The 56,452-nt window shown below is 73.9% G+C and carries 51 protein-coding genes and 3 riboswitches (1 of these 54 only partly in view); of the genes, 19 read left to right on the forward strand and 32 right to left on the reverse strand.

The genetic code is table 11. The features are described 5' to 3' along the window. Positions 1 to 97: 97 nt before the first annotated feature. From ACFOVU_RS22280 to rpe, 9 genes are all read right to left on the reverse strand, one after another. Positions 98 to 1,243, reverse strand: a complete 1,146-nt coding sequence (locus tag ACFOVU_RS22280) for an XdhC family protein (RefSeq protein WP_378536692.1) — start codon at positions 1,241 to 1,243, stop codon at positions 98 to 100. A gap of 563 nt (positions 1,244 to 1,806) precedes the next feature. Further along, complete coding sequence (locus ACFOVU_RS22285; RefSeq protein WP_378536693.1) at positions 1,807 to 1,929, reverse strand: hypothetical protein; 123 nt, start codon at positions 1,927 to 1,929, stop codon at positions 1,807 to 1,809. Positions 1,930 to 2,066: 137 nt separating this feature from the next. Then, complete coding sequence (locus ACFOVU_RS22290) at positions 2,067 to 2,471, reverse strand: PH domain-containing protein (protein WP_378536787.1); 405 nt, start codon at positions 2,469 to 2,471, stop codon at positions 2,067 to 2,069. A gap of 104 nt (positions 2,472 to 2,575) precedes the next feature. Beyond that, positions 2,576 to 3,091: a 6,7-dimethyl-8-ribityllumazine synthase gene (gene ribH, locus ACFOVU_RS22295; protein ID WP_378536695.1), complete on the reverse strand. Its 516-nt coding sequence runs from the start codon at positions 3,089 to 3,091 to the stop codon at positions 2,576 to 2,578. A 34-nt stretch (positions 3,092 to 3,125) separates the two neighbouring features. Next, entirely contained in the window at positions 3,126 to 4,418 is a 1,293-nt protein-coding gene (locus ACFOVU_RS22300) for a bifunctional 3,4-dihydroxy-2-butanone-4-phosphate synthase/GTP cyclohydrolase II (protein WP_378536697.1), read from the reverse strand. A gap of 86 nt (positions 4,419 to 4,504) precedes the next feature. Beyond that, entirely contained in the window at positions 4,505 to 5,170 is a 666-nt protein-coding gene (locus ACFOVU_RS22305; protein ID WP_378536698.1) for a nicotinamide mononucleotide transporter family protein, read from the reverse strand. Beyond that, entirely contained in the window at positions 5,170 to 5,784 is a 615-nt protein-coding gene (locus tag ACFOVU_RS22310) for a riboflavin synthase (RefSeq protein ID WP_378536700.1), read from the reverse strand. The genes ACFOVU_RS22305 and ACFOVU_RS22310 overlap by 1 nt, the downstream gene beginning before the upstream one ends. Before the next feature lie 108 nt (positions 5,785 to 5,892). Continuing rightward, a riboswitch (FMN riboswitch) is annotated at positions 5,893 to 6,023 on the reverse strand. 65 nt (positions 6,024 to 6,088) lie between these two features. Then, entirely contained in the window at positions 6,089 to 7,102 is a 1,014-nt protein-coding gene (locus ACFOVU_RS22315) for a phosphatase PAP2 family protein (protein WP_378536702.1), read from the reverse strand. A gap of 210 nt (positions 7,103 to 7,312) precedes the next feature. Continuing rightward, on the reverse strand, positions 7,313 to 7,984 hold the full coding sequence (rpe, locus tag ACFOVU_RS22320; RefSeq protein ID WP_378536704.1) for a ribulose-phosphate 3-epimerase: 672 nt from the start codon (positions 7,982 to 7,984) through the stop codon (positions 7,313 to 7,315). A gap of 133 nt (positions 7,985 to 8,117) precedes the next feature. Between rpe and ACFOVU_RS22325 the strand changes: the two genes are divergently transcribed. Then, a complete protein-coding gene (locus ACFOVU_RS22325; protein ID WP_378536706.1) occupies positions 8,118 to 8,600 on the forward strand; it encodes a hypothetical protein in 483 nt (160 codons plus the stop codon). Between the two features lie 343 nt (positions 8,601 to 8,943). On the opposite strand, the gene ACFOVU_RS22330 is transcribed toward ACFOVU_RS22325, so the two are convergent. Together ACFOVU_RS22330 and ACFOVU_RS22335 are read right to left on the reverse strand one after the other, a co-directional pair. After that, the gene (locus ACFOVU_RS22330; protein WP_378536707.1) at positions 8,944 to 10,398 is read right to left on the reverse strand and encodes an RsmB/NOP family class I SAM-dependent RNA methyltransferase; all 1,455 of its coding nucleotides are present in this window, start codon (positions 10,396 to 10,398) and stop codon (positions 8,944 to 8,946) included. A 218-nt stretch (positions 10,399 to 10,616) separates the two neighbouring features. Continuing rightward, positions 10,617 to 11,546 (reverse strand): methionyl-tRNA formyltransferase, encoded by a 930-nt coding sequence (locus ACFOVU_RS22335; protein ID WP_378536709.1) that lies wholly within the window; start codon positions 11,544 to 11,546, stop codon positions 10,617 to 10,619. Between the two features lie 680 nt (positions 11,547 to 12,226). Here ACFOVU_RS22335 and ACFOVU_RS22340 point away from each other — a divergent pair. Both ACFOVU_RS22340 and ACFOVU_RS22345 read left to right on the forward strand, forming a co-directional pair. Further along, positions 12,227 to 14,713 (forward strand): primosomal protein N' family DNA-binding protein, encoded by a 2,487-nt coding sequence (locus ACFOVU_RS22340; protein ID WP_378536710.1) that lies wholly within the window; start codon positions 12,227 to 12,229, stop codon positions 14,711 to 14,713. Positions 14,714 to 14,861: 148 nt separating this feature from the next. Further along, positions 14,862 to 15,653, forward strand: a complete 792-nt coding sequence (locus ACFOVU_RS22345; protein ID WP_378536712.1) for a nucleotidyltransferase domain-containing protein — start codon at positions 14,862 to 14,864, stop codon at positions 15,651 to 15,653. A gap of 25 nt (positions 15,654 to 15,678) precedes the next feature. Here the strand turns inward: ACFOVU_RS22345 and ACFOVU_RS22350 are convergent, their stop codons facing one another. The 3 genes from ACFOVU_RS22350 to ACFOVU_RS22360 form a co-directional block, all read right to left on the reverse strand. Continuing rightward, positions 15,679 to 16,227, reverse strand: a complete 549-nt coding sequence (locus ACFOVU_RS22350) for a DinB family protein (protein WP_378536713.1) — start codon at positions 16,225 to 16,227, stop codon at positions 15,679 to 15,681. Between the two features lie 58 nt (positions 16,228 to 16,285). Then, positions 16,286 to 17,059, reverse strand: coding sequence for an SAM-dependent methyltransferase (locus ACFOVU_RS22355; protein WP_378536715.1), 774 nt, complete (start codon positions 17,057 to 17,059; stop codon positions 16,286 to 16,288). 221 nt (positions 17,060 to 17,280) lie between these two features. Continuing rightward, positions 17,281 to 18,624 (reverse strand): aminotransferase class V-fold PLP-dependent enzyme, encoded by a 1,344-nt coding sequence (locus ACFOVU_RS22360; protein WP_378536716.1) that lies wholly within the window; start codon positions 18,622 to 18,624, stop codon positions 17,281 to 17,283. Between the two features lie 70 nt (positions 18,625 to 18,694). After that, positions 18,695 to 18,820: riboswitch (SAM riboswitch) on the reverse strand. A 233-nt stretch (positions 18,821 to 19,053) separates the two neighbouring features. Between ACFOVU_RS22360 and ACFOVU_RS22365 the strand changes: the two genes are divergently transcribed. The 5 genes from ACFOVU_RS22365 to ACFOVU_RS22385 all read left to right on the forward strand — a co-directional run bounded on the left by ACFOVU_RS22365 (position 19,054) and on the right by ACFOVU_RS22385 (position 24,033). Then, positions 19,054 to 19,425, forward strand: coding sequence for a DUF3870 domain-containing protein (locus ACFOVU_RS22365; RefSeq protein ID WP_378536718.1), 372 nt, complete (start codon positions 19,054 to 19,056; stop codon positions 19,423 to 19,425). A 73-nt stretch (positions 19,426 to 19,498) separates the two neighbouring features. After that, the gene (locus ACFOVU_RS22370; RefSeq protein WP_378536789.1) at positions 19,499 to 20,785 is read left to right on the forward strand and encodes a CaiB/BaiF CoA transferase family protein; all 1,287 of its coding nucleotides are present in this window, start codon (positions 19,499 to 19,501) and stop codon (positions 20,783 to 20,785) included. A 53-nt stretch (positions 20,786 to 20,838) separates the two neighbouring features. After that, entirely contained in the window at positions 20,839 to 22,029 is a 1,191-nt protein-coding gene (locus ACFOVU_RS22375; RefSeq protein ID WP_378536719.1) for an acyl-CoA dehydrogenase family protein, read from the forward strand. Positions 22,030 to 22,150: 121 nt separating this feature from the next. Beyond that, complete coding sequence (locus ACFOVU_RS22380; RefSeq protein ID WP_378536721.1) at positions 22,151 to 22,618, forward strand: nitroreductase/quinone reductase family protein; 468 nt, start codon at positions 22,151 to 22,153, stop codon at positions 22,616 to 22,618. Between the two features lie 179 nt (positions 22,619 to 22,797). Next, complete coding sequence (locus tag ACFOVU_RS22385) at positions 22,798 to 24,033, forward strand: DUF418 domain-containing protein (RefSeq protein WP_378536723.1); 1,236 nt, start codon at positions 22,798 to 22,800, stop codon at positions 24,031 to 24,033. A gap of 80 nt (positions 24,034 to 24,113) precedes the next feature. On the opposite strand, the gene ACFOVU_RS22390 is transcribed toward ACFOVU_RS22385, so the two are convergent. The 14 genes from ACFOVU_RS22390 to pyrR all read right to left on the reverse strand — a co-directional run bounded on the left by ACFOVU_RS22390 (position 24,114) and on the right by pyrR (position 41,040). After that, entirely contained in the window at positions 24,114 to 25,652 is a 1,539-nt protein-coding gene (locus tag ACFOVU_RS22390; protein WP_378536790.1) for an OFA family MFS transporter, read from the reverse strand. Positions 25,653 to 25,970: 318 nt separating this feature from the next. Beyond that, the gene (metK, locus tag ACFOVU_RS22395; RefSeq protein ID WP_378536724.1) at positions 25,971 to 27,164 is read right to left on the reverse strand and encodes a methionine adenosyltransferase; all 1,194 of its coding nucleotides are present in this window, start codon (positions 27,162 to 27,164) and stop codon (positions 25,971 to 25,973) included. Positions 27,165 to 27,514: 350 nt separating this feature from the next. After that, positions 27,515 to 28,741: a bifunctional phosphopantothenoylcysteine decarboxylase/phosphopantothenate--cysteine ligase CoaBC gene (coaBC, locus tag ACFOVU_RS22400; protein WP_378536726.1), complete on the reverse strand. Its 1,227-nt coding sequence runs from the start codon at positions 28,739 to 28,741 to the stop codon at positions 27,515 to 27,517. 46 nt (positions 28,742 to 28,787) lie between these two features. Further along, entirely contained in the window at positions 28,788 to 29,054 is a 267-nt protein-coding gene (gene rpoZ, locus ACFOVU_RS22405) for a DNA-directed RNA polymerase subunit omega (protein ID WP_378536727.1), read from the reverse strand. An 88-nt stretch (positions 29,055 to 29,142) separates the two neighbouring features. Then, complete coding sequence (gene gmk, locus ACFOVU_RS22410; RefSeq protein WP_378536729.1) at positions 29,143 to 29,739, reverse strand: guanylate kinase; 597 nt, start codon at positions 29,737 to 29,739, stop codon at positions 29,143 to 29,145. A gap of 357 nt (positions 29,740 to 30,096) precedes the next feature. Then, positions 30,097 to 30,417, reverse strand: coding sequence for an integration host factor, actinobacterial type (gene mihF / locus ACFOVU_RS22415; protein WP_378536730.1), 321 nt, complete (start codon positions 30,415 to 30,417; stop codon positions 30,097 to 30,099). Positions 30,418 to 30,739: 322 nt separating this feature from the next. Next, a complete protein-coding gene (gene pyrF / locus ACFOVU_RS22420; protein ID WP_378536732.1) occupies positions 30,740 to 31,441 on the reverse strand; it encodes an orotidine-5'-phosphate decarboxylase in 702 nt (233 codons plus the stop codon). Positions 31,442 to 31,692: 251 nt separating this feature from the next. Then, the gene (locus ACFOVU_RS22425; protein ID WP_378536733.1) at positions 31,693 to 32,640 is read right to left on the reverse strand and encodes a dihydroorotate dehydrogenase; all 948 of its coding nucleotides are present in this window, start codon (positions 32,638 to 32,640) and stop codon (positions 31,693 to 31,695) included. A 56-nt stretch (positions 32,641 to 32,696) separates the two neighbouring features. Then, positions 32,697 to 33,593, reverse strand: a complete 897-nt coding sequence (locus tag ACFOVU_RS22430; protein ID WP_378536735.1) for a dihydroorotate dehydrogenase electron transfer subunit — start codon at positions 33,591 to 33,593, stop codon at positions 32,697 to 32,699. A 69-nt stretch (positions 33,594 to 33,662) separates the two neighbouring features. Further along, entirely contained in the window at positions 33,663 to 36,965 is a 3,303-nt protein-coding gene (carB, locus tag ACFOVU_RS22435) for a carbamoyl-phosphate synthase large subunit (protein ID WP_378536736.1), read from the reverse strand. A gap of 10 nt (positions 36,966 to 36,975) precedes the next feature. Further along, on the reverse strand, positions 36,976 to 38,088 hold the full coding sequence (gene carA, locus ACFOVU_RS22440) for a glutamine-hydrolyzing carbamoyl-phosphate synthase small subunit (protein WP_378536791.1): 1,113 nt from the start codon (positions 38,086 to 38,088) through the stop codon (positions 36,976 to 36,978). An 89-nt stretch (positions 38,089 to 38,177) separates the two neighbouring features. Further along, positions 38,178 to 39,470 (reverse strand): dihydroorotase, encoded by a 1,293-nt coding sequence (locus ACFOVU_RS22445; protein ID WP_378536738.1) that lies wholly within the window; start codon positions 39,468 to 39,470, stop codon positions 38,178 to 38,180. 29 nt (positions 39,471 to 39,499) lie between these two features. Continuing rightward, positions 39,500 to 40,426 (reverse strand): aspartate carbamoyltransferase catalytic subunit, encoded by a 927-nt coding sequence (locus ACFOVU_RS22450; RefSeq protein WP_378536739.1) that lies wholly within the window; start codon positions 40,424 to 40,426, stop codon positions 39,500 to 39,502. Further along, complete coding sequence (gene pyrR / locus ACFOVU_RS22455) at positions 40,426 to 41,040, reverse strand: bifunctional pyr operon transcriptional regulator/uracil phosphoribosyltransferase PyrR (RefSeq protein WP_378536741.1); 615 nt, start codon at positions 41,038 to 41,040, stop codon at positions 40,426 to 40,428. The genes ACFOVU_RS22450 and pyrR overlap by 1 nt, the downstream gene beginning before the upstream one ends. Before the next feature lie 551 nt (positions 41,041 to 41,591). Between pyrR and bldD the strand changes: the two genes are divergently transcribed. After that, complete coding sequence (gene bldD / locus ACFOVU_RS22460; RefSeq protein ID WP_017591133.1) at positions 41,592 to 42,086, forward strand: transcriptional regulator BldD; 495 nt, start codon at positions 41,592 to 41,594, stop codon at positions 42,084 to 42,086. Positions 42,087 to 42,369: 283 nt separating this feature from the next. Beyond that, positions 42,370 to 42,981 (forward strand): GNAT family N-acetyltransferase, encoded by a 612-nt coding sequence (locus tag ACFOVU_RS22465; RefSeq protein ID WP_378536742.1) that lies wholly within the window; start codon positions 42,370 to 42,372, stop codon positions 42,979 to 42,981. Here ACFOVU_RS22465 and metF read toward each other — a convergent pair. After that, entirely contained in the window at positions 42,899 to 43,852 is a 954-nt protein-coding gene (gene metF / locus ACFOVU_RS22470) for a methylenetetrahydrofolate reductase [NAD(P)H] (protein WP_378536744.1), read from the reverse strand. The two genes, ACFOVU_RS22465 and metF, sit on opposite strands and share 83 nt — an antisense overlap. A gap of 73 nt (positions 43,853 to 43,925) precedes the next feature. Here metF and ACFOVU_RS22475 point away from each other — a divergent pair, with 73 nt between their 5' ends. From ACFOVU_RS22475 to ACFOVU_RS22485, 3 genes are all read left to right on the forward strand, one after another. Next, positions 43,926 to 44,996, forward strand: coding sequence for a polyprenyl synthetase family protein (locus ACFOVU_RS22475; protein WP_378536745.1), 1,071 nt, complete (start codon positions 43,926 to 43,928; stop codon positions 44,994 to 44,996). Positions 44,997 to 45,149: 153 nt separating this feature from the next. Then, on the forward strand, positions 45,150 to 46,436 hold the full coding sequence (locus ACFOVU_RS22480; protein WP_378536747.1) for a DUF418 domain-containing protein: 1,287 nt from the start codon (positions 45,150 to 45,152) through the stop codon (positions 46,434 to 46,436). Positions 46,437 to 46,528: 92 nt separating this feature from the next. Continuing rightward, a complete protein-coding gene (locus ACFOVU_RS22485) occupies positions 46,529 to 47,413 on the forward strand; it encodes an SDR family oxidoreductase (protein WP_378536748.1) in 885 nt (294 codons plus the stop codon). Here ACFOVU_RS22485 and thiE read toward each other — a convergent pair. Both thiE and ACFOVU_RS22495 read right to left on the reverse strand, forming a co-directional pair. Beyond that, positions 47,410 to 48,045 carry a thiamine phosphate synthase gene (gene thiE / locus ACFOVU_RS22490; protein WP_378536793.1) on the reverse strand — a complete coding sequence of 212 codons (636 nt, stop codon included), beginning with the start codon at positions 48,043 to 48,045 and terminating at the stop codon, positions 47,410 to 47,412. The genes ACFOVU_RS22485 and thiE overlap by 4 nt on opposite strands. A 69-nt stretch (positions 48,046 to 48,114) precedes the next feature. Continuing rightward, positions 48,115 to 48,474, reverse strand: a complete 360-nt coding sequence (locus ACFOVU_RS22495) for an Rv2175c family DNA-binding protein (protein WP_378536750.1) — start codon at positions 48,472 to 48,474, stop codon at positions 48,115 to 48,117. Between the two features lie 131 nt (positions 48,475 to 48,605). Further along, positions 48,606 to 48,716: riboswitch (TPP riboswitch) on the forward strand. Here ACFOVU_RS22495 and thiO point away from each other — a divergent pair. The 5 genes from thiO to ACFOVU_RS22520 all read left to right on the forward strand — a co-directional run bounded on the left by thiO (position 48,714) and on the right by ACFOVU_RS22520 (position 53,761). Further along, the gene (thiO, locus tag ACFOVU_RS22500) at positions 48,714 to 49,937 is read left to right on the forward strand and encodes a glycine oxidase ThiO (RefSeq protein ID WP_378536752.1); all 1,224 of its coding nucleotides are present in this window, start codon (positions 48,714 to 48,716) and stop codon (positions 49,935 to 49,937) included. It overlaps the preceding riboswitch by 3 nt. Beyond that, positions 49,928 to 50,128, forward strand: a complete 201-nt coding sequence (gene thiS, locus ACFOVU_RS22505; RefSeq protein ID WP_378536753.1) for a sulfur carrier protein ThiS — start codon at positions 49,928 to 49,930, stop codon at positions 50,126 to 50,128. The genes thiO and thiS overlap by 10 nt, the downstream gene beginning before the upstream one ends. Positions 50,129 to 50,130: 2 nt before the next feature. Further along, complete coding sequence (locus ACFOVU_RS22510) at positions 50,131 to 50,901, forward strand: thiazole synthase (RefSeq protein ID WP_378536755.1); 771 nt, start codon at positions 50,131 to 50,133, stop codon at positions 50,899 to 50,901. Between the two features lie 198 nt (positions 50,902 to 51,099). Beyond that, positions 51,100 to 53,055: a Stk1 family PASTA domain-containing Ser/Thr kinase gene (gene pknB / locus ACFOVU_RS22515; protein ID WP_378536756.1), complete on the forward strand. Its 1,956-nt coding sequence runs from the start codon at positions 51,100 to 51,102 to the stop codon at positions 53,053 to 53,055. A gap of 67 nt (positions 53,056 to 53,122) precedes the next feature. Next, on the forward strand, positions 53,123 to 53,761 hold the full coding sequence (locus tag ACFOVU_RS22520; protein ID WP_378536794.1) for a response regulator: 639 nt from the start codon (positions 53,123 to 53,125) through the stop codon (positions 53,759 to 53,761). A 31-nt stretch (positions 53,762 to 53,792) separates the two neighbouring features. Here the strand turns inward: ACFOVU_RS22520 and glpK are convergent, their stop codons facing one another. Then, on the reverse strand, positions 53,793 to 55,271 hold the full coding sequence (glpK, locus tag ACFOVU_RS22525) for a glycerol kinase GlpK (RefSeq protein ID WP_378536758.1): 1,479 nt from the start codon (positions 55,269 to 55,271) through the stop codon (positions 53,793 to 53,795). Positions 55,272 to 55,554: 283 nt separating this feature from the next. On the opposite strand from glpK, the gene ACFOVU_RS22530 reads away from it, so the two are divergent. Next, on the forward strand, positions 55,555 to 56,452 hold the 5' portion of the coding sequence (locus ACFOVU_RS22530; protein WP_378536760.1) for a 6-phosphofructokinase. 128 nt of this gene lie beyond the right edge of the window; the window shows 898 of its 1,026 coding nt (coding positions 1-898); it begins with the start codon at positions 55,555 to 55,557; its stop codon lies beyond the right edge, outside the window.

The following is a 56,452-nucleotide window of genomic DNA, read 5'->3' on the forward strand; positions in this document are numbered from 1 at the left end:
GCGATCCGGGCACCGTAGCGCCCACGCGCCCGGCTCCGCTGGCCGGATCCGGCCGCGCGGATGGCGGATGGCGGACGACGGGCGGCGGGCGGCGGCCTCAGTCGCGGCGCGCTCCGGCGGGGATGCGGGGGCGGGTCGCCGGGTCGGTGTGGATGCGCCCGTCGGTGGCGTGCAGAGGCCGGCCGCTGCCGCCCCAGCGGGTCTGGATCAGCTCAGCGGCGATGGAGACCGCGGTCTCCTCGGGGGTGCGTGCGCCCAGGTCGAGCCCGATGGGCGAGCGCAGCCGGGCCAGGCGCTCCTCGGGCACGCCGGCCTCGATCAGCCGCGCGATGCGGTCGTCGTGGGTGCGGCGGCTGCCCATCGCCCCGATGTAGCCGGCCGGGGTGCGCAGGGCGACCTCCAGCACCGGGACGTCGAACTTGGGGTCGTGGGTGAGGACGCAGATGGCGGTCCGCTCGTCGATCTGGCCCTCGATCTCGCGCAGGAACACGTGCGGCCACTTCACCACGACCTCGTCGGCCTGAGGGAAGCGCTTGGGCGTCGCGAACACCGGCCGGGCGTCGCAGACCGTCACCCGGTAGCCGAGGTAGGCGCCGATGTCGGCGACGGCGGCGGCGAAGTCGATGGCGCCGAAGACGAGCATGCGGGGGGCGGGCGCGAAGGACTGGACGAACACCTCCAGCTCGTCGCCGCGGCGCTGGCCGTCGGCGCCGTAGCGCAGGATGCCGGTGCTGCCCTGGGCGAGCATGCCGCGTGCGTCGTCGTCGACGGCGGCGTCGAGGCGGGCACCGCCCAGGCCGCCGTCGGCGCGGCCGGGCCAGATCACCCGGCGCGCGCCCAGCGGGCCGGGGCCGCCGACGATGGTGGCCACGGCCACCGGCCGGTGCCCGCTGATGGCGGCGAGGACGTCGCCCAGCTCGGGGTAGCGGGCCGGGTCGACCGGCTCCACGAGCACGTGCAGGGTGCCGCCGCAGGTCAGGCCGACGGCGAAGGCGTCGTCGTCGCTCACTCCGTAGGTCTCGCGGGCGGGGCGGCCGGAAGCGATGACCTCCTGGGCCAGCTCGTAGACCGCGCCCTCCACGCAGCCCCCCGATACGCTGCCCGCGACCTCGCCGGAGGCACCGACCGCCATCGCCGCCCCGGCGTCGCGGGGCGAGCTCTTGTAGGTGTCGACCACCGTGGCCAGGGCGAAGGTCTCGCCTGAGGCGTAGAAGTCGGCGACGGCGGAGCGGATATCACGCATGTGTTCCTCCTCGGGCCCGTCCGCCGATAACGGCGGCGGCGCCTCTCTCCGGTGCGTCCGGGGCGTAGGCGGACGCGGAATCGTCGAGGTGGGGCGGTGGTGGCTGCCCGCATCCCCGCGGTCGGTGTCGGTGGTTCGTGCTCAGGCCGCGCCTCGCGCGCAACGGTCCGGGCGGCGGGCGGCCGCGGCGGGCGGGCCGGCCGCGCCGCCGGGACGCCGGGCGTCCGCTCGCGCGGGCGTGCACGGTGCGGTGCACGTGCGGGCCGTGCCGGTGGCGGCTCTCATGGGCTCCCCCCGTTCGCTCCTCCCTGTCAGGCTATGTGCCTCAGGGGCCGGATGCGGAACCCTGATCCGCCCGGAATCCGCCCGGGAGGCCGTGTCCGGCCACGGGGCGCGGCGCAGCCCGAGGGGCCGGAACGCCGTGCGGCGCCCGGCCGGCGGGGTGCGCGGGGGAAATGGGGATCGGTCCGGGATATGGGGGGTGGACGGGGAGGTCGTGGACGAAGGTGGTGGAGGTGGGATTGGGGCGGCCGGGGCCGGCGCCGGCGTCGGGTGACCGGGGGTCAGATGACGACCAGTGAGAAGACCGCGAGCGCCACGACGACGGCCCAAAGGGCGACCGTGACCGCGCTGAGGCGCGCGTTGCGGTGCCGGGCCCTCTCCGGGGTCCTCGTTTCGATGTCCATACCCCTATGACGCAGCGGATCGGCCCGGAGTTCAAGTCGTTTTACCCCGTGATCACCCACCGTGATCAAGTCGGAAGGCGGAGCCGCGCCGCCGCGGGCCGCCCCCGGGCGGCCCGCGGCCGGGGAACGGGCCCCGGTCAGCGCGCGGGCTCGCGGCCTTCCCCCTGGGCGTGCAGCAGCCGCTGGAACTCCGCGAGCTGGGCCGTTGCCAGGTCGCCGTCGTTGCTCTGGATGCCCATGACCGCCAGGGTGGTGCCGTCGGAGAGGTCGATGGTGGGCCAGGGCTCGCCGGCCGGCATGCGGATGTCGACGATCTCGGCCCACTCCAGCACGTGGGTGCGGATGCTGTTGACCACGGTGACGCGGCCGGATGCGGCCACGAGCCGGGGCCGGGCGAGCAGGTGCAGCGCGCCGGCGCCGGCCAGGCCGAGCGCGGCCAGCCCCAGCCGGTCCGACAGCTGCCAGGTGGCCGGCAGGGCCGCGGCGAGGATCACCAGGGTGGCCACGACGATCACGGCCAGCCCGTAGGCGACCAGGCGCATGTTGCGGGGCCGCCAGGTCACCGGCAGCGGGGCGGCGGGTGCGCGCTCGGCGTCGTCGTCCACGGTGTTCCCATCCTTCAGGTCGTGCCGCCGCACGGGCTCCCTCATTCGTCCGGTCCCGCCTGCCCGGCGGGGCGGCGCTGCTCTGCGCCGCGCAGACCGCGCAGGACCAGCGCCGTGTCCAGGGCCGCCACAGCGGCCTCGTGCCCTTTGTCCTCCCGGCTGCCCGGGAGGCCGGCGCGATCGCGCGCCTGCTCCTGGGTATCACAGGTCAGGACGCCGTTGGCGACGGGGGTGTCCGTGCGCAGGGCCGCTTCGGCCAGCCCGTGGGTGACCGACTGGCACACGTAGTCGAAGTGCGGGGTGCCGCCGCGGATGACGGCGCCGAGGGCGATGACGGCGTCGTGGGTCCGGGCGAGCCGCTGGGCGACGACGGGGATCTCGATCGCCCCGGCCACGTGGACGACGGTGGGACCGGCCGCGCCGGCCTGTTCGACGGCGTCGAGGGCGCGGCGCAGCATCGGCTCGACGACCTCGGCGTTCCACCGGGTGGCGACGATCCCGACGGTGAGTCCGGCCGCTTCGGGCACCCGGTCTTCGGGGCGTCCGGTTCCGCTCATGGGGCAGGGTCCTTCACTGGTGTGCTGGTGCGGGTCAGTTGGCGGCCGCGATGCCGGGCAGGTCGTGGCCCATGCGGTCGCGCTTTGTCTGGAGGTAGCGCAGGTTGTCGGTGGTGACGACCGTGGGCATGGCGATGCGCTCGCTGACGGTCAGCCCGTGCCGGATGAGCCCCTCGGTCTTGCCGGGGTTGTTGCTGAGCAGCCGGACCGAGCGGACCCCGAGGTCGGTGAGGATCTGCGCGCCGGTGCCGAATTCACGGGCGTCGGCGGGCAGGCCGAGCTCCAGGTTGGCGTCGACGGTGTCGGCGCCGCCGTCCTGGAGGCGATAGGCGCGCAGCTTGTGCAGCAGGCCGATGCCGCGGCCCTCGTGGCCGCGCAGGTAGACGACGACCCCGCGGCCCTCCTCGGCGATGCGCTCCATGGCGGCGTCGAGCTGGGTCCCGCAGTCGCAGCGCTGGGAGCCGAAGGCGTCGCCGGTGAGGCATTCGGAGTGCAGCCGGGCGAGGACGCCGGTGCCGTCGCCGATGTCGCCGAGGACGAGGGCGACGTGCTCGGCCCCGTCGGCGGCGCGGTAGCCGACGGCCCGCCATTCGCCGTGGCGGTTGGGGATGCGGGTCTCCACGACCCGTTCGGCCAGGGCCGCGGGGGCGGGGTCGGCGGCGGCCCCGGTGTCGCGGAGGTGGCGGACGAGCTGCTCGACGGAGACCAGGCACAGGCCGTGCTCGTCGGCGAACTCGCGCAGCCGCGGCAGGCGGGCCATGGTGCCGTCGTCGTTGACCACCTCGGCGAGCACGCCCGCGGGGCGCAGGCCGGCGAGCCGGGCGAGGTCGATCGCGGCCTCGGTGTGGCCGCGGCGGGCCAGGACGCCGCCGGGGCGGGCGCGCAGCGGCAGGATGTGGCCGGGCCGGACGAAGTCGCCCGGGACGCTGCCGGTGTCGGCCAGCAGCCGGATGGTGCGGGCGCGGTCGGCGGCGGAGATCCCGGTGGTCACGCCGGTGCGGGCGTCGGTGGTGACGGTGTAGGCGGTGCGCATGCTCTCCTCGTTGACGGCGGTCATCAACGGGAGGTCGAGCCGGTCCAGGTCGGCACCGGTCATGGGGACGCAGACGACGCCGGAGGTGTGGCGGATGGTGAACGCGAGCAGTTCGGGCGTCGCGGCCTCGGCGGCGAAGATGATGTCGCCCTCGTTCTCGCGGTCGGCGTCGTCGACGACGACCACGGCGCGCCCGGCCGCGATGGCGGCGATGGCGTCGGTGATGTCGTCGAGCTCGACGGGCGCCGGGGAGCCGTCGCCCGTCGCCGTGGGCTGGGTGGCGCTGCTCGTCATGGTCTCTCCTTGCCGGGTGGAGCCGGGCGTGCGTGGCTTGCGGATGCCGTGGGCGGCTAGGCCGGGCGGGGCCGGTTCGGGCGGGCTCATGCGCTCACCGCGCCTTCGGGGGCCGGCGGGGCCGCCGCCCGGTACCGGCGCATCCAGTCGCGGATGCCGATGACGGCGAGGACGAAGAACACCCCGTAGACCAGGCCGGTGACCCACAGGCCCGACATCAGGGCGAGCGGCACGCCGACCAGGTCGACGGCGATCCAGACGAACCAGAAGTCGACGAGCGCCCGGCTCTGCGCGAACGTCGCGATGGCGCTGCCGACGAAGATGAACGCGTCGGGCCACGGGGCCCAGGAGATCCCGGTCGCCTCGAACAGCAGCGCCACGGCGACGGTGCCGCCGATGAGCACCCCGGCGAGGAGGCCGCGCTCGTGCGGGGTCGCCGGGCGGACCGGCAACGGCGTGCCGCCGCGCGTGCGCCGCGCCCAGCGGGTCCAGCCGTAGATGACCAGGGCGATGAACATGGCCTGTTTGAGCGCGTTGCCTGTGAGGTGGGCGTCGATCGACACGGCGAAGAGCAGCACGGCGCCGGTGAGCTGGACCGGCCAGGTCCACAGGGATCGGGGGATCGCGAGGGCGACGGTGCCCAGGGCCGCGATGTTGCCGATGAGGTCCGCCCATCGGATGTGTTCGCCCAGGAGGGTGAACCCGGCGTAGGCCCAGTCGAGCCACCAGGCGCCGGAGGCCGCCCCGCCCATCAGGCGCCCGCTTCGCGGAAGCCCATGAGGCGCTCCACGTACTTGGCGACGACGTCGACCTCCAGGTTGACCGGCGCCCCGGTGTCCTTGTGGCCGAGGGTGGTGAGGCCGAGCGTGGTGGGGATCAGGCTCACGGTGAAGGAGTCGGCGCCGACGGCGGCGACGGTCAGGCTCACGCCGTCGACGGTGATGGAGCCCTTCTCGACCACGTAGCGGGCGAGATCGGCGGGCAGGGAGATGCGGACGGTCTCCCAGTCGGTTCCGGGGGTGCGCTCCAGGATGCGGCCGGTGCCGTCGACGTGGCCCTGGACGATGTGCCCGCCGAGCCGGGAGGACACCTTGGCGGCGCGTTCGAGGTTCACGGGGGATCCGGGGGTGAGCGCGCCGAGGCTGGAGCGGTCGAGGGTCTCCTTCATGACGTCGGCCGTGAAGCCCTCGCCCGTGGACGCGGTGACGGTCAGGCAGACGCCGTTGACCGCGATGGAGTCGCCGTGGGCGGCGTCAGAGGCGACCGTGGGGCCGCGGAGGGTGATCCTGGCGGCGTCGCCGGGGGTGTCGCCGACCGGCGTGATGGCGGTGACCTCGCCCAGTTCTTCCACGATTCCGGTGAACACGTCCGAACCCTCTCCCTCACCCTGGGCGGGCTCCGGGGAAGGACGGTGGGCGGACCACCTCAAGGACCGTGCGCACCGGCCTGGTGGGCCGGGTGTGGCGACGATCCCACGCGTACTGCCTCCCATCCGGACTTTCACCGTCGGTACCGGAATTCCACCGGTTCAACCGGCCGATGGATTCGGCCGGGTCGCGGACTGTCACCGCCGGTTCGGAATTACACCGACCCCGGAGCACGCGTTCGTTGCTACTCGATCAACAAGTGTGCCACGCGCGCCATTCCCGGGCCATGGGAGGTGCCCCACATCACGGGAGGGGGCGCGCGGGCGTGCCGGGGCCGCCGCGCTCCGTGCCGGGGCGCCCCGCGAGCCCGGTCCGGACGAACAGCTCGGGGGCGCCCAGCGCGCCCCACAGGGCGACGGCCGCGGCGCCGGCGAAGCGCGCCGCCGCGTCGATCGCCCCGCCCATGTGCGGCAGGTGCTCCACGGCGATGAACAGCGGCAGGAGCACGGCGATGCCGATCACGAAGCGGGCGGCCCGGGCGCGGGTGGTCCCGGCCGCGCTGTACCAGCCGCGGGCGGCGAGGACGGAGAGCCCGGCGAGCACACCGAAGAGCCCGCCCCCGGCGGTGAACGCCGTGAGCAGGGAGTGCTGCGCCACATCGGGGGGCACGGGGCCCGCCCACTGCGGGGGCGGGGCCCAGCCGGGGAAGACCAGCCGCTGCCAGGCGGCGGCCAGCGCAGCGGGGACGGCGGCGAGGGCGAACGCCAGCCCGATCTGCGCGCCCAGGGGCCGCCGGCGCCACCGGCGCACGGCGGCGCCCTCGTAGCGCAGCGCCGCCCACAGCAGCAGCCCGCCGGCCGCGAGGCCGGCCAGCACGTCGCTGAGGAAGTGCACGCCCAGGTAGAGGCGGGTCACGGCGACGACCGCGACCAGGATCGCCGCCGCCCACCAGGCCCAGGGCCGGGCGCGCCCGGCCGCCAGGTTGCCCCACGCGACCACGGAGGTCTGGACGTGGCCCGAGGGGATCCCGAAGGACGACTCCTCCGACATCGGGCGCACGCGGGTGTCGAGCCAGTAGGGGCGGGCGCCGTGGAAGGCGACCTTGAGCACGCCGTTGACCAGGGCCGACCCGGTGAGCAGCACGAGCCCTCGCGCCCCGGTCCGGGCGTCCACCGACCAGAAGACCAGGCAGAGCAGGGGCACAAGCAGCAGCTGCGACCCCAGGACCGTGAGGACCTCCATGGGGACGCGCAGCCACTGCCCCAGAGCCTGGAACCACAGGTTCACGCCGACCTCGGTGTTCCACACCGCGCCCATCCGACCGCCACCGCCCGTCCTCGCCCGCCGTCATGTCCGCCCCGGCCCGGCGGCCGGGGAGGCCGGGCCACGCCGGTGGCTCAGTGTGGCCACGGGCGCGCGGAGAGGCAACCGGACGCGCGGGGCACGCGCCCGGGAGCCGGGGACGACGCGGGGCAAGCACGCCGGAACCGGGGAAGGCACGCGGCCGGCACCGGCCGGCGGGCCGTGTCAGCCGGCGGCCGCCGCCTTCTGCGCCTGAGCACGCAGGGCGTCGACGGCGGCGGCGGGGTCGCCGGCACCGTAGACGGCGGATCCGGCGACGAACACGTCGGCGCCGGCCTCGGCCGCGCGTTCGATGGTCTCGCCCGAGACGCCGCCGTCGACCTGGAGCCAGATGTCGCCGCCGGTGCGGCCGATCAGCTCGCGGGCGCGGCGGATCTTCGGCAGCACCAGGTCGAGGAACTTCTGCCCGCCGAACCCGGGCTCGACGGTCATCAGCAGGAGCATGTCGACCTCCGGGGCGAGGTCGGCGTAGGCGTCGAGCGGGGTCGCGGGGTTGAGCGCGAGCCCGGCGCGGGCGCCCCGGCCGCGGATCTCGCGGAGGGTGCGCACGGGGGCGCGGGCGGCCTCGGCGTGGATGGTGACGCTTCCGACGCCGGCCTCGGCATAGGCGGGGGCCCAGCGGTCGGGGTCCTCGATCATCAGATGGCAGTCCAGCGGCAGCGCGGCGGCTTTGAGCAGGGATTCCACGATCGGCAGCCCGAGGGTCAGGTTGGGCACGAAGTGGTTGTCCATGACGTCGACGTGCAGCCAGTCGGCGGAGTCGGCGACGGCCGCGGCCTCGTCGGCGAGACGGGCGAAGTCGGCGGAGAGGATGCTGGGTGAGATCTGGATGGCCACGGCCCTGATTCTAGGGGCGATGCGCCATCGCGCCTGCTCGGGCCGCCCGGCGACGCCGGAGCGCGCCCCGCGGCCCGCCGCACCGGCCGGCGTCCGCGTGCGCCCGCGCCGGCGGATCGCTACGGTCTGCGCCATGACAGGGACGAAACGGGCGGTGCTGCTCTGCGTGGCCGTCGTGGTCGCCGTCGCGGCCCAGGTGACCGGCCTCTACGGCTGGAGCGCCGCTGTCGCGGGCTCCGGAGTGCAGGTCATGGCGGGGGCGGGGACGTCCTGCATGCACGTCGACCTCCCGCCGGAGGTCCCGCGTGAGGGGCTGGAGACGCGGCGCTTCGAGGGCGGATGGTCGTGGGCGCCCCCGGGGCTGACCTGCCGCACCGAGATCGACGGCCGCAGCACCGTGGTCCACGAGCCGGAGTGGTCCACCATGGCCGGCCCACTCGCGGCGCTCCTCGCCGGAATCGCGGCCACCACGGGCGCCGTCGCGGCCGGTCAGCGGGCGATGGCCCCGGATCGCCCCCGGCGCTTCCGGGCCGTGGTCACGGCGCTGAGCACGGTGCTCCAGCCCATCACCCTCGTCGTATGCGCGACCGCGGTCATCCTCCCCGGGGCCGTCTGAGTCCTGGGGGGAAGGCGTGCGGCCGTCCGGGCGTCGCATCGCACGACGATTCACCAATGCCGACCTGGTCGGCCATCCGAACGCGATCAGCGCAGCAGCCCCGCTGCGCCACCATGCGGAGCCTGCGGCGCGGGCGCGGTAGGGGCGGTGCTCGCGAGCCCGGAAGATCCGAAGAATGGGCGCCTGGCACGCGCCGGTCCTCACGAGCACGACGGCGTCACTGCGTGGGGCTTCTCCACTCGGTCGAGTCGGCCGGAGCGCCGATACCGTACGCCCGGGCGCTCCAGCCGGGGGACGTGCCGCGCGACCAGATGCGGATCGTGATGGCCCGGGGCTCGCCGGCTCAGAGCTTGCGCAGCAGGGCCAGGAACATCGCGTCGGTGCCGTGGCGGTGCGGCCAGAACTGGACGTGGTCGCCCGCCGCGATGTCGGGGACCTCGGGCAGGTGGTCGGCGGCGCGCACCACCTCGGCGTCAGGGCGGTCGGCGAGCACCGACGCGACCATGCCGCTGGTCTCGGGCAGGTGCGGCGAGCAGGTCACGTAGGCGACGACCCCGCCGGGGCGGGTGGCGTCCAGCGCTCGTTCCAGCAGGTGGCGCTGGACGGGTGCGAGTTCGGAGGCGGTCCGGTCGGTGCGCCGCCACCGGGACTCGGGGCGGCGGCGCAGCGCGCCCAGGCCGGTGCACGGGGCGTCGACCAGGACCCGGTCGAAGGCGCCGTCGCGCCAGGCGGGCCGGGTGGAGTCGGCGACCACCACGCGCCCGGCGTCGCGGACCGAGCGCTCGACCGCCCCGGCCACCAGGGCGGCCCGCGCGGGCTGCACTTCGGCGGCGAGCAGCCGGGCGTCGCGCTGCCCGGCGAGCCCGGCGAGGAGGGCGGCCTTGCCGCCGGGGCCGGAGCACATGTCCAGCCACCGGGCGTCGGCGCCCTCGACGGGGACGCGGGCCAGCGCGAGCGCGACGAGCTGGCTGGCCTCGTCCTGGACGGCGGCGCGGCGCTGGCGCACCTCGCGCACCGCCGCGGGGTCGCCTTCGGTGAGGTAGGCGGCGTAGGGCGAGTAGCGGCCCTCGACGGCGCCGCCGGCGACCAGGTCGGCCACGGAGGCGCGGCCAGGCTTGGCGGCCAGGGTGACCCGCGGGCGTTCGTTGTGCGCGGCGAGCAGGCGTTCGAGGTCGGCGGATCCGGGCTCCTCGCCCAGGGCGGCGGCGAGCGCCTCGACGATCCAGCGCGGGTGGCTGTGCAGCACGGCGAGGTGGCCGACGGGGTCGGCGGCGGGGTCGGGGGCGACGACCGCCGTCCATTCGTCCAGGTCGCGGGCGCTGACCTTGCGCAGCACGGCGTTGGCGAACCGGGATCGGTGGTGCCCGATGACGCGGCGGGCGAGGTCGATGGTGGCGCTCACGGCGGCGTGCGGCGGGATCTTGGTGCTCAGCAGCTGGTGGGCGCCCAGCCGCAGGACGGGCAGCACCTCGGAGTCGACCGATGCCAGTGACCGGTCGACGCAGGCGTCGAGGATGGCGTCGTAGGTGCCCTGGCGGCGCAGGGCGCCGTAGGTCAGCTCGGTGGCAAGGGCGGCGTCGCGGCCGGTGACGCCGCGCTCGCGGAGCATGGCGGGCAGCAGCAGGTTGGCGTAGGCGTCGCGCTCCTGCACGGCCCGCAGGACGTCGTAGGCGACCCTGCGCGCGGGGTCCTTGGGGGCGGCGGGGGCGGACGCCGCCGCGGGGCCCTTGGCGCCGCTCCCCTTGCGGCCCTTGCCGCGGCGCGCGGGACGGTACGGGGAGTGGGAACGGTCGGTCACGTGAAAAGTTCCGCCTTAGGCACGGGAGCAGCCAGGACGACCCGCTGCCGAGCGCCGTGGCGCCGGCGCCGAGCGGGCCCGGTCCAGAGGATACGCGGGCGCGGCCTGTGCCGCGTCCGCGCACCTCGGCCCCGTTCGCACGAACTGCGCGCACTCGACGCCACAGCGACCGCCCGCTTGCCGAGCGTTCCCGCAAGCGACTCAGAGGGCCGGGCCCGTCAGGCGCCCAGGCGGTCGTCGTCGGTGGGGCGGACGCCGCGGGCCCAGTCCAGGGCCGGCATGCGGCGTTTGCCCTGGGGCTGGACCTCGCCGAGTTCGACGGGGTGGGTGGCGGTGCCGGCCAGGACGCGGGTCTTGCCGACGTCGAGCCGCCCCGGCGGCAGGTCCGGCGCATCGGGGGCGGGGGTCACCGGGCCGAGCTTGAGACGGGTGCCGCGGAAGGTCGACCACGCGCCGGGGGCGGGGGTGCAGGCGCGGATAGCGCGGTCCACGCGCATGGCGGGGGCGGTGAAGTCGGCCTCGGCGTCGGCCGGGGTGAGCTTGGGGGCGAGCGAGACGCCGTCGGCGGTCTGCGGCCGGGCGGTGAGGGTGCCGGACTCGATGCCGTCGAGGGTGCGCACGAGCAGCGTCGCCCCCGAGTGCGCGAGCCGTTCGAGCAGGTCGCCGCTGGTGTCACGGGGGCCGATCGTCTCGGTGACCGTCCCGAAGACGGGGCCGGAGTCCAGGCCGCGCTCGATCTGGAAGGTCGCCGCACCCGTGACGTCGTCGCCGTGGAGGACCGCGTGCTGCACGGGAGCCGCGCCGCGCCAGGCCGGCAGCAGCGAGAAGTGCAGGTTGACCCACCCGTGCCGCGGGATGTCCAGCGCCGCCTGGCGCAGGAGCGCCCCGTAGGCCACGACCGGGCAGCAGTCGGGGGCGATGGCGCGCAGCCGGTCCAGGAACTCCGGGTCGTCGGCCTTGGCGGGTTTCAGGGTCTCGATGCCGGCCTCGGCGGCGACCTCGGCGACCGGGCTGACCGCGACCTTCCGCCCCCGCCCGGAGGCGGCATCGGGCCGCGTGACGACCGCGGCGACCTCATGCGCGGAACCCAACAGCGCCCGCAACGAGGGCACAGCGGCTTCCGGGGTTCCAGCGAAGACCAGCTTCATCGGCGACCGTTTCTCACTCAACATCGGGGTGTGCTCGCTCATGTCTACCAGCCACCGGCCCGCACACCGGCGCACACCGCCGCACGGCCGGGCCACGCAGCCGATGGACCGGACGGCGGGGGCCGACGGGGCTCGATGTCCCGCCGGGCACCATCGACCGGATTGACGGTTGCTCTGCGGCGCTGCCGACCGGAACCGGCCGACTCCCCCGGACCGCGGACGCGTCGACGCCCGCCCCGCGGGTCCGCCACGACGCCACGACGCCACGACGGACGCGGCATCGACCGGAGCCGGTGCGGAACGGGCCACCTTTCGGCTACGCGCGCCGACCGCTCGGCGCGGACGAGCACCGAGAAGAGCGGCTCGCTCTCGGAGGGGACGGCCGTCGCTGTTCCCTTCGCCCTGCTGGACGACCACAGCCGGGCCCCAGGGTGGGAGAGCGCTTGGTGTCCGCCCATCGGGGCACCGCTTGCCGCCGACCCGGACACGAGAGCGCGGTCGGAGGGCTCTGGTAAACCTGGTCACGTCGGCGGTTGTGGCGTAGCGGCGGGCGACGGGCGCGCCGCCGGTCGCGCGGAAGGCAAAGGCGTTCCGCCGCCCCGCCGGGACGCACAGCGCGGTCGGTCGGAGCGTGGTGGCCGCTTCCCGGCCGCGGATGAGGGCACTACACGGAGGTGTTGTTGAGCGAGCGGTCCGACCCCGATCACGGGATGCTGTTCGACCTGCCGCGTGCCGCGGTCGCCGGGTCGAAGCCTCCCGAGAAGCGGCGGCCTGCCGCGGAGCTGCCGGTCGCCCGGGTGGTGGTCGACACTCCACTCCCCCACCTGGACCGGCCGTTCGACTACCAGGTGCCCGAGAGCATGCACGAATCGGCCGTCCCCGGCTGCCGGGTGCGGGTGCCCTTCAGCGGCCAGACGCTTTCGGGCTACCTGCTGGAGCGGGCCGACACCACCGACTTCCAAGGGCGGCTCGCCTACCTGCACGACGTCGTGTCCCCCGAGCCCGTGCTGACCCCCGAGATCCGCGAACTCGCCCGCGCCGTCGCCGACCGCTACGCCGGGACGCTCAACGACGTACTGCGTCTCGCCATCCCGCCACGGCACGCCCGCGTCGAGAAGGAGGCCGCGAAGGCGGCCGAGGCCGCCCGGGCCGTGGCTGCCGCGGACGACGCCGCTGCGGAGGCCGTTGCCGAGGCGGTCGGGGAGACGGTCGGGGAGGCGCCGGGAAGCGATGCCTCCGGTGGGGACGCGTCCGGCCGCGAAGGCGACGGCGGGCCCGTCCCCCCTGCTGACCGGGTCTCGCTCGCGGGTCCCGGCCCCGATGACGACGGCCCCGCCCCCGGTCACCATGGCCAGGGCTCCGATGCCGGCGCCGACCGGCCGGCCACCGGCCACGCCCCACCGCGTGAGGCAGGGGGCGGCACCTCCGGCTCCGTCTCCCCCGTTTCCCCCGTCTCTCCAGGCGAGGACGGTGGAACGTCCTCCGTCGCCGCCGGGGACACGGGGTCTCCATCCGCCGGCGGCGATTCCCCCACGTCCCCCACGCCCTCCGGCACCGAGCCCACCACTCCCCCGGACTCCCCCGAGCCCCCCGACGCGCCGCCCGACCCCGGCCCGTGGGCCCGATACCCCGCGGGGCCGTCGTTCCTGGAAGCGTTGCGCGGTGGGCAGGCGCCGCGGGGCGTGTGGCGGGCGCTGCCCGGGCCGGCGTGGGCCGATGCGGTCGCCGAGGCCGTCGCCGTCACGCTGGACGCGGGGCGGGGCTCCGTCGTGGTGGTGCCCGACGGTCGCGACGTCGCGACCGTCGATGCAGCGCTGACCGCGCGCCTGGGCGCCGACCGGCATGTGGCGCTGACCGCCGAGCTCGGCCCGGCGAAGCGCTACCGCCGGTGGCTGGCGCTCCTGCGCGGCGAGATCGGGGCCGTGGTGGGCACCCGGGCGGCGATGTTCGCGCCCGTGCACGACCTGGGGCTGGTGGTGCTCTGGGACGACGGCGCCGACGTGCACAGCGACCCGCATGCGCCCTACCCGCACGCGCGGACGGTGCTGTCCATGCGCGCCCACCGGGCGGGCGCCGCCGCGCTGATCGGCGGCTTCACCACCACCGCCGAGGGGGCCCAGCTGGTGGAGTCCGGCTGGGCGCACCCCATCGCCGCCGACCGGGAGACCCTGCGCCGGCGCGCCCCGCGCGTGCGCTCCACCGACGACGACAGCGAGCTGGTCCGCGACGAGGCCGCCCGCACCGCGCGCATCCCCAGCCTGGCGCTGCGCGTGGCGCGCGCGGCCGCCGCCGAGGGCCCCGTACTCGTCCAGGTCCCCCGGCGCGGCTACCTGGCGTCGCTGGCCTGCGCCTCGTGCCGGGAGCCCGCCCGTTGCGAGTCCTGCCAGGGTCCGCTGGCCCTGCGCAGCGCGCACGCCATGCCCTACTGCCGCTGGTGCGGGCGGATCTCCGGCGGGTGGGCGTGCGGGTCGTGCGGCGGGACCCGGCTGCGGGCGGGCGTGGTCGGCGCCCGCCGCACCGCCGAGGAGCTGGGGCGCGCGTTTCCGTCGCTGAAGGTCCGCACCTCGGGCCGCGACGACGTCCTCACGCACGTGGACGGCCGCCCGGCGCTGGTCGTCGCCACGCCCGGTGCCGAGCCGGTGGCCGACGGCGGGTATACGGCGGCGGTGCTGCTCGACGGCTGGGCGCTGCTGGGCCGCGCCGACCTGCGGGCGGGCGAGGAGGCGCTGCGGCGCTGGCTCAATGCCGCCGCGCTGGTGCGCCCCGCTGACGAGGGCGGTGAGGTGGTGGTGGTCGCCGACGCCAACGTGCCCGCCACCCAGGCGCTGATCCGCTGGGACCCGGGCGGGTTCGCCGACCGGGAGCTCGCCGACCGGCGCGAGCTGGGCTTCCCGCCCGCCGTCGCCATGGCGTCGGTCACCGGCGGCGCCCCGCACGTGCGCGAGCTGCTCGACGCCCTCCGCCTCCCGGCGTCGGCGGAGCTGCTGGGTCCGGTACCGGTGCTCCAGGGGGGAGACGACGACCGCACCGAGCGGGCGCTACTGCGGGTCCCGCGCTCGCACATCCGCGGCCTGACGGCGGCCCTGAAGGCCGCCGCATCGGCCCGCAGCGCCCGCAAGGACGAGCACCTGACCCAGGTCCGCATGGACCCGTTGGAGGTCGTCTGACGGCCGCGGCGCGGGGGCCCGCTCCGTATTTCCGGGCGGAAAACGCGTCGCGGTCGCCCGATGTGGCGCGGTACGTTCGACGACTTCCCTTCTCTCGGGAGGTGCCCGGCGCGGGCGGCCGCGCCTGGAATGGGAGAGGACTCCGCCGATGAAGCACTCAGGCCCGGAGCACGCCGCGATCGCCGAGGGCGGGACGATCCTGCGCTGCCAGGTGGGCTCGGGCGTTCACGGGATCACCGTCGCCGGTCAGGACGACCGCGACGAGATGGGGATCTGCGTGGAGCCCCCGGAGTACGTGATCGGCCTGCGCACCTTCGAGCAGTACATCTTCCGTTCCCAGCCCGAGGGCGTCCGCTCTGGCCCCGGGGACCTGGACCTGACCGTGTACTCGCTGCGCAAGTGGCTGCGCCTGGCTCTGTACGGCAACCCCACGGTGCTGCTCCCCCTCTTCGTGCCCGAAGAGGAGATCGTCGCCGTGACGCCGCTGGGCCGCGAGCTGCGTGCGGCCTCGGAGCACATCCTGTCGCGCCACGCCGGGCACCGCTTCCTCGGCTACCTGCGCGCCCAGCGCGACAGCATGCTGGGGCGGCGCGGCGGCCGGCACACCAACCGCCCCGAGCTGATCGAGGTCCACGGCTTCGACGTCAAGTTCGCCTACCACATGGTGCGGCTGGGCGTGCAGGGCGTGGAGATGCTGGAGACCGGCCGGATCACGCTGCCGATGCCCGACCCGTGGGCGACCTGGCTGCGGGAGCTGCGCCGCGGCGAGCACACCAAGGAGGAGGCGCTGGCGGCGGCTGCGGAGATGGAGGAGCGGCTGACGGACCTGGTGCGGACCTCGACGCTGCCGGAACTGCCCGACACCGCCTGGGCCGACCGCTGGCTGGTCGACGCCTACACACGGGCGTGGCGGGAAGGGACGGGCGCCGTCTCGGCCTAGGGCCCCGTTCCTGGACGCCCCCGGCTCACACCGCGTCCGGCCCCTGCGCCGGACGGGCCCGGTAGAGGTCGCGCAGGCAGGCGATCTCGGCGCCATGGTGGATGATCTCGCGGTTGACGTGCAGCGCCAGCATCGCGAAGGGGAAGTCGGCCCACTGCGGCGGCTCGGCCTCGCCGACCGGGGCGGCGAGGCCCTCGGTGTCGACGCCGCGCACACCGGCGCGCCAGAGCTCGTAGCCGTCGTGCAGGCGGGTGAGCGCCTCCTCGGCGCTGCCGGGCCAGGGGGCGTCGGCCAGGGACAGCGTGCGGTCGCCGAAGTGGCGGTTGACGCGCAGTTCGAGGACGCCCACGACGATGTGGCCCAGCCGCCAGGCGATGGTGGTGAACGGCGGGGGCACCGGCTCGGGCCACTCCCAGTCGGCGACGAAGCTCCCGTCGGCGCGCGGCCGGACCGACCAGCACCCGTCGACCGGCTCCCAGAAGAACTCGTCGTCGCCCAGCCCGCGGAGCCGGGGCCACAGGGTCGTGTCCCAGTAGAACTCCAGCTGGGCGAGGATCTCCCCGGTCCAGTTCAAGCCGTCTCCTCCCCCCGGCGCCAGAGGGTACCCGACGCGTCCGGCGCGGGCGGCGGGCTCAGTCCCTGCGTCCGACGCCGGCCAGCACCCCCGTGCCCTCGGCCGTGACCTCTTCGTCAGGGTAGGGCCACCATGCAAGGTCGGCGAGGCCGGGCTCGATCACCGTGAACGGCTCGAACACCGCGGCGGCGAGTTCTCGGGAGTGCGCGTCGAGGACGGCGGCGCCGCCGGGGCGGCCGGGGACGACACGCCGGGGGATGGCGATGGCGATGTGGCTGCCGGGGCAGAGGACGGCGTGCAGCGCGCGGACGAGGTCGTGCGGGAGGTGGTGCGGGACGCCGCCGTACCAGAGCGGGGCGGTGTCGGGGAGCAGGACGGCCACGGGCGCACCGAAGTCGATGAGCCCGCGCGCTCTGAGCCGGGTGATGACCGGCTCGGGGCGCATGCTCTCGACGACGACCGTGGGGACCGCGAGCCTGCCGGCGGGGGGCGTGCGGCCGTGCAGGGAGACGGCGGTGTCGGCGTCGGAGTCGACGTAGACGACGCGGGCGTCGGCGGCGTGGGCGCGCGCGGCCTGGGCGATGCCCTCGCCGGCGGGCAGCCGGGATCCGAGGTCGACGAACTGGCGGATGCCGGCGTCGGCTGCGAGGTAGCCGACGGCGCGCCGGAGGAAGCCGCGGCGGGCCTGGGCGATGCCCGGGGAGGGGGTGGAATCGGGGGCGGCGGCGCGGGAGCGGGCGCGGTGGTCGCTGATGTGGACGACGCGCGGGCTGGGCAGGTCCACGAGCGGCTGATCCTCGCCGATGTGCAGTGCCGGCCGCTTGTCGGTCACGATGCGCCCCCCGGGCCGTCGCCGGTGCCGGGGCGGTGTCGGCCGGCTGCGCGGGGCGGTGCCCCGCGAGCGGACGGTCACCGCCCCCCGTTAGCGCCCGATGTTACCGGTCGTGAGTGATGTGTTTCACCATCGAATTATTTAACGGTGCCGAATATGACTTTTACGGAGAAGGTCGGCTTTCGCCGCATTTGGCGCGATATGCCCGCTTGTGCCGAGGCCTACGCGAGGACGTCGGGGAACCCGCGGCCGTCGGACACCGGGGCGATGCGCCCGTCATCTTCCGCGTACTCCCACCGGGGCCCGCGGGCGGCCAGCTCGGCGACCGCGCCGATCAGCCGGTCCACGTGCTCCTCGGTCGTACCCAGCCCCAGGCTCGCCCGCACCGCCTGGGCGTGTCCCTCGGGCAGCAGGCAGCGCGTGAGCAGGTGCGCGCAGAACAGGCCGTCGCGCACCCCGATGCCGTACTCCGCCGACAGCGCCGCCGCGAGCAGGTCGCTGGGCAGCCCGTCCACGACGAAGGACACGATGCCCACGCGCGGGTGGCCGGCGTCCCACAGGCTCAGGTCGTGCACGGCGGGGATCGCGGCCAGCCCGGCGCGCAGCCGCTCCAGCAGGGCCTGCTCGCGGGCGTGCAGCGCGTCCTGCCCGGCCGCCGTCAGCGCGTCGCAGGCCGCGGCCACGGCGACCGCGCCCAGTACGTTCGGGCTGCCGGCCTCGTGCCGGGCCGGCAGGTCGTTCCAGCGGACGTCGTCCTCGGTGACGTTGCCGGTGGCGCCGCCGCCCGCGAGGTAGGGGGTGGCGGCCTGGAGCCAGTCGGTGCGCCCGGCCAGCACCCCGGCGCCGAAGGGGGCGTAGAGCTTGTGCCCGGAGAAGGCGACGTAGTCGGCGCCCGTGGCCTCCAGGCTGAACCGCCGGTGGGGGACCAGCTGGGCGGCGTCGACCGCGATGCGCGCCCCGGCCGCGTGCGCGACGGCGGTCAGCTCCTCGACCGGCCAGATCTCGCCCGTGACGTTGGAGGCCGCGGTGACGCAGAGCAGGCGCGGGCCCTCCGGCGCCGCCGCCAGCGCCTCGCGCGCCGCCTCGACGGCCTCGGCCGGGCTCTCAGGCAGCGGCAGCCGCACGACCCGCCCGGCCCGGCTGCCGCGGTGCTGCCAGGGCAGCAGGCTGGCGTGGTGCTCCCCGGCGAACACCACGACGGTGCACTGGTCGGGGATGGAGCGGGCCAGCAGGTTGAGGGCGTCGGTGGTACCGCGGACGAACACGACCGCATCGTTGTCCCGGGCACCGAGGAACGCCGCGACGGTACGCCGGGCGCGCTCGTAGGCCGCGGTGCTGACCTGGGAGTGGAACCCCGCGCCGCGGTGCACGCTGGCGTAGTAGGGCAGGGCGTCGCCGAGCACGTCGCGCACGGCGGTCAGGCACGGGGCGCTGGCGGCGTAGTCGAAGTTGGCGTAATCGACCTCTTCGCCGGTGACCAGCGGGATGCGCACGTCGGCGCCGACGACGGAGAGGCCGGCGGCGGGGAGGGGGTCGGTGGTCGGGTTCTCGGCGACAGCAGTCATCGGTGGCACCTCCAGGGGCCGTCAGGGACCCCGGGAGGAGCGCGCAGCACTGCGGCTCCGGACCGGCTGGGGTCCGCGCTTGCCTGACACGGTTACGAAGCGGTCGTGTCTCGACCTGGTCCTCACCCGGGGCACCCCACCGCGGAAGGAGGGTTGCCGGCCAGCAAGCCGGGGCTTGACGCTGGCACTCATGACCTGCGGTGGACTATATCGCACCGGGTCCGAAACCTCGCAACCCGGGCAGCCCCGAACGGCAGGGCGGGCGGAACAACAGGGCGGATCACCCGGAGGATTGACAATGGACCGAGCCCATCGGTGATACTGGTCTCGTCTGCCCTCCCGCTGAGGACGCCCGGCTCTCCCGGCCGCCCTGCCAGGCGCGAGACTCCAGCACACCGGAGTTTTACGCTGCCCATTGGAGGGGGACCCGTGCGCCGTCCCGATCGCACCACCGAGCTCTTGCAGGACCCCGATGTGGTCCTCGTCTCCGGCTACGCCCGGCTGCCCGACACCGTGGCGAGCCACGCCCAGTACGAGCGCCTGGGCGTCGTCCTCGCGGTGAACCTGTCCGACGGCCGCATCGTCGCCGCCGACACCACGCTCCTCACCGACCTCGCCAAGGACTTCTTCCGTGCGCTGGTCGAGGGGCTCTCGGTGACCGGCGACCTCGCCGAGATCGTCGAGCGCGTGCAGACGCGCTACGCCGGCCAGTCGGGCGCCGCCCTCGTCACCGCGCTCCGGCGCTGCCTGGAGACCTACCACCAGCTGCGCAAGGGGACCGCGTCCGCGGACCGGCCCTGACGCGCCGCACCGGCTCACCCACCCCCGGCGGAGACGAGGAGCGCACAAGGTGGATACGGCGAACGACGACGGTATGTCCGGCGACACGTCCGGCGACGGCACAGCCGCCGGCCCTGGAGCAGCACCGGCCGGCCCCGCACCACCTCCCCCGCTGGCCGGGGTCCGGGTGGCCGACCTGTCCCGGGTCCTGGCCGGGCCCTACGCGACCATGCTGCTGGCCGACATGGGCGCCGAGGTGGTCAAGGTCGAGCACCCCGGGCACGGCGACGACACGCGCGCCTGGGGGCCGCCGTCGGCCGGGGGCGAGGCCGCCTACTACCTCGCCGTCAACCGCGGCAAGCGCAGCCTGGCCGTGGACGTCAAGGACCCCGACGGCCTGGCGGCGGTGCAGGACCTGTGCGCCGGCGCAGACGTGGTCCTCCAGAACTTCCGGCCGGGGGTGATCGAACGCCTGGGCCTGGACCACGCCGCCGTCGCCCGGCGCAACCCCGCCGTGGTCTACTGCTCGATCACCGGCTTCGGCCCCGGCCACAGCCCCGAGGGCCGCCCCGGCTTCGACCTGATCATGCAGGCCGAGAGCGGGCTGATGGCCGTGACCGGCGACCTCGGCGGGCCGCCCGCCAAGGTCGGGGTCGCGATCACCGACGTCCTCACCGGGCTCAACGCCGCCGTGGCGGTCCTGGGCGCGCTCGTACGCGCCCGGGCCACGGGGCGGGGCGAGCACGTCACCGTGTCGCTGATCAACTCCGCCCTGTCGGGCCTGGTCAACGTCGCGCAGAACGCCCTGGTCACCGGGGAGGAGCCGGGGCGCTTCGGCAACGCCCACGCCAGCATCGTGCCCTACCAGGCGTTCCCCGCCGCCGACTCCGAGATCGTCATCGCCGCGGGCAACGACACGCTCTACCGGCGGCTGTGCCAGGTGCTGGAGCGCCCCGACCTCGCCGCCGACCCCCGGTTCGCCACCAACCCCGACCGCGTCGCCCACCGGGACGAACTCGTCGGCGAGATCACCGCGACCCTGCGCACCCGGACCGCCGCGGCCTGGACGGCTCTGCTGCTGGACGCCGGGGTCCCGGTGGGCCGCGTCCGCGGCGTGCTCGACGCCGTGCGCACCGCCGAGGCCGCCGGCGACGACGTCCTCCTGGCGTCGGACCACCCGCTCGCCGGGCGGCTGGAGACCGTCCGCGCGGGGTTCCGCATGGACTCCGCCGATCCCGCCGGGCCCGCTGGCGCCCCTGCGGCCCCTCCCCCGCTGCTGGGCCAGCACACCGCGCGCATCCTGGCCGAACTGGGGCTGCCCGCCGACCGGATCGACGCGATGCTGGCGCGCGGCGCCGCCTACCAGCACCCCGTCGGATGACACGTCACCCGCCACCGACCGCAGGACACCCGGACCCGAAAGGACCACCGCCCATGAGCGAGCCGCGCAAGGCCGCCGCACCCGACCCCCATGACTTCCTCGCCGTCGACGGCACGCTCTCCCCCGAGGAGCGCGACATCCGCGACGCCGTGCGCGACTTCGCCACCCGCGAGCTGCTGCCGCACGTCGCCGACTGGTTCGAGGCCGGGACCATCCCCGACCCGCGCGGCCTCGCCAAGACCTTCGGCGACCTCGGCGTGTTCGGCATGCACCTGGAGGGCTACGGCTGCGCCGGGGCGAGCGCCGTCGCCTACGGGCTGGCCTGCCGCGAGCTGGAGGCCGCCGACTCCGGGCTGCGCAGCTTCGTGTCGGTCCAGGGCTCGCTGGCCATGGCCGCGATCCACAAGTTCGGCTCCGAGGAGCAGAAGACCGGGTGGCTGCCGCGCATGGCCGCGGGCGAGGCGCTCGGCTGCTTCGGGCTCACCGAGCCCGACTCCGGCAGCGACCCGGGCTCCATGCGCACGCGCGCCCGCCGCGACGGGTCCGACTGGGTCCTCGACGGCACCAAGATGTGGATCACCAACGGGACGATCGCCGACGTCGCCGTGGTGTGGGCCGCCACCGACGACGGCATCCGCGGGTTCCTCGTCCCCGCCGGCACGCCGGGGTTCACCGCCAACGTGGTCCACCACAAGCTGTCCCTGCGCGCCTCGATCACCGCCGAACTCGTCCTAGAGGGCGTGCGGCTGCCCGGCGACGCGCTGCTGCCGGGCACGCGCGGCCTCGGCTCGGCCCTGTCGTGCCTCAACGAGGCCCGGTACGGGATCGTGTGGGGGGTCGTGGGGTCGGCCCGCGCCTCCTACACGGCCGCCCGCGACTACGCGCTCACCCGCGAGCAGTTCGGCTCCCCCATCGCCGGCTTCCAGCTCACGCAGCGCAAGCTCGCCGACATGCTGGTCGACGTCAACCAGGCCGGGCTGACCGCGCTACAGATCGGCCGGCTCAAGGACCAGGGCGACTGCCACCGCGACCACGTCAGCTTCGGCAAGTTCGCCAACGTCGCCGCCGCCCAGCGGGTCGCCCGCACCGCGCGGTCCATCCACGGCGCCAACGGCATCACCCTGGAGTACCCGGTCCTGCGGCACATGCTGAACCTGGAGACGGTGGCGACCTACGAGGGCACCGAGGAGATCCACGCCCTCAGCCTGGGCCAGTCGGTCACCGGGATCTCCGCGTTCCGCTGAGGCGCATCCGCTCCGCACAGGCTGAGCGGGCAACACACCCACGCGCCGCGGGCCGTTTCCGGCTCGCGGCGCTAACGGCACAAAGCACAATATGGTGAGGAGCCGAACGAGGGAGATGCCGATGGGCAACGAAGCCACCCACTTCCAGATGACGAAGCTGCGGCGCACCGCCAATGCCGTCCTGGGAGGGTTCATCCGGTACGGGATCGGCCCGTCCCGGGTGCAGCTGCTGACCACGCGCGGACGCAAGTCCGGCTTCCTGCGCACGACCCCGGTCAGCCTGACCGAGACCGAGCAGGGCCGGTTCCTCGTCGCCCCGTACGGCGTGGTGGGCTGGGTGCGCAACATTCGCCGCGACGGCTTCGCCACGTTGCGCCACGGCGGGTGGATCGAGCTCGTCAGCGTCGTCGAGGTCGGCCCGGAGCGCGCGGCCCCGGTGCTGCGCGAGTACGTGCAGGACCCGCGGACGGCGCTGGTGGTCGCCCCCTACTTCGAGGCGTCGCCCGACTCCCCCGTGGAGGAGTTCGAGAAGGAGGCGGCGGCCCACCCCGTCTTCGAGATCGTCCGCAGCACGACCATCCGGATCTGACCCCGGCCGGCGCGGGCGGGGGTCCGCGCCAGGGGCGGCGGGTCCGCCGGCCTACATCCAAAGCCGTACGCGGAAATCGGCTGCGCGCAGGACGCGCGCCCGTGCCCGGTGCGGCCACCCTGAGACCGTCCGCGGCGCCACAGTGGCCGCCGCACCGGCCGATCAGGGGGCAGTTCACCATGGACCCGACCGCGACCCGCTCAGCAGAGTCCCCGCCCGGGCGGCCGGACGGCGGAGGCGGGCGGCGGCTGCCCCTCCTCGACGTCCTGCGCGGGACGGCCATCCTGGGCACCCTGGGCACCAACGTGTGGATCTTCGCGGCGCCGGGCGCGGAGGCCGGCCTGCTGTTCGACGGGGCCGCGATCGCGCCGGCCGCCGCCGCGCTGGCCGACCCCTCGCTGGGGACGGTGCTGGAGGCGGCCGTCCGCTTCGCGGCCAACGGCAAGTTCCTGGCGATGCTCACCCTGCTCTTCGGGGTCGGCCTGGCCATCCAGTACCGGTCGGCCACGCAGCGCGGCCGCGCGTGGCCCGGCACCTACCCGCGCCGGGCGCTGTTCCTCTTCGCCGAGGGCACCGTCCACTTCACCCTGGTCTTCGCCTGGGACGTGCTCATGGGCTACGCCGTGACCGCCCTGCTGGTGGCCTGGCTGCTCGCCCGGACCGAACGCGCGCGGCGCATCGCCCTGTGGACGGCCGCCGTCGTGCACACCGTGCTCATCGCGCTGATCACCGGGGCGCAGTTCCTGGTCGTCGGGCTCGGCACCGGCACCGGTGGCGCGAGCGGCCCGCCGGCCGACGTCGTCGGCCTCTACGCCGAGGGCGGCTACCTCGCCCAGATCGCGTTCCGGCTGAACCACCTGGCGTTGCTGAGGATCGAGCCGGTCCTCTCCTTCGCGCTGATGGTGGTCCTGTTCCTGGTCGGCGTCCGGCTGTTCCGCGCCGGCGCATTCGGCGGCGACGAGGCCGCGCGGCGCATCCGGGCGCGGCTGATGGCATGGGGGCTGGGCCTCGGGCTCCCGCTCAACCTCGCGACGACGCTGGCCGGGGACGCGTTCTTCTTCGCCGACCGCTACCTGGCCGCGCCCCTTCTCGCGGTGGGGTTCATCGGGCTCATCGGCTGGGCGATGGACCGCGTGCGGCGCCCGGGCGCGCTGATCACCGGCCTGTCGTCGCTGGGCCGCACGGCCCTGAGCGGCTACGTGCTCCAGAACGTGCTGTGCATGCTCGCGTGCTACGGGTTCGGCCTGGGCCTGGCGTCGCGGCTGGCCGGGACGGGCCCGTGGTGGGTGCTCGGCCTGTGGGCGGCCGTCTGCCTGGTGCTGCTGACGGCGTCGACGCTGTGGCTGCGCCGTTTCCGGCACGGCCCGCTGGAGGCCGTGCAGAAGTGGACGCTGGCCCGGTTCCCGGAACGCTGAGCGCCCGCCGGCCCCCGGATCACTGAGCGCCCCGGTACACGGCGGACGGGGGTGCGACGCGCCGCGCCCCCGTCCGCGTCTCATCCGGTGAACAGCCGGGAGGCGGTGAGCGCGACGCGGATGACCGCGTAGCCCAGCAGCAGCGCCACCACGGCCCACGACAGCACCAGCCACGGAACGCGCCGGGCGCCCGCGACGAGGGCCGCCGGCCCGGCCGCCGGCTCCGCGGGGCCGGTGCCGGCTCCGGCCGGGGGCGTGTCGGGCTCGGGTTCGTGGAAGCGCGCCGCGACCGGGCGGATCGCGAGGTTGGCGGCGAAGCCGACCGCCAGGATCGCCACCATGGTGAACAGCGGGGCCTGGTAGGCGCTCTGGGTGAGGGTGCCCGGCTCGCCCTCGGCGTCGAGGAACCCGTTGACGATGAGCGGCCCGGCGATCCCCGCCGCCGACCACGCGGTGAGCAGCCGGCCGTGGATGGCGCCCACCTGGTAGGTGCCGAACAGGTCGCGCAGGTAGGCCGGGACGGTCGCGAAGCCGCCGCCGTAGAACGACAGGATGATGCAGGCCAGGCCCACGAACAGCACCGTGGAGGCGCCGCCGACCGTCGCCAGCAGCGTGTAGCAGACCGCCCCCGCGCCCAGGTAGATGATGTAGACGGGCTTGCGGCCGATGCGGTCGGAGGCCGTCGACCAGCCGAACCTGCCGGCCATGTTGAACAGTGAGAGCATGCCGACGAACCCGCCGGCGGCGACCGCGGTCACCGCGGTCTGCGAGCCGTCGCGGAAGAAGTCCTGGATGAGCGGGCTGGCGTGTTCGAGAAGGCCGATGCCCGCGGTGACGTTGCTGAAGAGCACCACCCACAGCAGCCAGAACTGCGGGGTGCGGATGGCCGTGGCGGCCGACACGCTCGCGGTGGTGATCATCGGGGCGCGGCGCACGGTGTCGGGGTCGAACCCGGCGGGCCGCCACCCCTCCGGGGGCACGCGGATGAGCAGCACGCCCATGGTCATCAGCACCAGGTAGCCCAGGCCCAGCGTGACGAAGAGCCCGACCAGCGCCCCGCCGGAGGCGACCGACCCGGCCACGGCGGAGTCGTAGGAGGGGTCGTAGAACCCCATGAGCTGGTCGGAGACCGGGGTGGCGACCAGGGCGCCGCCGCCGAAGCCCATGATCGCCATGCCGGTGGCGAGCCCGGGGCGGTCGGGGAACCACTTGATCAGGGTGGAGACCGGGGAGATGTAGCCGATGCCCAGGCCGATCCCGCCGATCACCCCGTAGCCGAGGTAGAGCAGCCACAGCTGCCCCGTGGCGATCCCCAGGGCGCCGACGAGGAAGCCCGTGCTCCAGCACACGGCGGAGACGAGCATCGCCTTGCGCGGGCCGTTGCGCTCCACCCAGGTGCCGCCCACCGCGGCCGACAGGCCGAGCATCACGATGGCGATGGAGAAGATGATGCCGATCTCCGTCTGGCCCACGTCGAAGTGGGCCACGAGGGAGTTCTTGTAGACGCTGGTGGCGTAGGCCTGCCCGATGGACAGGTGCACGGCCAGCGCAGCGGGCGGGATGAGCCAGCGGTTGTATCCCCACGACGCGACGGAGCGCTCGCGGTCCAGTACGGCCAGCGCGGACAAGAGGTCTCCTCTCCCCTCGGCCACCGCCGGACGACCACGTTCGGACATACCGTATGCAGTAGCCACGCGACAGCATGCCATGAGACGCACGCCACTGTGAAGGTCGCGCTCCAGCACTTTCGCGGCACAGGAGGACGCGGTTCCCGCCGCTGGCCGGGAACGGCCGCCAGCGTACCGCGAAGATCACCGCGGGGACCGGCATAGTGACGAAAAGTGATCAGCGGCGCGGCGCCGACGGGAGACACCACAACGGCCGTGCCCCCACGGGGACACGGCCGTTGTCCGGGCAGCGGCCGGGGCGGACCCCGGTCAGGCGCCCACCGCGGACTTCAGGGCCTGGGCGCGGTCGGTCTGCTCCCAGGTGAACTCGGGCTCCTCGCGGCCGAAGTGGCCGTAGGCGGCCGTGCCCGAGTAGATCGGGCGCAGCAGCTGGAGGTCGCGCACGATCGCGGCCGGGCGGAGGTCGAAGACCTCCAGGACGGCCTTCTCGATGACGTCGGGGGCCACCTGCTCGGTGCCGAAGGTCTCGATGAACACCCCGACCGGGTGGGCCTTGCCGATGGCGTAGGCGACCTGCACCTCGGCGCGGTCGGCCAGCCCGGCGGCGACGATGTTCTTGGCGACCCAGCGCGTGGCGTAGGCGGCGGAGCGGTCGACCTTGGAGGGGTCCTTGCCCGAGAAGGCGCCGCCGCCGTGGCGGGCGTAGCCGCCGTAGGTGTCGACGATGATCTTGCGGCCGGTGAGCCCGGCGTCGCCCATCGGCCCGCCGATCTCGAAGCGGCCGGTGGGGTTGACGAGCAGCCGGTAGCCGTCGGCGTCGAGGCCGTAGCTGGCCACGACCGGCTCGATCACGTGCTCCTTGATGTCGGGGGTCAGCAGCTCGTTGAGGTCGATGTCGGGGGCGTGCTGGCTGGAGACGACGACGGTGTCGAGCCGCACCGGGACCTGGCCGTCGTACTCGACGGTGACCTGGGTCTTGCCGTCGGGGCGCAGGTAGGGCACGGTGCCGTCGCGGCGGACCGCCGACAGCCGCTGCGACAGCGCGTGGGCGAGCTTGATGGGCAGCGGCATCAGCTCGGGGGTCTCGCGGTTGGCGTAGCCGAACATCAGGCCCTGGTCGCCGGCGCCCTGGCGGTCGAGGTCGTCGCCCTCGTTCTCGACGCGCGCCTCGTAGGCGGTGTCGACGCCCTGGGCGATGTCGGGCGACTGGGAGCCGATGGAGACCGACACCCCGCAGGAGGCGCCGTCGAAGCCCTTGGCGGAGGAGTCGTAGCCGATGGCCAGGATCTTTTCGCGGATGATGGCGGGGATGTCGACGTAGGTCTGCGTGGTGACCTCACCGGCGACGTGCACCTGTCCGGTGGTGATCAGGGTCTCGACGGCGACCCGGCTGGCCGGGTCGTCCTTGAGCATCGCGTCGAGGATCGCGTCACTGATCTGGTCGGCCATCTTGTCGGGGTGGCCTTCGGTGACCGACTCGGAGGTGAAAAGGCGACGGGACACGTTGAGGGACTCCTTGCAGCGGCTGCTGGCTGACAGTTGTCGGCGCGGCCCGGCCGCCGAGGGGGTATGGGAGGCCCCTGCGGCGAACACCGTCCGACGCGGTTGGTTCTTGCTGTTCCACTGTAGTGGGCTGCCTGCGGCAGCGCCTGAAGAGCGATGGTACGGCCCGTGCGACCCGGGCGTGCCCCGGGCCGTGCCGTGGCGCCGCGCGACCGCGGATGCCCTCTTCAGAACCCCCGCGGGCGCAATGTGACGCACGACACAAGGAAATTTCCGGTGGCGTGCCGATCATGGCCCTGTACTGGGAATTCCGTAGCGTACAGCGAAACCGGGTCGCTGATGGCGCAACACTACCGATCGGTATGGCCGGGCGCCAGGCGTGGCTCGACGAGATCCCAGACACGGTCGGCCAGGTCCTCCTTGGGACCGTTGGGGATCTCCGTCGCCGAGCCGTCGGCGCCGAGCACCATCGCCTGGTTGTCCTCGGTCCCGAACGCCCGGCCGCCGCCCACCTGGTTGACGACCAGCAGGTCGCAGCCCTTGCGCGCGAGCTTGGCGCGGCCGTACTCCAGGACGTGGTCGGTCTCGGCCGCGAACCCCACGACCACCTGGCCCGCGCGGGCGCGCTCGCCGCTGATCTCCAGCAGGATGTCGGGGTTCTCGACCAGCTCGATGGGGGCGGGCCCGGCTCCGGTCTTCTTGATCTTGCCTTCGGCGCTGGACACGGGCCGGAAGTCGGCGACGGCGGCGGCCATCACGATGACGTCGGCCTTGGCCCGCTCGGCGAGCACCGCCTCGCGCAGCTCCTGCGCGGAGCCCACCCGGCGCACGTCGGCGCCCGCGGGATCGGGCAGTCCGACGTTGGCCGACACGAGCACGACCTCGGCGCCGCGCGCCAGGGCGGTGGCCGCGAGCGCGTAGCCCTGGCGGCCCGAGGAGCGGTTGCCGATGAAGCGGACCGGGTCGATGGGCTCGCGGGTGCCGCCGGCGGAGATCAGCACCCGGCGTCCGGCCAGGCCGGAGGGGGCGCCGCCGTGCGCCAGGACGCGCCGGGCGGCGGCGAAGAGGAGATCGGGGTCGGGGAGCCGGCCGGGGCCGGTGTCGGCCCCCGTGAGCCGGCCCACGGCCGGGTCGAGCACGATCGCCCCCCGCGAGCGCAGGGTGGCGACGTTGGCGCGGGTGGCCGGGTGCTCCCACATCTCGGTGTGCATCGCCGGGGCGAAGACCACCGGACATCGCGCGGTGAGCAGCGTGTTGGTGAGCAGGTCGTCGGCGATCCCGTGCGCCGCCTTGGCGAGCAGGTCGGCGGTGGCCGGGGCGACGAACACGAGGTCGGCCCGCTGGCCGATGCGCACGTGCGGGACCTCGTGGACCCGGTCCCACACGCCGGTGGCGACCGGCCGACCGGACAGGGCCGCCCACGTGGGCTCGCCCACGAAGCGCAGGGCGTCGGCGGTCGGGACGACCTGGACGCGGTGCCCGGACTCGGTGAAGCGGCGGAGCAGCTCGCAGACCTTGTAGGCGGCGATGCCCGCGCCGACTCCCAGCACGACCTCGGTCGGGTGGTCAGTGTTCACGAAACGGACTCTAGCCAACGGGCGCCGCGCGCCCGCGGACCGCCCCTCAGGAACCCTCGTAGGGCTCCGCGGTCAGCAGCCCGGACTTGACCTCGCGCAGCGCGATGGACAGCGCCTTCTCCTGCACCTGGGTCTCGACGAGCGGGCCCACGTATTCGAGCAGGCCCTCGCCCAGCTGGGCGTAGTAGGCGTTGATCTGCCGGGCGCGCTTGGAGGCCATGGTGACCAGGCTGTACTTGCTGTCGACGCACTCGAGGAGGTCGTCGATGGGCGGGTTGGTGATGCCTTCGGCGACGGGCCTGGTGCCAGCCACGTGCGTCCCCCTGGTCGGTCGTGGCCCCTGCGGGCCTGCGGGATGGTTGTCGGCGCTTAGAAGCATATGCGACGGGGCGCGCCGGGCCTCACACCTGCGGTGCGCGGACCAACGCTAGCAGTTCGTCCCGTACGTCCTGCACGGATGTGTTGACGAGCGTGGTGTCGAACTCCTTCTCGGCGGCGAGTTCGACGCGGGCGGCGTCCAGGCGCCGCTGGATGACGTCGGGGGCCTCGGTGCCGCGGCCGGTGAGGCGGCGCACCAGCTCCTCCCACGAGGGCGGGGCCAGGAAGACGAGCAGGGCCCCGGGCATGTTCTCGCGCACTTGGCGCGCGCCCTGGAGGTCGATCTCCAGCAGCACGGGCCGCCCGGTTTTCAGGCGCTCCTCGACCGGGCGCCGGGGGGTGCCGTAGCGGTTGCCGGCGAACTCGGCCCATTCGAGGAGCTCGCCCTCGGCGATCAGCCGGTCGAACCCGGGGTCGTCGGTGAAGTGGTACTCGACGCCGTCTGTCTCGCCGGGGCGCGGCGGGCGGGTGGTCGCCGAGACCGACAGCCACACCTCGGGGTGGTGGTCGCGGATCTCCCTGACGACCGTGCTCTTGCCCACGCCCGAGGGGCCGGACAGGACGATGAGCCGTGTGGCCGGGCCGACGGGGTCGGCTCCGGTGCCGGAGGCGGTGGTCACGTGCGGATCAGACTCTCGGGAGCGCGGGACGGGCGGATGTCCCGGGGCGGCGGGGCCGGGGGCGCTCGCGGGGCGCCGCCTGCGCGGTGCCGTGCCCGGGATGGTCGGTCATTTATACCACCGAGCCGCGGTACGACCGGTGGTCCGCCCCGCGTGGGGTTCGCACCGGCCGCACCGCGGCCGTGTGTCCGCACTGTCGCCGGCCGGCCGCGTGCGCGGCCCGCCGGGACGTCTGGTCGCGGCGGCCGGGGTCCGGCCCCGGGCGCCTGATGGGGCGCCGGGGGCCGGGGGTCCGCCGCCTGCGGCGGTCACCGCCTCAAATGGGGGAGACGGCGCCGCCGGTGCCGGCCGTGCCGGCTATTCGCCGCCGCCGAACTCGCGCTCCAGGGCCGCGCGCTGGTTGGCGCCCAGGCCCCGGACACGGCGGGACTCGGCGATGTTCAGCCGCTCCATGATCTGCTTGGCGCGGACCTTGCCGACGCCGGGGAGCGATTCGAGCAGAGCCGAGACCTTCATCTTGCCGATGACGTCGTCGGCCTGACCGTCGGCGAGCACCTCGGAGAGGGACACGCCACCGTGCTTCAGCCGGTTCTTGACTTCCGCGCGCTCTTTTCTGGCCTTGGCGGCTTTCTCCAGAGCCGCGGCGCGCTGTTCAGGTGTGAGGGGAGGAAGGGCCACGCCGGGTCACCTCGGTTTTCTCTCGTATGTAGAGGGCGGACGCCTGCGCAAGTTAGTAGGTTCCGACCCTGTTCGGCAACGCAAAGTGGCCTTTCAAACGCTATTTCATCCAACTAATTACGCTCTGTCACAACCTGATTGCGGAGAGGTGGCAAATTCAGGACGTTGGACCCTGTTGAACGCACTCCGGCGCCGACCGCAAAAGAGCACATCGCGCGGGCCGCGCAGGTCATCACGGTCGTCCTTTGCCGAATTTAGGGTCGTCACTTTCTGACACCTTTATTAGTCCGAAATCGGTCACTTCAGGCGAGGAAAACGGCGCTCAGGCCGACGCCGACTCCGCCCGGCGCAGCGCCGCCGCGATGGAGGCCGCCGCCGCGCCGGGGTCGGCCGCGCGGGTGATCGGCCGACCGATCACGAGCAGATCGGCGCCCGCCGCGAGCGCCTCCTCGGGCGTGGCGACGCGCGCCTGGTCGCCCTTGTCGGCGCCCGCCGGGCGCACGCCGGGCGTGATGAGGGTGATGCCGGGGCCGACCTCGGCGCGCAGCGACGCGGCCTCCTGCGGCGAGCAGACGAGCGCCTTGGCGCCGGCCTCGACCGCCAGGACCGCCAGGCGCCGGGTGGCGTCCAGGGACGGCCCGCGCAGCCCCACGCGCTCCAGGGCGGCGTCGTCGAGGGACGTGAGCACCGTGACCGCCGCGATGGCGGTGTCGGGGGCGGCCTCGACCGCGGCCGCGATCATGTCGCGCCCGCCGGCGGCGTGCACGGTGAGGATCGACGGCTTGAGCCGGGCGATGTTGCGCGCGGCCCCGGCGACGGTGGCCGGGATGTCGTGCAGCTTGAGGTCGAGGAAGACGGAGACCTTGGTGCCGCCGCGCAGCGTGGCGACCACTTCGGGGCCGTAGCGGAGGTACAGCTCCAGCCCCACCTTGACGGTGCTGACGTGGGGCGCGACCGCCGACGCCCAGCGGGCGGCGGTCTCGATGTCGGGTGCGTCGATGGCGACGGCGATGGGCGCGGCCACGATCGGTCTCCTTACGTGTGACGTGTCGATGTGATGAGCGGGCATGTCCGTGCCGCCGGAGGGGCGGCGCGTACATGATCGGCATGGACACACTGCAACCTGCGATTCCCCCTTGCGGCCGGTTCATGCATGTGGCGGCACGATGTCTCCCCGCGGCCCTCAGCCGCACGCAGCGGCGCGTTCGGGGTGCGGGGCGGGACCGGGGCGCCGTGGAGCCACCGGTCCGTCACAGGCCGTCTGAGCGCGCCGGTTCAGTATCGCCCCAGCGCAGCCCCCATGGGGCGGTGCGCGGCACCGATCAGGTCGCCGACCGAGGCGCCGCGCTCGACGAGGAGCTCCTCCAGCTCCCGCAGGATGCGCACGCACGCCGAGGGGTCGGAGAAGTTCACGGTGCCCACGGCGACCGCCGAGGCGCCGGCGGCCAGGAACTCCAGGACGTCGGCGCCGGTGCGCACGCCGCCCATCCCGATGATGGGCACCTCGGGCAGCGCCGCGTGCACCTCGTAGACGCACCCCACGGCGATCGGCCGGATCGCCGGGCCCGACACCCCGCCCATGCCCCCGGCGACCGCCGGGCGCAGCGTGCGGGGGTCGATGGCCATGCCCCGCATGCTGTTGATCATGGACAGGCCGTCGGCGCGCGCCTCCACGCACGCCTCCGCCAGGCCGACCAGGTCGGGCACGTCGGCGGCGAGCTTGGCGAAGACGGGGATGTCGGAGCGGGCGTGGGAACGCACCGCGTGCACGATGGCCGCCGCGCCCGCCGGGTCGTCGGTGAAGTGCCGGCCCTGGGCGGCGGGGTCGGGACAGGAGAGGTTGACCTCGATCATCCGCACCCCGGGCACCGCCGAGAGGCGCCGGGCCAGCTCGGCGTACTCGGCGGCGCCGCTCCCTGCGACCGAGGCGACCGCCTGGCCGCCGCGCGACAGCAGCCAGGGCAGGTCGCGCTCCAGGAAGACCTCAACACCGGGCCCCTGGAGGCCGATCGCGCTGAGCATCCCGCTGGGGGTCTCGGCCATGCGCGGAGCGGGCCACCCGGCCCGGGGTTCGAGCATGACCGATTTGGTGATCACGGCGCCGATGCGGTTGATGTCGAAGAACTGCGCCAGCTCGCGGCCGGTCCCGGCGCACCCCGCAGCGGTCATGATCGGGTTGTCCAGCTCAACATGGCTGAGCCGGGTCCGCAGGTTGGGCGTCATCGGGGCAGGCCTTCCATCCTCATCGAGCAGCACACCAGCACCCAGCACAGCACCGCTCAGCCGGCCTCGCGGTCGGCGATGCCGTCCTTGTCGGCGCGCGCCTTCCAGCCGGGCGCGCCGAGGGCGTCGAAGGGGATCGTGCCGACGTCGTCGAAGCGCACCCGCTCGCCGCGGAAGACCGGACCGTCGACGCAGGAGCGCACCATGCGGGTGATGCCGTCGTCGCCCACGACCGGGATCACGCAGCTCATGCAGATCCCGGTGCCGCAGGCCATGGTCTCCTCCACCGACACCTGCACCGGGATGCCGTGGGCGGCGGCCACGGCGGTGACCTCGCGCAGCATCGGCATCGGCCCGCAGGCGTAGACGACGTCGGAGCGGGCGTCCTCGATCACCCCGCCCAGCGCGTCGGTGACCCGCCCGCGCACCCCGAACGAGCCGTCGTCGGTGGTGAACGTGGCGGTCTCGGCGACCCGGCGGGCGGTGATGGCGCTGAAGACGCGGTCGGCCGAGGCCGCGCCCAGGACGAAGTCGACCCGGCAGCCGCGCCGGCGCAGCGCCTGCGCCAGCGGGAACAGCGGGGCGCTGCCGGAGCCGCCCCCGGCCAGGACGCAGTTGACGGGGTCGCGGGGCAGCGGGAAGGGCCGGCCCAGGGGGCCCACCAGGTCGAGCAGGTCGCGCGAGCGGCGCTCGGACAGCCAGGTGGTCCCGGGGCCGCGCACGGAGAACAGGAACTCCACCGTGCCGCCGTAGTCGGGCTTGACGTCGTGGATGGCGAAGGGGCGCCGCAGCAGCATGCCGGAGTGCTCCCCGCCGACCGACACCGACACGAACTGGCCCGACCGGAACCGCTCGGCGATGCCCGGCGCGACGACCGTGATGGCGTAGTACGCGTCCACGCGGCGCACGGTCAGCACGGGGCTCCGCATCTGCACCGGCCCGAAATCACTCACCCGCGGGTCCCGCCTCGATCACGTCGTACGTCGGGCNNNCCCCCCGCCGCGGCATGCATGGTCGCGCGCTCAGAGCGCCGCGCCGCGCAGGGCCGCGGCGTGCTCCTGGAGGGAGCGCACGCCGATGTCGCCGCGGACCAGGGACTCGATGCCCTGGACCGCCGCGGCCAGCCCCTGCACGGTCGTCACGCTGGGCACGCCGCGCACCACGGCCGCGGTGCGGATCTCATAGCCGTCCAGCCGCGGTCCGGCCTGGCCGGCGCTGCCGAACGGCGTGTTGACGATCAGGTCCACCTCGCCGTCGTGGATCAGTTGCACGATAGTCGGTTCGCCGTCGGGACCGGGCCCGTCGCTGAGTTTGCGCACGACCCTTGCGGCCACTCCGTTGCGCCGCAATACCCAGGCGGTGCCCTCGGTGGCCAGGATCTCGAAGCCCAGGTCGGCCAGGCGCTTGACCGGGAAGACCATGGTGCGCTTGTCGCGGTTGGCGACCGAAACGAACACCGACCCCGATGTCGGCAGGGACCCGAAGGCCGCCAGCTGGGACTTGGCGTAGGCGGCGCCGAACGCTGAGTCCAGCCCCATGACCTCGCCGGTGGAGCGCATCTCGGGGCCCAGCACGGTGTCGACGCCCTCGCCCTTGCGGTCGATGAAGCGGTTGAACGGCAGCACCGCCTCCTTGACCGAGACGGGGGCGTCCATCGGCAGCGTGCCGCCGTCGCCTTCGGCGGGCAGCAGTCCTTCGGCGCGCAGCTCGCTGATGCCGGTGCCCAGCATCACGCGGGCGGCCGCCTTGGCCAGCGGGACCGCCGTGGCCTTGGAGACGAACGGCACGGTGCGCGAGGCGCGCGGGTTGGCCTCCAGGACGTAGAGGACCCCGGAGGCGAGCGCGTACTGCACGTTGAGCAGCCCGCGCACGCCGGTGCCGCGGGCGATGCCCTCGGTGGAGTACCGGATGCGCTCGAAGTCCTCGTTGCCGAGCGTGATGGCGGGCAGGGCGCACGCGGAGTCGCCGGAGTGGATGCCGGCCTCCTCGATGTGCTCCATGATGCCGCCGAGGTAGAGCTCGGTGCCGTCGTAGATGGCGTCGACGTCGATCTCGATGGCGTCGTCGAGGAAGCGGTCGATGAGCACCGGGTGCTCGGGGCTGACCTCGGCGTTGCGCTCGATGTAGCCGGCGAGCATGGCGTCGTTGTAGACGATCTCCATGCCGCGCCCGCCCAGCACGTAGGAGGGGCGCACCATGACCGGGTAGCCGATCTCGTCGGCGACCCGCTTGGCCTCGGCGAAGGAGTACGCGGTCCCGTGCTTGGGCGCGGGCAGCCCGGCGTCGGCCAGGACCTTGCCGAACTCGCCGCGGTCCTCGGCGAGGTCGATGGCCTCGGGGCTGGTGCCCACGATGGGCACGCCGGCCTCCTTGAGGCGGCGGGCCAGCCCGAGCGGGGTCTGCCCGCCCAGCTGGACGATCACCCCGGCCAGGGGCCCGCTCTGCTGCTCGGCGCGGACCACCTCCAGCACGTCCTCCAGGGTGAGCGGCTCGAAGTAGAGCCGGTCGCTGGTGTCGTAGTCGGTGGAGACGGTCTCGGGGTTGCAGTTGACCATGACGGTCTCGTAGCCGGCCTCCGACAGCGCGAAGGAGGCGTGCACGCAGCTGTAGTCGAACTCCACGCCCTGGCCGATGCGGTTGGGGCCCGAGCCGAGGATGAGCACCTTGGGGCGGGTGCCCTGCGGGACCTCGGTCTCCTCGTCGTAGCTGGAGTACAGGTAGGGCGTGCGGGCGGCGAACTCCGCGGCGCAGGTGTCGACGGTCAGGTACACCGGGTGGATGTCCAGCGTGTCGCGCAGGGCGCGCACGGCGTCCTCGCTGCGGCCGGTGATCTCGCCGATCTGGACGTCGGAGAAGCCCAGGCGCTTGGCCGACCGCAGCAGCTCGGCGGTGGGCTCCGGCGCCGCGGCCAGGCGGCGCGCGGTCTCCTCCAGCAGCAGCAGCTGGTCGAGGAACCACGGGTCGATCCGGGTGGCGTCGTGCAGCTCGCGCACGGTCGCCCCGGCGCGCAGGGCCTGCTGGACCAGGCGCAGCCGGGTCTCGGTGGGCACGGCGGCGGCGCGCAGCAGCTCGTCCTTGGCCCCGGGCTCGCCGGCCCAGGTGAACCCGACGCCCTTCTTCTCCAGCGAGCGCATGGCCTTCTGGAGGGCCTCGGCGAAGGAGCGGCCGATGGCCATGGCCTCGCCCACCGACTTCATGGTGGTGGTCAGGCCGGGGTCGGCGCCGGGGAACTTCTCGAAGGCGAACCGCGGGACCTTCACCACCACGTAGTCGAGGCTCGGCTCGAAACTGGCGGGGGTCTCGGCGGTGATGTCGTTGGGGATCTCGTCGAGGGTGTAGCCCACGGCCAGCTTGGCGGCGATCTTGGCGATGGGGAACCCGGTGGCCTTGGAGGCCAGGGCGGAGGAGCGCGAGACCCGGGGGTTCATCTCGATGACGATGATGCGCCCGGTCTCGGGGTGCACGGCGAACTGGATGTTGCAGCCGCCGGTGTCGACCCCGACGGCGCGGATGACCGCGATGCCGATGTCGCGCATGCGCTGGTACTCGCGGTCGGTCAGGGTCATGGCGGGGGCGACGGTGATGGAGTCGCCGGTGTGCACGCCCATGGGGTCGAGGTTCTCGATGGAGCAGACGACGACCACGTTGTCGTGGGCGTCGCGCATCAGCTCGAGCTCGTACTCCTTCCAGCCGAGGATGGACTCCTCCAGGAGCACCTCGGTGGTGGGCGAGAGCGCGAGCCCCTGGCCGGCGATGCGGCGCAGCTCGGTCGCGTCGTGGGCGAAGCCGGAGCCGGCGCCGCCCATGGTGAAGGAGGGGCGCACCACCACGGGGTAGTGCAGCTCCTCGGCGGCGGCCAGGCACTCCTCCAGGGTGTGGCAGATGCGGGAGCGGGCGGATTCGCCGCCGATGCGCTCGACGATGCCCTTGAAGGTCTCGCGGTCCTCGCCGGACTGGATGGCGTCGATGTTGGCGCCGATGAGCTCGACGTTGTACTTGGCCAGCACCCCGGACTCGTGCAGGGCCACCGCGGTGTTGAGCGCGGTCTGCCCGCCCAGGGTGGGCAGCAGGGCGTCGGGGCGCTCCTTGGCGATGATCTTCTCGACCATGTCCGGCGTGATCGGCTCGACGTAGGTGGCGTCGGCGATCTCGGGGTCGGTCATGATCGTGGCCGGGTTGGAGTTGACCAGGATGACCCGCAGGCCCTCGGCCTTGAGGACGCGGCACGCCTGGGTCCCGGAATAGTCGAACTCCGCCGCCTGCCCGATCACGATCGGCCCGGAGCCGACCACGAGCACGGAGGTCAGGTCACTTCTGCGCGGCATGTCGGGTCCTCTACGGCTGGCTGGCGGGCTGGGCGGACATCAGGTCGACGAACGCGTCGAACAGCTCGGCGGCGTCGTGCGGGCCCGCGGCGGCCTCGGGGTGGTACTGGACGCTGAACGCCGGCCGGTCCAGCAGCCGCAGCCCTTCGACGACGTCGTCGTTGAGGTCGACGTGGCTGACCTCGGCGCGGCCGTAGGGGGTGTCGAACGGGCCGTCGAGCGGCGCGTCGACCGCGAAGCCGTGGTTGTGGCTGGTGATGTGGACCCGGCGGGTGTGGACGTCGCGCACGGGCTGGTTGACGCCGCGGTGGCCGAACCGCAGCTTGTAGGTGCCCAGGCCCAGTGCGCGGCCCAGGATCTGGTTGCCGAAGCAGATGCCGAACAGCGGGGTGCGGGAGTCGAGCACGCCGCGCACGGCGGCGACCGGGCCGTCGGCGGTGGCGGGGTCGCCGGGGCCGTTGCTGAAGAACACGCCGTCGGGGCCGGTGGCGAGGATGTCCTCGGCGGTGGCGGCGGCGGGCAGGACGGTGACCTCGCAGCCCCGCTCGGCGAGGCGCTGGGGCGTCATGGCCTTGATGCCCAGGTCGACGGCTGCCACGCGGAAGCGGGTGGCGACGCCCTCGGGCGGGCGCACGGTGTAGGGCTCGGTGGTGGCGACCTCGGCGCTGAGGTCGGCGCCGGCCATCGGGGGGCTGGCGAGCACGCGCTCCAGGAGGGCCTGCGGGTCGGTCTCGGTGGTGCTGACGGCGGCGCGCATGGCGCCGCGGTCGCGCAGGTGGCGGGTGAGGGCGCGGGTGCCGGCGATGGCGATGCCCACCACGCCCTGGCGGCGCAGCTCCTCGTCGAGGGTGCGCTTGGCACGCCAGTTGGAGGGGATGCGGGCGGGCTCGCGCACGACGTAGCCGGCCACCCAGATCCGCCCGGACTCGGGGTCGTCGTCGTTGACGCCGGTGTTGCCGATGTGGGGGGCGGTCATGGCCACGATCTGGCGGTGGTAGGACGGGTCGGTGAGGGTCTCCTGGTAGCCGGTCATGCCGGTGTTGAAGACGATCTCGCCGAAGGTCTCGCCCGGCGCGCCGAACGACGTGCCGTGGAAGACGCGGCCGTCCTCCAGCACGAGCATGGCGCTTGTCTGCACGTGTGTCTCCTCTTGCGCGGGGCTTGCGGTGGCGGTGGCGGCCCGGCCGCCGGTCTCCGGGCTCTGGGCCGCGGTCACTGGATCTTCCCGTCGCGGACCGTGGGGACGCCGCGCAGGAAGGTGGCGACCACCCGTCCGGGCAGGCGCATCCCCCGGTAGGGGGTGTTGGCGCTCTTGGAGGCCATCGCCGCCGGGTCGATGTCGCGGGCGGCGGCCGCGTCGTACAGGGTAACGTTCGCGGGCTCGCCGGGGGCGAGCGGGCGGCCCTGACCGGCGAGTCTGCCGATGCGGGCGGGCGTGGCCGACATGCGCTCGGCGACCCCGGCCCAGTCGAGCAGGCCGGTGTCGACCATGGTGTGCTGGACCACCGAGAGCGCGGTCTCCAGGCCGGTCATGCCCATGGCGGCCGTGGACCACTCGGTCTCCTTGGCCTCGATCGGGTGCGGGGCGTGGTCGGTGGCCACGCAGTCGATCGTGCCGTCGGCGAGCCCCTCGCGCAGCGCCCGGACGTCCTCGGCGGTGCGCAGGGGCGGGTTGACCTTGTAGACGGGGTCGTAGCCCTCGGCGAGGTCGTCGGTGAGCAGCAGGTGGTGCGGGGTGACCTCGGCGGTGACGTCGCAGCCGCGGCTCTTGGCCCAGCGCAGGATCTGCACCGAGCCCTTGGTGGAGACGTGGCAGACGTGCAGCCGCGACCCCACGTGCTCGGTGAGCAGGCAGTCGCGGGCGATGATGGCCTCCTCGGCCACCGCGGGCCACCCGGCCAGGCCGAGCCGGTCGGAGACGACGCCCTCGTTCATCTGGGCGCCCTCGGTGAGCCGGGGCTCCTGGGCGTGCTGGGCGACGACGCCGCCGAAGGCCTTGACGTACTCCAGCGCCCGGCGCATGAGCAGCGGGTCGGAGACGCACATGCCGTCGTCGGAGAACACGCGGACGGCGGCCACGGAGTCGGCCATGGCGCCGAGCTCGGCGAGCTGGCCGCCGGCCAGGCCCCGGGTGACCGCGCCCACGGGCTGCACGTCGCAGTACCCGGCCTCGCGGCCCAGCCGCCAGACCTGCTCGACGACGCCGGCGGTGTCGGCGACGGGGTCGGTGTTGGCCATGGCGTGCACGGCGGTGTAGCCGCCCATGGCGGCGGCGCGGGCGCCGGTGGCCACGGTCTCGGCGTCCTCGCGGCCCGGCTCGCGCAGGTGGGTGTGCAGGTCCACCAGGCCGGGCAGGGCGACGAGCCCGGAGGCGTCGGTGACCTCGGCGTCAGGTGCGTCGAGCCCGGTGCCGACGGCGGCGATGACGCCGTCGCGGATCAGGATGTCGGCCGGGTCGCCGCCCGCGACGCGCGCGCCGCGGATCAGGTGACTGGTCTCGGTCATGTCGTGCTTTCTCCCTATGTTCCCGGCCCTCAGGCGCCGATCGCGGACTCGGACCCGCCCAGCAGCAGGTAGAGCACGGCCATGCGCACGCTGACACCGTTGGCGACCTGCTCGGTGATGGTGGAGCGCGGCGAGTCGGCGACTTCGGCGGAGATCTCCATCCCCCGGACCATCGGGCCGGGGTGCATGACGACGGCGTCGTCGCTCAGCCGCGCGAAGCGGTCGCGGTCGAGCCCGTAGCGGCGGCTGTACTCGCGCGCGGTGGGGAAGAAGGCGTCCTTCATCCGCTCGGCCTGCACGCGCAGCATCATGACGACGTCGCTCTTGGGCAGGGTCTCGTCGAGGTCGTAGGAGATGGCGCAGGGCCAGGTGTGGACCGACACCGGCATCAGGGTGGGCGGGGCGACCAAGGTGGTCTCGGCGCCCAGGGTGTTGAGCAGCAGGACGTTGGACCTGGCCACCCGGCTGTGCAGGACGTCGCCGACGATGGCCACGCGCAGGCCGTCGAGCCGGCCCATGCGCTCGCGCATGGTGAAGGCGTCCAGCAGCGCCTGGGTGGGGTGCTCGTGGGTGCCGTCGCCGGCGTTGAGCACGGCGCCGTCGACCCAGCGCGCGAGCCGGTGCGCGGCGCCGGAGGCCCCGTGGCGGATGACGACGCCGTCGGCCCCCATGGCCTGGAGGGTCAGCGCGGTGTCCTTGAGGCTCTCGCCCTTGGAGACGCTGGAGCCCTTGGCGGAGAAGTTGATGACGTCGGCCGAGAGGCGCTTGGCGGCGAGCTCGAAGGAGGTGCGGGTGCGCGTGGAGTCCTCGTAGAAGAGGTTGACGACGGTGCGCCCGCGCAGGGTCGGCAGCTTCTTCACCGAGCGCCCGCTGATCTGGGCGAGTTCGGCGGCGGTGTCGAGGACCAGGGTGGCTTCGTCGCGGCTGAGGTCGCCGGCGGAGAGCAGGTGGCGCATCAGTGGTCCCCCTCCTGTCCCTGTTCCTTTTCACCCGGGCGGGGCTTGGCCGGGCCGATCAGCACGGCGTCGCGCCCGTCGAGCTCGTCGAGCAGGACGGCGACGTTCTCGCGCAGGGAGGTGGGCAGGTTCTTGCCGACGTAGTCGGCGCGGATGGGCAGCCGCCGGTGGCCGCGGTCGACCAGGGTGGCGAGCTGGACCGCGCGGGGCCGGCCGAGGTCGTTGAGGGCGTCGAGGGCGGCGCGGACGCTGCGGCCGGAGAAGAGGACGTCGTCGACGAGCACGACGGTGCGGCCGTCGATGCCTTCGGGCGGGATCTCGGTGCGCCCGAGCGCGCGGGCGGGGGCCAGGTGCAGATCGTCGCGGTACATGGTGATGTCGAGGGAGCCCCACGGAACCGCGCGGTCCTCGACGCGCTCGATGCGCTCGGCGAGGCGGCGGGCGAGCGGGACGCCGCGGGTGGGGATGCCGAGCAGGGTGACGTCGTGGGCGCCCTTGGTGCGCTCGAGCACCTCGTGGGCGATCCGGGTGAGCGCCCGGTGGATCTCCGGGCCTTCGAGGACGGCGCGCTGAGTGTCGGTGAGATCGCGCGCGGACGGATCCTCGGCATGCACATCACGTTCCGCGCGTTTTTGCGCACACACAGTGATGACCCCCTTCCCTGCCTCGCTGAGCAGGTCGTTAAAGGATGTCGAACGGCCTCACGCTACCAGCGCCATCCCACCGGGCCCGCCGGGCCGCCGAGTGAAACTCGGCGAAAATATGACGATGATCACGCTACCTGGCGTTGACACGGGCGCTTCGAGTGGGATTCGAGCGGCTCCCAATCCGCCGCCTTCACCCGCGAAGAACGCGAAAGTGCTTGCGCTGCCGGGCTTTGCGGTAGGCGCCCGACTGCGTTTGGTACCCATCTCTACCGAAATGAGAGACCCCTCACTTACGCACGGTTTGGCCACTGATTAGTCGCGTTTCCGCCCAACGGCTTGACCTGGCAACCGAACAGCCTTACCGTCACTGTCCGTAACCAATCTGGGTGGGACCGCTCCGTGTCCACCCCTCGCGAATCGGTGCACAGCACATTTTCCGGGGGCTTGGTCACTACCGAGCGAACTCGGGGCCCACTGCCCACACCAGCCACCATCACGGCCGGGGAGCGACGAAGAAGATGCCATCCGAATACGCGAAGTCCCTCGGCGCGCGGCTGCGCGCCATCCGCACCCAGCAGGGCCTGTCCCTGCACGGGGTGGAGGAGAAGTCCCACGGCCGCTGGAAGGCCGTCGTCGTGGGCTCCTACGAGCGCGGCGACCGCGCGGTCACCGTGCAGAAGCTCGCCGAGCTCGCGGACTTCTACGGTGTCCCGATGTCGGAGCTGCTGCCGGGCGGCGCGGCGCCGACCCCGCTGGGCCCCACACCCAAGCTCGTCATCGACCTTGAGCGCATGCAGCAGCTGCCTCAGGAGAAGGCCGGGCCGCTCGCGCGCTACGTTGCCACCATTCAGAGCCAGCGCGGCGACTACAACGGCCGCGTGCTGTCGATCCGCCAGGAGGACCTGCGCTCGCTCGCGGTGATCTACGACCGCTCGCCCGGCGACCTCACCGAGGAGCTGATCAACTGGGGGGTCCTCGACCCCGAGGCGCGCCGCGCCGTCGACGCGTTCTAGGAGCGCCGCGCACATCTTCGTCACCGCCCCCATGCCCCAGGGGCACACATGCCGCAATGCAGGTGGCCGCCCACCCCGCGCAGGGTGGGCGGCCACCTGTGTGTTTTCACCCGGGCGCGCCCGGGCGGATGCGCGCACGATGAAACGGCCGGGCAAGGGGCTTCCCCTCCCCCACCCGGCCGTTCATGCTCGAACATCAGTTCGAACAATCTCAGTTAACCTCACGCAATGGCTTTCGTCAAGAAGGGGCGGGCACCCCGGCGGCGTCGTCTAGTGTGGCGCTGTGCAGACCGATGCCGAGCTGTGGGAGCCGACCGCCCCCGCCTTCGTCCACGCGCTCCCCGCGCTGCTGGACGTCTACTCCGCGGCCATGTCCCCGCCCCCCGACCAGCTCGCCGGGCGCCGCTCGATCATGGAGCACCACGCCCTCCACACCGGCTTCCGCGCCGTGGTGGCGCTCGCCCCCGGCGGCGCGGCGGCCCTCGGGTTCGCCTACGGGTTCCACGGCCACAGCGGGCAGTGGTGGCACGACGTCGTCACCGCTGAGGTGCGCTCGCGCGACCCCGCCGCCGAGCGGCGCTGGTTCGCCGACGCCTTCGAGATCGCCGAGCTGCACGTGCACCCCGCCGACCAGGGCCGCGGCCTCGGGCGCACGCTCCTGGAACGCCTCACGGCGCCGCGCACCGAGGCCACCGCCGTGCTGTCGACCCACACCGGGCCCACCGTGGCCCGCCGGCTCTACGCCTCGTGCGGGTTCACCGAGGTGCTGCCGGAGTTCCGGTTCCCCGGCAGCACGGACCGGCCCTTCGCGATCATGGCCGCCCCGCTGCCATTGCGGGCAGGCGGTCGGCGGCGATCCGCTGGTAGATCTCGCGCGTGGCTGTGGACTGGTTGAACGTGATGAAGTGGATCCCGGGGGCGCCTTCCTGGAGCAGCCGCTCGCACATCCGCGTGGCCTGCTCGATCCCCAGCCGCCGCACGGCGTCGGGGTCGTCGCCCGCCTTCGCGAACTCCGCCGCCAGGTGGCGCGGGAACGGGGCGCCCGACAGCTGCTCGGAGCGCTCGATCGTGGCCAGCTTCACCACCGGCATGATCTCGGGGATGATCGGCACGTCGCACCCCTTGGCCGCGACCCGGTCGCGCAGCCGCAGGTAGTCCTCGGCGTCGAAGAACATCTGGGTGATCGCGTAGTCGGCGCCGGCGCGGCACTTGCGCACGAAGTACTCGACGTCGGAGTCGACGTCGGGCGAGCGGGGGTGCTTGTAGGGGAACGCCGCCACGCCCACGCAGAAGTCGCCGCTCTCCTTGAGCAGCCGGACGAGCTCGTCGGCGTACTCCAGGCCCTCGGGGTGGCGGACCCACTCCCCCAGCGGGTCGCCCGGGGGGTCGCCGCGCAGCGCCAGCACGTTGGTGACACCGACATCGGCGAACCGGCCGATGAGGTGGCGCAGCTCGCGCACCGAGTGGTCGACCGCGGTCATGTGCGCCACCGGCAGCAGGGTGGTGTCGGTGGCCATGCGCTCGGTGATCTCGACCGTGCGGTCGCGGGTGCCGCCGCCCGCACCGTAGGTGACGGAGACGAAAGAGGGCTGGAGCGCCTCGATCTCGCGGATGACCCGCCAGAGCCTGCGCTGTCCTTGGTCGGTCTTGGGTGGGAAGAACTCGAAGGAGAACGTCGGTTCGCCGGCGGCGAGCAGATCGCGGATGCGGCGGGGCCGCGCGGCGGAGTGACGCGCCGGACCGGAGCGTGTCGTAGACCCAAGCATGCCCACCACCTTAGGCGACGGTCCCGGCCCGGCGGCGGCGGGCGGCCGCCGGGAAGCGGATAGCCTGCTCTGCATGACCTCCACTCACGCCACACCCGTCTCCTTCGTGCGCGGGGCCGTCGACGCCGAGCTCACCGCGTTCACCGGGGAGCGCAGGGCCGATCTCCTGGAGATCGGCCCGGAACTGGCTCCCGCCATGGAGGCCTTGGAGGCCATGCTCACCGGCGGCAAGCGGCTGCGCCCCGCCTTCTGCTACTGGGGGTGGAGGGGCGCGGGCGGCGCCGACGTGCCCGGGATCTACACCGCCGCCGCCTCTCTCGAATTCCTCCAGGCGTGCGCGCTGATCCACGACGACGTCATCGACAACAGCGATACCCGGCGCGGCCTGCCGGCCACCCACAAGCGCCTCGAAGGGCTGCACGAGAGATCGAGCTGGTCGGGCGGTGGCGCGGCGTTCGGCCAGGGGGCGGCCATCCTCATCGGCGACCTCTGCCTGGCCTGGAGCGACCAGATGTACGCGGCCAGCGAGCTGCCGCTGAAGGCGCTGCACGACGGCCGCGGCCCGTTCGACAAGATGCGCACCGAGGTCATGGCCGGGCAGTACCTCGACATGCTCGAACAGGTGCGCGGCGCCGAGAGCGTCGGGGCGTCGCTGCGCGTCATGCACTACAAGTCCGCCAAGTACACCGTCGAGCGCCCGCTGCACCTGGGCGCCGCCCTGGCCGGCCGCGCCGACGACCTCGCCCCGGTCTACACCGCCTACGGCCTGCCGCTGGGCATCGCCTTCCAGCTGCGCGACGACGTGCTGGGGGTCTTCGGCGACCCCGGCCAGACCGGCAAGCCCGCGGGCGACGACCTGCGCGAGGGCAAGCGCACGCTGATCGTCGCCGAGACCCTGGAGCGCGCCCCGGCGGCCGACTCCGCCCGCTTCCGGCGCCTGCTGGGCGACCCCGGGCTCACCGCCGACGACGTCGAATGGATGCGCGGTGTCACCACCGAGTGCGGGGCGCTCGCGGCCTGCGAGAGCCGCATCGACGACTACGTCGGCCAGGCCACCGACGCCCTGGACAGCGAGCTGATCGATGAAGCGGCCCGCGGCTCCCTCGCCGACCTCATCGTCGCCGCGACCGCCCGCAAGCACTGATCCGCCCCCGGACGCCTCACCAGTCATGGCGGATGAGGCCCGGTCCACCAGGGGGAGGAACCAGGTTCCTCCCACCAGCCGATGCCCGTGGCGCCCGTCGTCCGCCACGCTGGGAGAAACCTCCGCTGAACGGACCGCACAGGAGCCCTCCGCATGCATCCCACCCGGTCACCGCACCGAGGTCCCGTCCGAGCCGCGGAGCGGGCGCTCGCGCCCGATCTCGCGCGCGGCTTCATGCTGTTGCTGATCGCCCTGGCGAACACCCCGTACTACCTGTGGGCGACCGACCGGCCGGCGATGAGCCCGCACCCTGGCGGCGGATCGGCGCTGGACACGGCGGTGCAGGCCGCCCTGACGGTGGCCGTCGACGGCCGCATCTACCCAATGTTCGCCTTCCTCTTCGGCTACGGCATCATGCGCACCTTCGACCGCCAGGTCGAGGCCGGCGCCGATGCCCGGGGCGCCGCGGCGCTGGTGCGCCGCCGCCACCTCTGGATGCTCGTGTTCGGGTTCGTCCACGCGGCGCTGCTGTGGATGGGCGACATCCTGGGCGCCTACGGCGTGGCCGGGCTGGTGCTGTGCGGCCTGTTCCTGCGCCGCAGCGAGCGCACGATCCGCATCTGGGCGGTGATCCTCACCGCGCTGGTGGCGGCCATCGCCGCGCTCTCGGCGGCCGTGGCCGTCCTCGCCTCGCAGAGCCCGGGCGGCGGCGCGGGGGCCGTTGACGACGGCATGGCCGGATACTTCTTCGCCTCATTCAGCGAGCCGGGCATCCTGAGCGCGGCCCTGGACCGGCTGATGGTGTGGCCGCTGCTCGTCGTCGCCCAGGGCCTCGGCTTCGTCGTGCCGGCGGCGATCCTGCTCGGCATGGCGGCGGGCCGGCGCCGGATGCTGGAGGTCCCCGGGCATTACCTGCGCACCTTCGGCTGGACCGCCGTCCTGGGGATCTCCGCGGCCTGGGTGGCGGCGCTCCCCGAGGCGCTGCACCTGGCCGGGCTGATGGACCTGACCGCCCCCGCCCTGGACGCGTGGTCCGGGGCGCGGTCCTTCGGCGGCCTGTTCGGCGGGCTGGGCTACGTCGCCGTCTTCGGGATCATCGGCCACCTCCTGGGCCGCCGGGAACGCCAGGGCACGGTCGTGGTCGCGGTCACCGCGGTCGGCAAGCGGTCCATGAGCAGCTACCTCGCGCAGTCCGTGATCTGCTCCCCGGTACTCGCAGCCTGGGGCCTGGGGTTCGGCGCCGCCCTGCACAGCGCCTCGATGGCGCTGTTCGCGCTCGGCGTGTGGCTGGTCACCGTGGCCGGCGCCTACGCCCTCGAACGCACCGGGCGGCGCGGGCCCGCCGAGGTGCTGCTGCGCCGGCTCACCTACCGCACCCCCGAACCCGCCGCGCCTGCACCCGCACCCGCGCAGGCCGGCGCGCAGGACGTGACGCGCTGATAGGCGCCTGCCCACCCGGCGCGCGAGGGGCTTGCGGCCGCCTCGCGCGCCGGTAAGTGCACATCGGGGCCCATTGCCCGAAAATGGGGCTCATGGGTGAGGATCAGGCAATAGCGCACACTGTCGGGGTCACCGGGGCCACGGGCGCCGTGGGCGGGCGGGTGGCGGCGCGGCTGGCCCGGCGCGGGGTGCGCCAGCGGCTCATCGTCCGCGACATCAACCGCGCCCCGGAGCTGGACTCGGCCAGCGCCGCGATGGCCGCCTACGAGGACCCCGCCGCCTTCGGGCGGGCGGTGCGCGGCACCGACACGCTGCTGCTGGTGTCGGCCACCGAAGCCGCCGACCGGATCGACCAGCACATCAGCGCGGTCGACGCCGCGGTGGCGGCGGGCGTGAGCCGGATCGTCTACCTGTCCTTCCTGGTCGCCGCGCCGGCGGCGACGTTCACCTTCGCCCGCGACCACTTCTACACCGAGGCCCACATCCGCTCGACGGGCGTGGCCCACACCTTCCTGCGGCCGAGCCTCTACCTGGACCTGCTGCCCGACTGGGCCGACGAGTACGGCGTGATCCGCGGCCCGGCCGGGCAGGGCCGGGTCGCCTGGGTGTCGCGCGACGACGTCGCCGACGCCGCGGTGGCGGTGCTGCTCGGGCAGGGGGAGCACGACGGGCGCACCTACGACCTGACCGGGCCCGAGGCCGTCACCCTGGGCGAGACCGTCGAGCGGCTGTCCTCGCTCACCGGGAAGGTCATCCGCTATGTGCCAGAGACCTGGGACGAAGCGCTGGAGTCGCGCCGCCCCTCGGGCGCCCCGGAGTGGGCCGTCGAGGGCTGGGCCAGCTCCTACGCCGCCATCGCCACGGGCGAGATGGACGTTGTCTCCCCCGCTGTCCCCGACCTCACCGGCCACCCGGCGCAGACGATCGAGGGCTACCTGCGCAAGCACCCCAGCGCCCTGGGCCGTATCAACCTCTAGGCGGCGCGCAGGCGGCGGGTGAACTCCGCAGCGGCGGCGCGGGGGTCGGGGGCGTCGGTGATGGCGCGCACGACGACCACGCGGCGCGCGCCCGCGTCCAGGACCTGGTCGAGGTTGCCCAGGTCGATGCCGCCGATGGCGAACCACGGGCGCCCGCCCGGCAGCCCCGCGGCCGCCCGGACGAGCGGCAGCCCCGCAGCGGGACGGCCGGGCTTGGTGGGTGTCGCCCAGGTGGGGCCCACACAGTAGTAGTCGACGCCGTCCTCGGCCGCCGACGCGGCGGCCGCGTCGGCGTTGTTGTTGGACCGGCCGATCAGCGGGCCGTCGCCGACGATCTCGCGGGCGAAGGGCACGGGCAGGTCTCGCTGGCCCAGGTGCAGGACGTCGGCGCGGGCGGCACGGGCGATGTCGGCGCGGTCGTTGACCGCCAGCAGCGCGCCGTGCCGTTCGCAGGCCGCGCGCACGGTCTCCAGCGCGTCCAGTTCCTCGCGCGCCTCCAGCGACTTGTCGCGGAGCTGCACGATGTCGATTCCGCCGGCCAGGGCGGAGTCGAGGAAGGAGGCGAGGTCGCCCCGCTCGCGGCGGGCGTCGGTGCACAGGTACAGGCGGGCATCGGCGAGGCGCCGGCGCAGGCTGGTGTTCACCCGCCCCAGGCTAGTGCGCGCCCGTTCCGGGGCCCGCGGCGGGCCCGGGGCCGGCCGCTAGAAGGCCATGGCCTGGGCGCGGCGGCGGACCTCGGTGCCGCGGTTGGCGATCAGCGCCTCGATGGGCGCCCCCGGGAGGGTGTCGTCGGGGGTGAACATCCAGGTCAGCGCCTCTTCGGTGGCGAACCCGCAGTCGGCGAGGACCGTGAGGGTGCCCGGCAGGCCCTTGACGATGTCGCCGTTGGCGATGAAGGCCGCCGGGACCACGGTCTCGCCCTTGCGGCGGACCCCCAGCAGCTTGTGGTCGCCGATGTACTGCTTGACCCGGTTCGGGCTGACGTTCAGCGCCTTCGCGGCTTCCTTCAGGGTCAACCAGTCGCCGACCAGGGAATCGATGGTGTGGTCGTTCTCTGTCACGCAGCCAATGTCCCACAGATCCGGGCGTGCCAAACCCGGCCATCGGGCCTTATCGCTTCCGGCGTAGCGGTTGCGCCGACGCGGGCCGGCCGCCCGCCGGCGGAGGCGGGGCCCTAGGATTGGCCGCGAGCAACGATCCCCGCGGGAGCCGGTGGGACCCGGCTGAGAGGGAGGCGGCGAGCCTCCGACCGCAAGAACCTGATCCGGGTCATACCGGCGAAGGGAGTGGCAGCGGAGCCGTGCGCACAACACCCCCGCCCCCGTCCTCACCGACATCCCCCTCCCCTCCGGAGTCCGGGCCACCCGGCGCCTGCGACGTCCTCGTCGTTGGCGCGGGCGTGATCGGCCTCGCCGTCGCCTGGCGGGCGGCCCGGCGCGGGCTGCGCGTCACCGTCGTCGCCCCCGATGCGACTCCGGGCGCCGCGTCCGGGGTCGCGGCGGGCATGCTGACCCCCGCCGGCGAGGCCGTGTTCGGCGAGGAGGCGCTGATGCGCTTCGGCGCCCTCTCGCGCGACCGCTACCCCGCGTTCGTCGAGGAGCTGGAGCGCGACTCCGGCCGCCACGCGGGCTACCGGACCGGCGGCACCCTCCAGGTCGCCTACGACACCGACGACCTGGCCCGGCTGAGCGAACTCGCGGAGCTCCAGGCCCGCCTGGGCCTGCCCGCCGAGCGGCTGACCGGCCGCGCGTGCCGCAGGCTGGAGCCGATGCTTGCCCCGTCGGTGCGCGGCGGCGTCCTGGCCCCCGATGACCACTCCGTCGACCCCCGCCTGCTCACCGCGGCCCTGGCGGCCGCCGCCCGGCGGCGCGGGGCCGGCCGCGTCCGCGACCGGGCGGCCCGCCTGCTCACCTCCGGCGGCCGGGCCGCCGGCGTGCTCCTGGCCGGCGGCGGCGAGCTGCGCGCCGGCCAGGTCGTCCTGGCAGCGGGGGTGTGGACCCCGGAGATCGGCGGGCTGCCCGACGGCGCCGTGCCGCCGCTGCGCCCGGTCAAGGGCCAGCTGCTGCGGCTGCGCACCCCCTCCGGCGCGGCGCCCGTCGTCACGCGCACCGTGCGCGGGCTGGTCCGGGGCACGCCGGTCTACCTCGTCCCCCGCGACAGCGGAGAGGTGGTCGTGGGCGCCACCCAGGAGGAGATGGGCGCCGACCTGAACCCGACCGCGGGCGGGGTGTGGGAGCTGCTGCGCGACGCCCACACCCTGGTCCCCGGGGTCGGCGAGCTGGAGATCGCCGAGATCTGTGTAGGGCTGCGGCCCGGCTCCCCCGGCAACGCACCGCTGCTGGGCCCAACCGCTCTGCCGGGCCTGCACCTCGCGGTGGGGCACTTCCGGCACGGTGTCCTGTTCACCCCCGCCACGGGCGACGCGCTGGCCGACGTGCTGGCGGGCGAGGGCCTGCCCGCCTACGCCCGGCCCTTCGCCGCCGCCCGCGGCTCCGACGGAAGCGAGGCACGCCAATGGACGTGATCATCAACGGGCGGCGCACCCGGGTGGCGCCCCGCAGCACCGTGGCCGACATCGTCGGTTCCCTCACCGACGCCCAGGGGGGCGTGGCGGCGGCGGTCAACGACGAAGTCGTCCCCCGCGCCGCCTGGCCGCGCACCCACGTTTTCGAAAACGACCGCGTGGACGTGCTCACCGCCGTCCAGGGAGGCTGATCATGACGACCCACACAGCCGACCCGCTCGTCATCGCCGGGCGCGCGTTCGCCTCGCGGCTCATCACCGGCACCGGCGGGGCGCCGTCGATGCGGGTCCTGGAGGACGCGCTGATCGCCTCGGGCACCGAGCTGACCACGGTGGCGCTGCGCCGGGTCGCGCCCGGTGCGCAGGGCTCGGTCTGGGACGTGCTGCGGCGCAACGGCATCCGGCCGCTGCCCAACACCGCCGGATGCTTCACCGCCGCCGAGGCCGTCCGCACCGCCCGCCTGGCCCGCGAGGCGCTGGAGACCGACTGGATCAAGCTGGAGGTCGTCGCCGACGAGCGCACTCTGCTGCCCGACCCGGTGGAGCTGCTGGACGCGGCCGAGCTCCTGGTCGACGACGGTTTCACCGTGCTGCCCTACACCAATGACGACCCCGTGCTCGCCCGCCGGCTCGAGCAGGTGGGCTGCGCCGCCGTCATGCCCTTGGGCGCGCCGATCGGGTCGGGCCTGGGCATCCGCAACCCGCACAACATCGAGCTCATCGTGGAGGAGGCCGGCGTCCCGGTGGTCATCGACGCCGGGATCGGCACCGCCAGCGAGGCGGCGCTCGCCATGGAACTGGGGTGCGACGCCGTGATGCTGGCGACCGCGGTCACCCGCGCCCATGACCCCGTCCTCATGGCCGCGGCCATGCGCGACGCGGTCGCCGCAGGGCGCGCGGCACGGCGAGCGGGCCGTATCCCGGTGCGCCGGTACGCACACGCATCGTCACCGGCCGCGGAGTGACCCTACGGAAGAAATCGCAGGTCACAGGGGTTTCTGTGCCCCCACGCCGCGCGAGGCCCGGCGTGGGGGCATTGTCCCTATTACACTCGGCTGCGTGGAACGAACGGCGAGCCGCCGGCGATCGAGCGCCGGCGCCGCCCGACCGGAGGCCCCACCCGCGGGGCCGCAGGAGCAGCGGAGCGAGGCGAACGTGATCCGATGGACATGACGACTGCGGACTCCCTCGTCGGAATGACCCTGGACCGCCGCTACTTCATCGAGGGGCGCGTCGCGAGCGGCGGCATGGCGACCGTCTACGTCGCCCACGACCTCCGGCTGGACCGCCGGGTGGCGTGCAAGGTGATGCACTCCTCCCTGGCCGAGGACCCCACGTTCGTGCGCCGCTTCATCAACGAGGCGCACTCCGTCGCCCGCCTCTCCCACCCCAACGTCGTGCAGGTCTACGACCAGGGCAGCGACCAGGGGCACGTGTACCTCGCCATGGAGTACGTGCCCGGCCGCACGCTGCGCGACCTGCTCAGCGAGCGCGGCCGCCTGGGGCCCTACGCCGCCTTGAAGATCATGGCGCCGGTGCTGGCCGCGCTGGGCGCGGCGCACCGCGCCGGCATGGTGCACCGCGACGTCAAGCCCGAGAACGTCCTGCTCACCGAGGACGGCCAGGTGAAGGTGGCCGACTTCGGGCTGGCGCGGCTCGTGGAATCCGCCCAGCAGGCCATGACCAAGACCGGCACGCTCATGGGCACCGCCGCCTACCTGGCTCCCGAGCAGATCGAGCGCGGCACCGCCGATGCGCGCACCGATGTCTACGCGGCCGGGATCATGCTCTACGAGCTGATCACCGGCGAGCAGCCGCACACCGGCGAGACCCCCATCGCGGTCGCCTACCAGCACGTCAACGTCGACGTCCCGCGGCCCTCGACCGTCCTTCCGGGCATCGGCCCCGAGATCGACATCCTGGTCACCAAGGCCACCGAGCGCGACCCGCGCTACCGCCCCGGCGACGCCGCCCAGTACCTCGCCGGGATGTCCGAGGTCATGAAGAACATGCCGGAGGACGGCGGGCCCGCGACCGCGGCCGCCACCATGCCCCGCATGGACGCCGCCCATGCGGCAGGGCCGCCCGCGGCCGCGCGGTCCGGCGGCAACGCCACCCTCGTGGTCGACCTCGACGACGTCGAGGACGCGGGCCCGCCGCCCGACGACCGCCCCCTGGAGCGCAAGCACCTCCTCATCCTCGCCGGCGGCGCCATGGCGGTGGCGGCGCTCGTCTTCGGCTGGTGGATGCTGTTCGGCCGCTTCGAGACCGTCCCCGATGTGATCGGGCTGGACGAGGAGACCGCGGCCTCCGTGCTGGCCGACAGCGGCCTGCAAATGGAGGTCGACGAGCGGGGGATCTTCAGCGACGCCGCCGACGAGGGGGAGATCGCCGGGGCCAGCCCCGAGATCGACGACCGTATCGAGCCCAACGGCACCGTCACCGTGTTCCTGTCACGGGGCCCGCAGACCGTGTCCATGCCCGAGGTGGTCGGGCTGACCGCCAACGATGCCCGCGACGCCCTGGAGGGCGCCGGGTTCTCCGACATCGAGCTGGACGAGGCGTCCTCCGAGGACGAGCCGATCGGCGCGGTGGTCGCCTCCGACCCCGAGCAGGGGACCGACGCCGACCGCGCCGAATCGGTCACCCTGACGCTCAGCACCGGTTTCGCCGTGCCGGATGTCGCGGGCCAGACCCAGGAGGACGCCACCGACGCGCTGCGCGCCAAGGGCCTGGGCGTCGACGTCGCCGAGGCGCCCAGCGACGACGTCCCGGCCGGCCGGGTGATCTCGACCGACCCCGGCCAGGGGGAGAACGTCGGCCGCGGCGACGCCGTCACCCTGACCGTGTCGTCGGGCCCCGACCGGATCGAGGTGCCAGATGTCACCGGCCTGTCGGTCGAGGCCGCGCAGAGGGAGCTGGAGGACCTGGGCCTGACCGTCAAGGTCACCGCGCCGCTGGGCGGCGACCGGGTCGCGGGCTTCAGCCCCGAGGGCGAGGTCGAGAGCGGCGCCGAGGTCGAGCTGTTCGTGACCCCGTTCGGCAGCGGTGACGACCGCGGGAACGGCAACAACGGAAATGGCAACAACGGCAACGGCAATAGCCGGGACGATGACTGACCCCGGCGCCGCCGACCCCGCCGCAGGTGAGCCCGCCGCCGGTGCCTCCGGCCGCACCATCCGGGTCATGGTGGTCGACGACCACCCGATGTGGCGCGACGCCGTCGCCCGCGACCTCGCCGAGGCCGGGCTCGAGGTGGTGGCCACCGCGGGCGACGGCCGCAAGGCCGTGGCCGTCGCGCCGGCCGCGCGTCCCACGGTGGCCGTGGTCGACCTCCAGCTGCCGGACATGAGCGGGGTCGAGGTGACCCGGCGGCTGCTGGCGCTGCCCGGCACCCCGCCGCGCGTCCTCATCCTCTCGGCCAGCGGCGAGCACCGCGACGTTCTGGGCGCGGTGAAGGCCGGCGCCACCGGCTACCTGGTGAAGTCCGCGGGACGCGAGGAGCTGCTCGACGCCGTGCGCAGCGTGCACGGTGGCGACGCCGTCTTCACCCCGGGGCTGGCCGGCCTGGTACTCGGCGAGTACCGGCGGCTCGCCTCCGCCCCCTCCCCTGATGCGGCCCCGGCCGCCCCCGCGCTCACCCCGCGCGAGACCGAGGTCCTGCGCCTGGTCGCCAAGGGGCTGGGCTACAAGCAGATCGCCGCGCGGCTGACCCTCTCCCACCGCACCGTGCAGAACCACGTGCAGAACACCCTCAGCAAGCTACAGCTGCACAACCGCGTCGAGCTGGTGCGCTACGCCATCGACCAGGGCCTGGACGACTGAACTCCCCCTGGGTTCGGCACCGGCACCGCCCTCACTCCAGCCCGGCCCAGCCCTTGGACCGCTCCACGGCGACCCGCCAGCGGCGGTAGGCCGCGTCGTCGCGGTCCCGCGGCTCGAAGCGGCGGTCGAGCTTCCAGGTGTGCGCCAGGTCGTCGGTGGAGTCCCACACGCCGGTCCCCAGCCCCGCCAGGAACGCGGCGCCCAGGGCGGTGGTCTCCTGGATCTGCGGGCGGGCCACGCTCACCCCGAGCTGGTCGGCCTGGATGTGGCAGAGCAGGTCGTTGGCCGAGGCCCCGCCGTCCACGCGCAGCTCGGGCAGCTCGGTGCCGGACGCGCGGGCCATGGCCTCGACCACGTCGCGCACCTCGAAGGCGATGGCGTCCAGGGTGGCACGGGCCAGGTGGGCGCGGCCGGTGCCGCGGGTGATGCCGAAGATGGCGCCCCGCGCGTAGGGGTCCCAGTCGGGTGCGCCCAGGCCGGTGAGGGCGGGGACGAAGACCACGCCGCCGGAGTCCTCGACGCTGGCGGCCAGCGCCTCCGACTGCGCGGCGCTGTCGATGAACCCGAGGCCGTCGCGCAGCCACTGCACGGCCGCGCCGGTGACGAAGATGGAGCCTTCGAGCGCGTAGTCGAGCCGGCCGTCGGGGTGCTGCCACAGGACCGTGCTGAGCAGGCCCTGCCGCGGGGGGACCGGCTCGGTGCCGGTGTTGACCAGGATGAAGGAGCCGGTGCCGTAGGTGCACTTGGAGGAGCCCGGTGTGTAGCAGTTCTGGCCGAACATGGCCGCCTGCTGGTCGCCGGCGATCCCGGCGATGGGCAGCTTGAGCCCGAGGAAGTCGTCGGGCTCCGACTCCGCCACGACGCCGTAGGAGGGGACGACCTCGGGCAGCGCCGAGATGGGCACCCCGAACAGCTCGCACATCTCGTCGGACCAGGTCCCGGCGCGCAGGTCGAACAGCAGGGTGCGCGAGGCGTTGGAGGCGTCGGTGATGTGCCGGGTGCCCCCGGTCAGGCGGGCGATGATGTAGGAGTCGACGGTGCCGAGGGCGACGTCGCCGGATTCCACCCCGCTCCAGGCGCGCTGATCGTTACGCTGGATCCAGGTGAGCTTGGTCGCGGTGAAGTAGGGGTCCAGGCGCAGCCCGGTGATGTCGGTGACCCGGTCCTCGTGCCCGGCGTCGCGCAGCTCCTGGCAGATGTCGGCGGTGCGCCGGTCCTGCCATACGATCGCTCTGCGGGGCGAGCTCGCGCGTCTGCGGTTCCACAGGACCGCGGTCTCACGCTGGTTGGTGATCCCGATGCAGGTGGGGGCGTCGTCGGTGGCGTCGAGGGCGCTCTGGCAGGCGGCGAGGGTGGCCTGCCAGATCTCCTCGGGGACGTGCTCGACCCATCCGGTGCGGGGGTAGTGCTGGGCGAACTCCTGGTAGCCGCGCGCGGCGACTTCGCCGTTCTCACTGACGATGAGGGCGGTGACACCGGTGGTTCCGGCGTCGATGGTGAGCACCGACATGGGTTGGCCTCCACTGGGTTGGACGACTATGGTCTAGACCATGTGGACGGCGTGAGACGGACGTGCCATCAGCTCCGCTCCGGGCCGTCATTCGTGGGATCTACCCCGCGGATGAGCGGCTCACAATCGCCACGGCCCACTTTTCGTGACCCCTGTCACACCGCCACCCCCGCGGTGATCACGGCGGTCACGATCGCGACGGTGCCGGCCACCCGCACGGCGCCCACGGGCGCCGCAGCTTTGGTCATTTCGGGATTTTTCACGGGATTCGAGGAGTACACGCATGCGAGTCGGGGTGCTGACCGGCGGCGGCGACTGCCCGGGGCTGAACGCGGTCATCCGCGCGGTCGTCCGCAAGGGCATCAAGGACTACGGGTACGAGTTCGTCGGCTTCCGCGACGGCTGGCGCGGGCCCCTCGAGGGCGACACCATGCCCCTGGACCGCGCGGCGGTCGGCGGAATCCTCCCGCGCGGCGGCACGATCCTCGGCTCCTCCCGCACCAACCTGATGAAGATCGACGGCGGGGTCGAGCGCGTCAAGGACAACATGGCGGCGCTGGGCATCGACGCCCTGGTGGCCATCGGCGGCGAGGACACCCTCGGCGTCGCCACCCAGCTGCACGAGCGCGACGTCAACGTCGTGGGCGTGCCCAAGACCATCGACAACGACCTCAACGCCACCGACTTCACCTTCGGGTTCGACACCGCGGTGAACATCGCCACCGAGGCCATCGACCGGCTGCACACCACCGCGGAGTCCCACCACCGCGCGCTGGTCGTCGAGGTCATGGGCCGCCACGCCGGGTGGATCGCCCTGCACTCGGGCATGGCCGCCGGCGCCAACGTCATCCTCATCCCCGAGCGCCCGTTCGACATCGACGAGGTCGTCGCCCACGTCGAGAGCCGCTTCACCACCAAGTACGCCCCGATCCTGGTGGTCGCCGAGGGGGCGCACCCCAAGGACGGCCAGATGGAGCTGTCCCACGGCGAGACCGACTCCTTCGGCCACGTGCGCCTGGGCGGCATCGGCCAGCGCCTCTCCGAGGAGATCGAGCGCCGCACCGGCAAGGAGGCCCGCTCGGTCGTCCTGGGCCACGTCCAGCGCGGCGGCACGCCCTCGGCGTTCGACCGCGTCCTGGCCACCCGCCTGGGCGTCAACGCCATCGAGGCCGTGCACGACA

Source organism: Nocardiopsis sediminis, assembly GCF_042650565.1.
Taxonomy (GTDB): Bacteria; Actinomycetota; Actinomycetes; order Streptosporangiales; family Streptosporangiaceae; genus Nocardiopsis_B; species Nocardiopsis_B sediminis.

Bases quoted from the DNA above. Each gene is read 5' to 3' on its own strand.
- ACFOVU_RS22290 (WP_378536787.1), bottom strand. From the start codon at position 2,471: ATGCGCCTGGTCGCCTACGGGCTGGCCGTGATCGTCGTGGCCACCCTG.
- carB (WP_378536736.1), bottom strand. From the start codon at position 36,965: ATGCCGCGCAGAAGTGACCTGACCTCCGTGCTCGTGGTCGGCTCCGGG.
- ACFOVU_RS22285 (WP_378536693.1), bottom strand. From the start codon at position 1,929: ATGGACATCGAAACGAGGACCCCGGAGAGGGCCCGGCACCGCAACGCG.
- ACFOVU_RS22335 (WP_378536709.1), bottom strand. From the start codon at position 11,546: ATGAAGCTGGTCTTCGCTGGAACCCCGGAAGCCGCTGTGCCCTCGTTG.
- ACFOVU_RS22510 (WP_378536755.1), top strand. From the start codon at position 50,131: ATGACGACCCACACAGCCGACCCGCTCGTCATCGCCGGGCGCGCGTTC.
- ACFOVU_RS22445 (WP_378536738.1), bottom strand. From the start codon at position 39,470: ATGACCGAGACCAGTCACCTGATCCGCGGCGCGCGCGTCGCGGGCGGC.
- ACFOVU_RS22300 (WP_378536697.1), bottom strand. From the start codon at position 4,418: ATGACGAGCAGCGCCACCCAGCCCACGGCGACGGGCGACGGCTCCCCG.
- ACFOVU_RS22360 (WP_378536716.1), bottom strand. From the start codon at position 18,624: ATGACTGCTGTCGCCGAGAACCCGACCACCGACCCCCTCCCCGCCGCC.
- ACFOVU_RS22425 (WP_378536733.1), bottom strand. From the start codon at position 32,640: ATGACGCCCAACCTGCGGACCCGGCTCAGCCATGTTGAGCTGGACAAC.
- carA (WP_378536791.1), bottom strand. From the start codon at position 38,088: ATGCTCGTGCTGGAGGACGGCCGCGTCTTCCACGGCACGTCGTTCGGC.
- pknB (WP_378536756.1), top strand. From the start codon at position 51,100: ATGGACATGACGACTGCGGACTCCCTCGTCGGAATGACCCTGGACCGC.
- ACFOVU_RS22325 (WP_378536706.1), top strand. From the start codon at position 8,118: ATGACAGGGACGAAACGGGCGGTGCTGCTCTGCGTGGCCGTCGTGGTC.
- ACFOVU_RS22375 (WP_378536719.1), top strand. From the start codon at position 20,839: ATGAGCGAGCCGCGCAAGGCCGCCGCACCCGACCCCCATGACTTCCTC.
- ACFOVU_RS22520 (WP_378536794.1), top strand. From the start codon at position 53,123: ATGGTGGTCGACGACCACCCGATGTGGCGCGACGCCGTCGCCCGCGAC.
- ACFOVU_RS22475 (WP_378536745.1), top strand. From the start codon at position 43,926: ATGACCTCCACTCACGCCACACCCGTCTCCTTCGTGCGCGGGGCCGTC.
- ACFOVU_RS22450 (WP_378536739.1), bottom strand. From the start codon at position 40,426: ATGCGCCACCTGCTCTCCGCCGGCGACCTCAGCCGCGACGAAGCCACC.
- ribH (WP_378536695.1), bottom strand. From the start codon at position 3,091: ATGAGCGGAACCGGACGCCCCGAAGACCGGGTGCCCGAAGCGGCCGGA.
- ACFOVU_RS22370 (WP_378536789.1), top strand. From the start codon at position 19,499: ATGTCCGGCGACACGTCCGGCGACGGCACAGCCGCCGGCCCTGGAGCA.
- ACFOVU_RS22345 (WP_378536712.1), top strand. From the start codon at position 14,862: ATGAAGCACTCAGGCCCGGAGCACGCCGCGATCGCCGAGGGCGGGACG.
- ACFOVU_RS22485 (WP_378536748.1), top strand. From the start codon at position 46,529: ATGGGTGAGGATCAGGCAATAGCGCACACTGTCGGGGTCACCGGGGCC.
- ACFOVU_RS22385 (WP_378536723.1), top strand. From the start codon at position 22,798: ATGGACCCGACCGCGACCCGCTCAGCAGAGTCCCCGCCCGGGCGGCCG.
- metF (WP_378536744.1), bottom strand. From the start codon at position 43,852: ATGCTTGGGTCTACGACACGCTCCGGTCCGGCGCGTCACTCCGCCGCG.
- thiS (WP_378536753.1), top strand. From the start codon at position 49,928: ATGGACGTGATCATCAACGGGCGGCGCACCCGGGTGGCGCCCCGCAGC.
- ACFOVU_RS22280 (WP_378536692.1), bottom strand. From the start codon at position 1,243: ATGCGTGATATCCGCTCCGCCGTCGCCGACTTCTACGCCTCAGGCGAG.
- ACFOVU_RS22380 (WP_378536721.1), top strand. From the start codon at position 22,151: ATGGGCAACGAAGCCACCCACTTCCAGATGACGAAGCTGCGGCGCACC.
- ACFOVU_RS22315 (WP_378536702.1), bottom strand. From the start codon at position 7,102: ATGGGCGCGGTGTGGAACACCGAGGTCGGCGTGAACCTGTGGTTCCAG.
- glpK (WP_378536758.1), bottom strand. From the start codon at position 55,271: ATGTCGGTGCTCACCATCGACGCCGGAACCACCGGTGTCACCGCCCTC.
- ACFOVU_RS22305 (WP_378536698.1), bottom strand. From the start codon at position 5,170: ATGGGCGGGGCGGCCTCCGGCGCCTGGTGGCTCGACTGGGCCTACGCC.
- bldD (WP_017591133.1), top strand. From the start codon at position 41,592: ATGCCATCCGAATACGCGAAGTCCCTCGGCGCGCGGCTGCGCGCCATC.
- ACFOVU_RS22480 (WP_378536747.1), top strand. From the start codon at position 45,150: ATGCATCCCACCCGGTCACCGCACCGAGGTCCCGTCCGAGCCGCGGAG.